At 42.5% G+C, this 57,671-nt stretch carries 50 protein-coding genes, 4 pseudogenes and 3 riboswitches (2 of these 57 only partly in view); of the genes and pseudogenes, 35 read left to right on the top strand and 19 right to left on the bottom strand.

Annotated features, from left to right (window positions below; all coding sequences use genetic code 11):
• A pseudogene (locus V7K40_RS22200) lies at window positions 1-133 on the bottom strand (hypothetical protein) (its annotated part extends 66 nt beyond the left edge of the window); the annotation flags it as partial.
• Window positions 134-445: 312 nt separating this feature from the next.
• On the opposite strand from V7K40_RS22200, the gene V7K40_RS22195 reads away from it, so the two are divergent.
• The 4 genes from V7K40_RS22195 to V7K40_RS22180 all read left to right on the top strand — a co-directional run bounded on the left by V7K40_RS22195 (window position 446) and on the right by V7K40_RS22180 (window position 3,008).
• Window positions 446-643 (top strand): hypothetical protein, encoded by a 198-nt coding sequence (locus tag V7K40_RS22195; RefSeq protein ID WP_334963464.1) that lies wholly within the window; start codon window positions 446-448, stop codon window positions 641-643.
• Between the two features lie 82 nt (window positions 644-725).
• Entirely contained in the window at window positions 726-1,736 is a 1,011-nt protein-coding gene (locus V7K40_RS22190; protein WP_334963462.1) for an AraC family transcriptional regulator, read from the top strand.
• A 6-nt stretch (window positions 1,737-1,742) separates the two neighbouring features.
• Window positions 1,743-2,645, top strand: a complete 903-nt coding sequence (locus tag V7K40_RS22185; protein WP_334963504.1) for a TonB-dependent siderophore receptor — start codon at window positions 1,743-1,745, stop codon at window positions 2,643-2,645.
• Between the two features lie 168 nt (window positions 2,646-2,813).
• Window positions 2,814-3,008, top strand: a complete 195-nt coding sequence (locus V7K40_RS22180) for a PepSY-associated TM helix domain-containing protein (protein ID WP_334963502.1) — start codon at window positions 2,814-2,816, stop codon at window positions 3,006-3,008.
• Window positions 3,009-3,129: 121 nt separating this feature from the next.
• Here the strand turns inward: V7K40_RS22180 and V7K40_RS22175 are convergent, their stop codons facing one another.
• On the bottom strand, window positions 3,130-3,336 hold the full coding sequence (locus V7K40_RS22175) for a hypothetical protein (protein WP_334963460.1): 207 nt from the start codon (window positions 3,334-3,336) through the stop codon (window positions 3,130-3,132).
• 142 nt (window positions 3,337-3,478) lie between these two features.
• Here V7K40_RS22175 and V7K40_RS22170 point away from each other — a divergent pair, with 142 nt between their 5' ends.
• From V7K40_RS22170 to V7K40_RS22145, 6 genes are all read left to right on the top strand, one after another.
• Window positions 3,479-3,868 carry a hypothetical protein gene (locus tag V7K40_RS22170; protein WP_334963458.1) on the top strand — a complete coding sequence of 130 codons (390 nt, stop codon included), beginning with the start codon at window positions 3,479-3,481 and terminating at the stop codon, window positions 3,866-3,868.
• A gap of 346 nt (window positions 3,869-4,214) precedes the next feature.
• Window positions 4,215-5,240, top strand: coding sequence for an AraC family transcriptional regulator (locus V7K40_RS22165; RefSeq protein ID WP_334963456.1), 1,026 nt, complete (start codon window positions 4,215-4,217; stop codon window positions 5,238-5,240).
• Between the two features lie 102 nt (window positions 5,241-5,342).
• The gene (locus tag V7K40_RS22160) at window positions 5,343-8,177 is read left to right on the top strand and encodes a TonB-dependent receptor (RefSeq protein ID WP_334963454.1); all 2,835 of its coding nucleotides are present in this window, start codon (window positions 5,343-5,345) and stop codon (window positions 8,175-8,177) included.
• On the top strand, window positions 8,165-8,317 hold the full coding sequence (locus V7K40_RS22155; protein WP_334963452.1) for a hypothetical protein: 153 nt from the start codon (window positions 8,165-8,167) through the stop codon (window positions 8,315-8,317). The genes V7K40_RS22160 and V7K40_RS22155 overlap by 13 nt, the downstream gene beginning before the upstream one ends.
• Before the next feature lie 171 nt (window positions 8,318-8,488).
• Window positions 8,489-11,242: a TonB-dependent siderophore receptor gene (locus V7K40_RS22150; RefSeq protein ID WP_334963450.1), complete on the top strand. Its 2,754-nt coding sequence runs from the start codon at window positions 8,489-8,491 to the stop codon at window positions 11,240-11,242.
• A 192-nt stretch (window positions 11,243-11,434) separates the two neighbouring features.
• Window positions 11,435-11,593, top strand: a complete 159-nt coding sequence (locus V7K40_RS22145; protein ID WP_334963500.1) for a type II toxin-antitoxin system RelE/ParE family toxin — start codon at window positions 11,435-11,437, stop codon at window positions 11,591-11,593.
• 13 nt (window positions 11,594-11,606) lie between these two features.
• On the opposite strand, the gene V7K40_RS22140 is transcribed toward V7K40_RS22145, so the two are convergent.
• The 11 genes from V7K40_RS22140 to V7K40_RS22090 all read right to left on the bottom strand — a co-directional run bounded on the left by V7K40_RS22140 (window position 11,607) and on the right by V7K40_RS22090 (window position 24,064).
• Window positions 11,607-12,479, bottom strand: coding sequence for a (2Fe-2S) ferredoxin domain-containing protein (locus V7K40_RS22140; RefSeq protein WP_334963448.1), 873 nt, complete (start codon window positions 12,477-12,479; stop codon window positions 11,607-11,609).
• A 34-nt stretch (window positions 12,480-12,513) separates the two neighbouring features.
• Window positions 12,514-14,667, bottom strand: coding sequence for a TonB-dependent receptor (locus tag V7K40_RS22135; RefSeq protein ID WP_334963447.1), 2,154 nt, complete (start codon window positions 14,665-14,667; stop codon window positions 12,514-12,516).
• A 339-nt stretch (window positions 14,668-15,006) separates the two neighbouring features.
• On the bottom strand, window positions 15,007-15,747 hold the full coding sequence (locus V7K40_RS22130; RefSeq protein ID WP_334963445.1) for a hypothetical protein: 741 nt from the start codon (window positions 15,745-15,747) through the stop codon (window positions 15,007-15,009).
• Window positions 15,717-16,127, bottom strand: coding sequence for a DUF1636 domain-containing protein (locus tag V7K40_RS22125; protein WP_334963444.1), 411 nt, complete (start codon window positions 16,125-16,127; stop codon window positions 15,717-15,719). The genes V7K40_RS22130 and V7K40_RS22125 overlap by 31 nt, the downstream gene beginning before the upstream one ends.
• A gap of 302 nt (window positions 16,128-16,429) precedes the next feature.
• Window positions 16,430-16,573: riboswitch (cobalamin riboswitch) on the bottom strand.
• A gap of 241 nt (window positions 16,574-16,814) precedes the next feature.
• On the bottom strand, window positions 16,815-18,230 hold the full coding sequence (locus V7K40_RS22120; protein ID WP_334963442.1) for a serine hydrolase: 1,416 nt from the start codon (window positions 18,228-18,230) through the stop codon (window positions 16,815-16,817).
• Between the two features lie 400 nt (window positions 18,231-18,630).
• Window positions 18,631-19,092, bottom strand: a complete 462-nt coding sequence (locus V7K40_RS22115; RefSeq protein WP_334963440.1) for a hypothetical protein — start codon at window positions 19,090-19,092, stop codon at window positions 18,631-18,633.
• 447 nt (window positions 19,093-19,539) lie between these two features.
• Window positions 19,540-19,995, bottom strand: a complete 456-nt coding sequence (locus tag V7K40_RS22110; protein ID WP_334963438.1) for a hypothetical protein — start codon at window positions 19,993-19,995, stop codon at window positions 19,540-19,542.
• A complete protein-coding gene (locus V7K40_RS22105; protein WP_334963436.1) occupies window positions 19,992-20,213 on the bottom strand; it encodes a hypothetical protein in 222 nt (73 codons plus the stop codon). Before V7K40_RS22105 ends, V7K40_RS22110 begins: the two co-directional genes overlap by 4 nt.
• A 55-nt stretch (window positions 20,214-20,268) precedes the next feature.
• On the bottom strand, window positions 20,269-21,324 hold the full coding sequence (gene cobW / locus V7K40_RS22100; RefSeq protein WP_334963434.1) for a cobalamin biosynthesis protein CobW: 1,056 nt from the start codon (window positions 21,322-21,324) through the stop codon (window positions 20,269-20,271).
• Between the two features lie 380 nt (window positions 21,325-21,704).
• Window positions 21,705-21,848, bottom strand: a riboswitch (cobalamin riboswitch).
• Window positions 21,849-22,669: 821 nt separating this feature from the next.
• Window positions 22,670-23,671 carry a methyltransferase domain-containing protein gene (locus V7K40_RS22095; RefSeq protein WP_334963432.1) on the bottom strand — a complete coding sequence of 334 codons (1,002 nt, stop codon included), beginning with the start codon at window positions 23,669-23,671 and terminating at the stop codon, window positions 22,670-22,672.
• A 153-nt stretch (window positions 23,672-23,824) separates the two neighbouring features.
• Window positions 23,825-24,064 carry a hypothetical protein gene (locus V7K40_RS22090; protein WP_334963430.1) on the bottom strand — a complete coding sequence of 80 codons (240 nt, stop codon included), beginning with the start codon at window positions 24,062-24,064 and terminating at the stop codon, window positions 23,825-23,827.
• A 372-nt stretch (window positions 24,065-24,436) separates the two neighbouring features.
• Window positions 24,437-24,580, bottom strand: a riboswitch (cobalamin riboswitch).
• A gap of 316 nt (window positions 24,581-24,896) precedes the next feature.
• Between V7K40_RS22090 and V7K40_RS22085 the strand changes: the two genes are divergently transcribed.
• Window positions 24,897-27,152 (top strand): ribonucleoside-diphosphate reductase subunit alpha, encoded by a 2,256-nt coding sequence (locus V7K40_RS22085; RefSeq protein WP_334963428.1) that lies wholly within the window; start codon window positions 24,897-24,899, stop codon window positions 27,150-27,152.
• 28 nt (window positions 27,153-27,180) lie between these two features.
• Here V7K40_RS22085 and V7K40_RS22080 read toward each other — a convergent pair whose 3' ends face one another.
• Entirely contained in the window at window positions 27,181-27,549 is a 369-nt protein-coding gene (locus tag V7K40_RS22080; protein WP_334963426.1) for a four helix bundle protein, read from the bottom strand.
• Window positions 27,550-27,656: 107 nt separating this feature from the next.
• Here V7K40_RS22080 and V7K40_RS22075 point away from each other — a divergent pair, with 107 nt between their 5' ends.
• From V7K40_RS22075 to V7K40_RS22065, 3 genes are all read left to right on the top strand, one after another.
• The gene (locus tag V7K40_RS22075) at window positions 27,657-28,691 is read left to right on the top strand and encodes a ribonucleotide-diphosphate reductase subunit beta (protein ID WP_334963422.1); all 1,035 of its coding nucleotides are present in this window, start codon (window positions 27,657-27,659) and stop codon (window positions 28,689-28,691) included.
• A gap of 365 nt (window positions 28,692-29,056) precedes the next feature.
• Window positions 29,057-29,707 (top strand): cysteine hydrolase, encoded by a 651-nt coding sequence (locus V7K40_RS22070; RefSeq protein ID WP_334963420.1) that lies wholly within the window; start codon window positions 29,057-29,059, stop codon window positions 29,705-29,707.
• A gap of 739 nt (window positions 29,708-30,446) precedes the next feature.
• Window positions 30,447-30,839, top strand: a complete 393-nt coding sequence (locus V7K40_RS22065) for an ester cyclase (protein WP_334963418.1) — start codon at window positions 30,447-30,449, stop codon at window positions 30,837-30,839.
• 185 nt (window positions 30,840-31,024) lie between these two features.
• Here the strand turns inward: V7K40_RS22065 and V7K40_RS22060 are convergent, their stop codons facing one another.
• A complete protein-coding gene (locus tag V7K40_RS22060; protein WP_334963416.1) occupies window positions 31,025-32,116 on the bottom strand; it encodes a hybrid sensor histidine kinase/response regulator in 1,092 nt (363 codons plus the stop codon).
• 589 nt (window positions 32,117-32,705) lie between these two features.
• Between V7K40_RS22060 and V7K40_RS22055 the strand changes: the two genes are divergently transcribed.
• The 9 genes and pseudogenes from V7K40_RS22055 to V7K40_RS22015 all read left to right on the top strand — a co-directional run bounded on the left by V7K40_RS22055 (window position 32,706) and on the right by V7K40_RS22015 (window position 40,719).
• Window positions 32,706-33,425 carry a response regulator transcription factor gene (locus V7K40_RS22055; protein WP_334963414.1) on the top strand — a complete coding sequence of 240 codons (720 nt, stop codon included), beginning with the start codon at window positions 32,706-32,708 and terminating at the stop codon, window positions 33,423-33,425.
• Between the two features lie 241 nt (window positions 33,426-33,666).
• On the top strand, window positions 33,667-35,352 hold the full coding sequence (locus V7K40_RS22050) for an NAD(P)H-quinone oxidoreductase subunit 4 (RefSeq protein WP_334963412.1): 1,686 nt from the start codon (window positions 33,667-33,669) through the stop codon (window positions 35,350-35,352).
• Between the two features lie 355 nt (window positions 35,353-35,707).
• Window positions 35,708-36,835 carry a hypothetical protein gene (locus V7K40_RS22045; RefSeq protein ID WP_334963411.1) on the top strand — a complete coding sequence of 376 codons (1,128 nt, stop codon included), beginning with the start codon at window positions 35,708-35,710 and terminating at the stop codon, window positions 36,833-36,835.
• A 12-nt stretch (window positions 36,836-36,847) separates the two neighbouring features.
• Complete coding sequence (locus V7K40_RS22040) at window positions 36,848-37,402, top strand: hypothetical protein (protein ID WP_334963409.1); 555 nt, start codon at window positions 36,848-36,850, stop codon at window positions 37,400-37,402.
• Between the two features lie 360 nt (window positions 37,403-37,762).
• Window positions 37,763-38,677 carry a homoserine kinase gene (gene thrB, locus V7K40_RS22035; protein WP_334963407.1) on the top strand — a complete coding sequence of 305 codons (915 nt, stop codon included), beginning with the start codon at window positions 37,763-37,765 and terminating at the stop codon, window positions 38,675-38,677.
• A 42-nt stretch (window positions 38,678-38,719) separates the two neighbouring features.
• Window positions 38,720-39,229, top strand: coding sequence for a hypothetical protein (locus tag V7K40_RS22030; RefSeq protein ID WP_334963405.1), 510 nt, complete (start codon window positions 38,720-38,722; stop codon window positions 39,227-39,229).
• A gap of 221 nt (window positions 39,230-39,450) precedes the next feature.
• Window positions 39,451-39,678, top strand: a pseudogene (locus tag V7K40_RS22025) (Uma2 family endonuclease); the annotation flags it as partial.
• Between the two features lie 70 nt (window positions 39,679-39,748).
• Window positions 39,749-40,000: a DUF5678 domain-containing protein gene (locus V7K40_RS22020; RefSeq protein ID WP_334963403.1), complete on the top strand. Its 252-nt coding sequence runs from the start codon at window positions 39,749-39,751 to the stop codon at window positions 39,998-40,000.
• 188 nt (window positions 40,001-40,188) lie between these two features.
• Window positions 40,189-40,719 carry a restriction endonuclease gene (locus V7K40_RS22015; RefSeq protein ID WP_334963498.1) on the top strand — a complete coding sequence of 177 codons (531 nt, stop codon included), beginning with the start codon at window positions 40,189-40,191 and terminating at the stop codon, window positions 40,717-40,719.
• Between the two features lie 142 nt (window positions 40,720-40,861).
• On the opposite strand, the gene V7K40_RS22010 is transcribed toward V7K40_RS22015, so the two are convergent.
• The 3 genes from V7K40_RS22010 to V7K40_RS22000 all read right to left on the bottom strand — a co-directional run bounded on the left by V7K40_RS22010 (window position 40,862) and on the right by V7K40_RS22000 (window position 43,316).
• On the bottom strand, window positions 40,862-41,212 hold the full coding sequence (locus V7K40_RS22010; RefSeq protein WP_012407317.1) for a DUF1257 domain-containing protein: 351 nt from the start codon (window positions 41,210-41,212) through the stop codon (window positions 40,862-40,864).
• A 142-nt stretch (window positions 41,213-41,354) separates the two neighbouring features.
• A complete protein-coding gene (locus V7K40_RS22005; RefSeq protein ID WP_109006933.1) occupies window positions 41,355-42,866 on the bottom strand; it encodes an AAA family ATPase in 1,512 nt (503 codons plus the stop codon).
• A 96-nt stretch (window positions 42,867-42,962) separates the two neighbouring features.
• Window positions 42,963-43,316 carry a hypothetical protein gene (locus V7K40_RS22000; protein WP_334963400.1) on the bottom strand — a complete coding sequence of 118 codons (354 nt, stop codon included), beginning with the start codon at window positions 43,314-43,316 and terminating at the stop codon, window positions 42,963-42,965.
• A 394-nt stretch (window positions 43,317-43,710) separates the two neighbouring features.
• On the opposite strand from V7K40_RS22000, the gene V7K40_RS21995 reads away from it, so the two are divergent.
• From V7K40_RS21995 to V7K40_RS21975, 5 genes and pseudogenes are all read left to right on the top strand, one after another.
• Window positions 43,711-44,241 (top strand): hypothetical protein, encoded by a 531-nt coding sequence (locus tag V7K40_RS21995; RefSeq protein ID WP_334963398.1) that lies wholly within the window; start codon window positions 43,711-43,713, stop codon window positions 44,239-44,241.
• A gap of 163 nt (window positions 44,242-44,404) precedes the next feature.
• A complete protein-coding gene (locus V7K40_RS21990; protein WP_334963396.1) occupies window positions 44,405-45,559 on the top strand; it encodes an NAD-dependent epimerase/dehydratase family protein in 1,155 nt (384 codons plus the stop codon).
• Window positions 45,560-45,571: 12 nt separating this feature from the next.
• Window positions 45,572-46,207 (top strand): annotated as a pseudogene (locus V7K40_RS21985) (DUF4291 domain-containing protein).
• A 6-nt stretch (window positions 46,208-46,213) separates the two neighbouring features.
• On the top strand, window positions 46,214-47,344 hold the full coding sequence (locus tag V7K40_RS21980; RefSeq protein WP_334963394.1) for a glycosyltransferase family 1 protein: 1,131 nt from the start codon (window positions 46,214-46,216) through the stop codon (window positions 47,342-47,344).
• Between the two features lie 112 nt (window positions 47,345-47,456).
• Window positions 47,457-47,894, top strand: a pseudogene (locus V7K40_RS21975) (adenylate/guanylate cyclase domain-containing protein); the annotation flags it as partial.
• 116 nt (window positions 47,895-48,010) lie between these two features.
• Here the strand turns inward: V7K40_RS21975 and V7K40_RS21970 are convergent.
• Window positions 48,011-48,286 (bottom strand): hypothetical protein, encoded by a 276-nt coding sequence (locus tag V7K40_RS21970; protein ID WP_298904448.1) that lies wholly within the window; start codon window positions 48,284-48,286, stop codon window positions 48,011-48,013.
• A 647-nt stretch (window positions 48,287-48,933) separates the two neighbouring features.
• Between V7K40_RS21970 and purC the strand changes: the two genes are divergently transcribed.
• From purC to V7K40_RS21935, 7 genes are all read left to right on the top strand, one after another.
• Window positions 48,934-49,671: a phosphoribosylaminoimidazolesuccinocarboxamide synthase gene (gene purC / locus V7K40_RS21965; RefSeq protein WP_334963392.1), complete on the top strand. Its 738-nt coding sequence runs from the start codon at window positions 48,934-48,936 to the stop codon at window positions 49,669-49,671.
• Between the two features lie 337 nt (window positions 49,672-50,008).
• Window positions 50,009-52,633, top strand: a complete 2,625-nt coding sequence (locus tag V7K40_RS21960; protein ID WP_334963390.1) for a BamA/TamA family outer membrane protein — start codon at window positions 50,009-50,011, stop codon at window positions 52,631-52,633.
• A gap of 217 nt (window positions 52,634-52,850) precedes the next feature.
• Entirely contained in the window at window positions 52,851-53,723 is an 873-nt protein-coding gene (gene lpxC / locus V7K40_RS21955; protein ID WP_334963388.1) for a UDP-3-O-acyl-N-acetylglucosamine deacetylase, read from the top strand.
• A gap of 98 nt (window positions 53,724-53,821) precedes the next feature.
• Window positions 53,822-54,346 (top strand): 3-hydroxyacyl-ACP dehydratase FabZ, encoded by a 525-nt coding sequence (gene fabZ, locus V7K40_RS21950; protein ID WP_334963386.1) that lies wholly within the window; start codon window positions 53,822-53,824, stop codon window positions 54,344-54,346.
• 304 nt (window positions 54,347-54,650) lie between these two features.
• Window positions 54,651-55,469: an acyl-ACP--UDP-N-acetylglucosamine O-acyltransferase gene (gene lpxA / locus V7K40_RS21945; RefSeq protein WP_334963384.1), complete on the top strand. Its 819-nt coding sequence runs from the start codon at window positions 54,651-54,653 to the stop codon at window positions 55,467-55,469.
• A 102-nt stretch (window positions 55,470-55,571) separates the two neighbouring features.
• The gene (gene lpxB / locus V7K40_RS21940; protein ID WP_334963382.1) at window positions 55,572-56,741 is read left to right on the top strand and encodes a lipid-A-disaccharide synthase; all 1,170 of its coding nucleotides are present in this window, start codon (window positions 55,572-55,574) and stop codon (window positions 56,739-56,741) included.
• Between the two features lie 75 nt (window positions 56,742-56,816).
• Window positions 56,817-57,671: the 5' portion of a DNA cytosine methyltransferase gene (locus V7K40_RS21935; RefSeq protein ID WP_334963380.1), read on the top strand. The gene runs 399 nt beyond the window's last position; the window shows 855 of its 1,254 coding nt (coding positions 1-855); it begins with the start codon at window positions 56,817-56,819; the stop codon falls past the right edge of the window.

Here is a 57,671-nt window from a genome sequence, read left to right as displayed (position 1 = left end):
CCGCGACGAAACCGTGTTTCGCGCAGCCAAAAGCAACTTCTGTCGTCTTGGAAGTAACTTCTGCCGCGACGAAACCGTGTTTCGCGCAGCCAGAAGCAACTTCTGTCTTGACATTTGTTTCAGAAAGACACAAGTTATTTTTTTACAAAAAGCAATAATAGTATCTAATCCAAGTTGCTAGTTATTGATTTAGGCGATGTCTACGACGGGCTACGCCTACGCACGTTTGCAACCCAATGTTTGCATCTTCTAATTAATCATGCATTTGAGCGCCTCAGACTCAAATCTCCAACTGGCGATCGCACACAAGTCAACGTTAATTCATATACTTGTGTAATTACAGCGTATTGCAGGTAAATGAAGTACATGGGTAGGGGCGCAACATGTTGTGCCCCTACAATGATCTGTATCTCACTAAGTTGCAATCTGCTGTATGTGTAGCTGTATGAGCGATGTCTACGACGGGCTATTCGGTGACGCCATAATAGCAAATGCAACTGCCAAAATTACAAATGCGTTCGCCATAATAACAAATGCGATCGCCGAAATAGCAAATGAGTTCGCCATAATAACAAATGCGATCACCGAACTAAAATCGTTAGGCGTAGGCGTAGCCAGCCGTAAGCATCGCTATCTGAGTTGAGGTTTAATGGATATATTTATCATTTGCTGCTGGCAATTTAGTATAATATTTGCCAACTTTGCCAGACTTACTCTAAGCAGCTATGACAGTTATTTATTCTCAAGCAGGTTTTAGGGAGATAGTTGCAGCATCCCAAGAAAAAGACCCTGCGATATCGGATGGCTTTGTCACACGTTGGAAGATTCCTGAATTGGTTGGTCGGGGGATTGCGGAGTTCTTTGAATTGCGGCAAGGTCTAAATTTGTTCATCCATAATTGGCAATTGCGCCATGACTATACAATCGCCGATTATTCACAATCTGATTCTTGGTTACACTATGGCTTTTGCTTAAGTTCAGAGAGGTTTCGGCTCAACAATAATGTTATTAACTCTAGACAATACGTTCTGTGGGGCAAGGGTATGTCACAGAGCGAAGTTGCTCATTTGCCAGCCGTTGGGCAAGGGTTTTGGATTAGAGTTGATATGATGCCTCAACTGTTATATTCGTTTGTGGGCGATGCATCCGGGCAATTGCCTGCTGCTTTTGAGCATCTTGTGAAACCACCAGATGAGGAGCGATCGCTTGACATCGGAACAACTACAGCAGCGATGCAGGTTGCTTTGCAGCAGATATTGCAGTGTCCCTATCAAGATATGACACAGAAGATGTACCTGGAAGGTAAAATCTGGGAACTGACGGCATTGCTGCTAGAACAGGTAAAAGCAAAGCAAGATTTGCCAGATCCAATTTGGCAATTGAAACCGGAGGATGTAGACCGCATCCATTATGCTAAAGAACTGTTGCTGAATCGGCTGGACAATCCTCCTTCCCTGACAGAACTGGCGCGGCAGGTAGGACTAAATGACTGCACGCTCAAGCGAGGTTTTCAGCAAGTGTTTGCCAAAAGTGCGTTTAGCTATTTGCATGACTATCGACTAGAACAAGCGCGGCAGCTTCTAACAACGGGCGAAATGAAAGTTGCAGAGGTTGCTGAAGCGATCGGGTTTGCAGATCCGGGATATCTGGCAAGAGCATTCCGCAAAAAGTTTGGTTGCTACCCTGGTTGCTACCGACGGCCACCCATCGATATATTTAACCCGAACTATAACTAACCTTCCATTCGACGTGGTGCAACAAAAGACTTTGCAGAGAGACGGCATCAAGACTTGCTTGGTGTCTATGCTCAAGATTTCATCTCAATCGGAGACAAGGTAAAAATTTTGCTAGGCGGACGCTTTGATATTGCGGCTGCCTCCCAAAAGGACAGGATAAATGGTGTTTCACTCGATCAGGAAAATAGCGCCTTCAGTCCTCGTGTGGGAGTAGTTTATCAACCTATAGCGCCAATTTCTTTATATGCCAGTTATAGCCGATCTTTCCAACCCGCTCGTGCATCCTCCAGAAACGGAGATAGCAAACCATTTGAGCCTACTATTGGTGAACAATTTGAAGTTGGGGTGAAGAGTGAATTTCTGGATGGTAGACTTGCAGCAACACTGGCTGCTTACCAACTTACGAAACAAAACATTGTTGTAACCGATCCAAACAATCCGCGATTTAGCCTCCAGGTGGGTGAACAACGCAGCCGGGGCATTGAGTTTGATGTCGCCGGACAAATCTTGCCAGGTTGGAATATCATTGCCAGTTATACCTATATTGATCCGGAAATTACTGAAGATACTAGACCAGCCTACAAGGGAGATCAGCCGATTAGTGTTCCCCGAAACAGTGCTTCTTTATGGACAACCTATGAAATTCAAACTGGAAGTTGGAAAGGTTTTGGATTTGGCGGTGGATTGTTTTTTGTTGGCGATCGCCAGGGAGACTTACCCAATACGTTTACACTACCCAGCTATGTGCGAACCGATGCAGTCATTTATTACCGCCGTGACAATTGGCGAGTCGGGCTGAATATCAAGAACTTGTTTGATGTGAATTATTTTGAAAGTTCCAATAGTAGATACGGTGTGTTTCCTGGCGCGCCGCTTACAGTACTAGGGACAGTTTCGTGGCAATTTTAAGGATCATTCCATCTACTGTTGCCTTTGTGCAAATTTCGGGTCAGCGAAAGGCTTGTACCAATGGTTTAGGCAGGGCTAACCCAGAGGTTTTGATCGAAATACAGTCGAGGCGATCAAAATCTTGACCAATACAGTGGCAAGGTTTTGCGAGTTGATAGTTATTTGAAGATGTTATTGGGCGATCGCATCCTCAATTCTTTTCGTCCCCTACACTTTGGTACATTCTGGGGACTACCATCTCGGATTTTCTACGTATTTGTTAGACTTGCCCCTTTGGTTTTATCTGTTACTGGCTTTGTCATCTGGTGGTATCGCTACAAAGGGAAAAATCGCTCTGTGCAAACTACACAAACTTTAAGTTAACATTGCTGTTACGTAAATCAATTAAATTAAATATAAAATGCTCAGGTGCTAGATCCCCGACTTTTTGAAAAAGTTGGGGATCTGAGTATTCAAGTCTCTAAACACTTGTGCCAAGAGAAGACTATTGTGTTTCGTGCAGCCGGAAGCAACTTCTGTCGTCTTGGAAGTAACTTCTGCCGTGACGAAACCGTGTTTTGCGTAGCCGGAAGCAACTTCTGTCGTCTTGGAAGTAACTTCTGCCGTGACGAAACCGTGTTTGGCGCAGTTGGAAGCAACTTCTGTTGTCTTGGAAGTAACTTCTGCCGTGACGAAACCGTGTTTCGCGCACCCGGAAGTAACTTCTGCCTTAACGGTTGTTTCAAAAAATACAAGTTATTTCTTTTACATAAATCAATAATTTTACGTATGACAATCTGGGAAACAATTGTCCACTATAGAGTTATGAAAATTTGAAGAAATGAGTATCAATTATGGCAAGACAAAAACGCAATTCAGGTGTTCTCAGTAAGGCTCAGATGCGTCTAGCCTGTGTAAAATCCATTAGTCCAACGCTAGATGTCGGAGTAGGTTTAACAGTTAAAGATTATACTGATAGAATTGCAGACCTCAGTCAATCTCTGGAAACCTACAATACTATCCTTTCTACTATTGATGTCTTATTAACTCAAATCACTGAAAAAGAAAAAGATTTAGCAGACTATTCTCAGCAAATTTTGCTTGGCGTTGCTCATAAGTTTGGTAACAATAGTCATGAATATCAAATGGCTGGAGGGACTCGTAAAAGCGAGCGCAAGCGTACTGCGCGTCAAACTAATATCGATCATACCCCGCACTTAGCTGCTCCTGATGCGTCAAGCTAATTTTTAGTGACAATTTGATGTGTGCATTGAGCGATGTCTACGACGGGCTACGCCTACGCACTAATTGCTAAAATGCGATAAATGCGATCGCTATACAGTTTTTATGTTTTATGCCTAGTAGTCTGTCTCATTATTTCTAAGGGGTTAGCAGTGGTCAGATCCCCGACTTCTTAAAGAAGTCGGGGATTTTGCAGCTGAGTTATAGGTGAAGCAAGCATTGATAGCGATCGCCCTTGCCTTTCATACTCCAGTCAGGCGATTCTATAAAGATAGAAATTATTCTCATCTAAGCAAATCAGGCAGCAGATGAGATTGAGAATCTACCTAACTAAACCCAACTCTCACCATGACCCTCACCATTTCAGGAACTTCTTACTTAGAAGAATTGTTGGAGACAGAACATACCAAGCGTCCTTTCGATCCATTCGATCCATTAGATGTGCTTTGGCAGTATCCTTCCCGACTGGGCAACGGGCAGTGCCGAATCATCCAACTGCGAGAAGGGTTGGGAATCATGATTGGTAACATTCAGTTGCACGATGATTTGATAGCCAGAGTCACAGAGCGAGAGCATGGTTTAGAATTTACCTTCTTCCTTTCAGGAACCAAAGAACTGCGAAGCACTCATGAGGAGCGTTTCACGATCGCAGGGGCTGGACACTACTCTGCTGGGCAATACTTTTTTTGTGGCAGCGGAATGGCACCCCAAGAGATCGGTGAGTGGTCTGCAAAACACTACTCTCAAGGGGTTAATATCGAAATTGACCCAAAGTTATTTTGCTCCTTTACTGGAGATCCATTCGGAGAACTACAACTGAATCTAAAGCATCTAATTCGACAGACGACTCAGGAATATTACGCCCGTGCTGGAACGATTACTCCTGCAATGCAAATTGCCTTACGGCAGATTCTCCACTGTCCCCACCAGGGCTTAAACAAGCGGCTGTATCTGGAGAGCAAAGTGCTGGAGTTAATGGCGCTGGTCATTGAGCAGGAACTTGAAATCAGGAATAGCAACAAGAATGCTCACTCCTTGAAGCCAGATGTTGCAGACAGAATTTACCGTGCCAGAGAATTGCTGTTGCAACGATTGGATAATCCTCCAACCTTAATGGAACTGGCGCAACAGGTGGAATTAAATAGCCGCACACTTAAAGAAGGATTTCGTCAAGTGTTTGGCAAACCTGCGTTTAGTTACCTGCATGACTATCGGCTAGAACAGGCGCGTCAACTTTTGGAAGCAAAAGAGATGAAAGTGACTGAAGTGGCTAATGCCGTGGGGTTTGGTCACAGCTATTTTGCCAAAGCCTTTAGCAAGAAATTTGGTCTGACTCCCAAGCTTTATCAAAAGCAATGGAAAAAGTTCCTCTAGTGCTAAAAAAAAGTTCTTCTAGCTGTAAAAAGCACTTTCTGTGATTTCAACTCACCTGTATTCTCTATTTATTGAGAAGATTCTTGTTGGGTGTGGGGAGTCATGATAAATCAGTTGCAGTGGCTAGGTTTAGTGGCTAGTTATTTGCTGGTGCTGGGCGTTGGGCCTGTTTGGGCCCAAGGAAAAGGAGTACAAAATCGGGAAAATTTAGCGACATCGGCTCAAAGGGTAGCAAATCGAGGCGATGCCGTACCACTTTGTCCAAGCAAGCTACGCAAAACGTCTTGTAGAGAAGGCAGGCTGCGCCTACGCGAACTTCTAAAAGAGGTGCATAATATAGCTACCCAAGACAAAGTAGGATCGAGAAAGCAAACCCAAAGCAAGATTCGACAACTGAGTGAAGTTCAGCGTCCTAGCACTAGCGCCGAAATGCTCGTGCAGTCGCCAACACTAAGCAACCCCTCAAACCTTGGAGGTGAAGTTGTACCAATAACGTCTGTGAAAGCTAATCCTACTTCTAAAGGTGTAGAGGTGATTTTAGAGACACCTGTTGGTACTCAACTACAAGTAACAAATCGCAGTACGGGTAATAACTTTATTGTAGATGTAGCTGGTGGGCAGTTACGTTTACCTGATGGCAATGCTTTTACATTCCGTTCTCAAAAACCAATTGAGGGAATTACTGAAATAACAGTTACAAATATTGATGCCAATACTGTGCGAGTGACGGTGGTGGGTGTTGCGGTTTTACCAACAGTTGAGTTATACGATGATGATGCAGGGCTAGTTTTTGCAGTAGCAACTACAGCAACGGCGACACAGCCACCGCAACAGCCATCCCAACCACCCCAAGCACAGCCACCCCAAAACCAGACACAACCAACTCAACCATCAACTAGTGATGAGCCGATTGAGTTAGTCGTGACAGGCGAGCAAGATGGATACCGCGTGCCTGATGCCTCAAGTGCGACTAAAACTGATACCCCGCTACGCGACATTCCCCAATCAATCCAAGTAGTACCCCAGCAAGTGCTGCAAGACCAGCAAGTAACGACCCTAAGTGAAGCCTTGAGAAACGTACCGGGTGTGGCACAGGGTACTACTCAACCAACCCGTGGGCAGTTTGCAGTACCTGTGCTCCGAGGCTTTAGTGCTAGCAACGATATTTTGAGGAATGGGTTGAGAGACCCTTCTAACTTTTCTGCTGGTTTTAATGTCGCTAACATTGAGCGGATTGACGTACTCAAGGGTCCCGCCTCTGTTCTGTATGGTCAAGGGTCGCTCGGCGGGGTGATCAATCTAGTGACCAAACAACCCCTGCGCGATCCTTTCTACTCGGTAGAGTTCTCTGCGGGGAGCTACGATTTTTATCGCGGTGCGGTTGACCTGAGTGGTCCACTTAATGACAGCAAAACCGTATTGTATCGGCTGAATCTGGCGGCTCTGACCACAGAAAGCTTCGTTGACTTCTATGATGAGCAGCAATACTTTGTTGCCCCTGTCCTCACCTGGCAGATTAGCGATCGCACCAAGTTGACTTTAGAAGCTGAATATCTTGCTCGACCAAAATCTAATGGTCAGCAGGGTTTGCCAGCCGTAGGCACGGTGTTGTCAAATCTCAATGGAGAGATACCGCGCAACCGCAGCCTTGTCGAACCGGATGACTTTGACAATTCTTATGCCATTCGAGTTGGCTACGATCTGGAACATCGTTTTAGTCAGAACTGGCAAATCCGCAACGCCTTCAGATTTTTGCAGGTTGATCGTATCGGGAGATTGACTGCCAACGGTGCATTAGCAGCAGACAACCGTACTCTGAGTAGAACTTTTGCCACGCTTGATGACAATTTCAATCAATTCTTCAACATTGACACTTACGTTGTCGGTCAATTTTCTACAGGCAGCATTCGGCATCAACTTGTCACAGGGTTTAATCTCACTAGACAGGAAAGCGGGTTCTTTAGTACTTCATACCGAGCCGCTCCCATTGACCTGTTCAACCCAGTATACGGTCGCCCTATTGGTGCTTTTACCAACAGCACTGATAGTTACAGCAAAACAGATGCACTGGGCATTTATGTTCAAGACCAGGTGACGCTAGCTGACAATTTGAAACTGCTTCTAGGCGGGCGGTTTGATACCTTCAACAGTAGCTCCCAAACCCAAACATTGAACAGCGCCAATATCCGAGGCAATACAGCACCAGAAGTCTCTGACAATGCCTTTAGTCCGCGTGTAGGCATTGTCTATCAGCCGATTGCGCCAATTTCGCTCTATGTCAACTATAGTCGAGCATTTGTCCCAGCCACTGGAGCTACCTTTGAAGGCAGTGCCTTTCAACCGGAACGGGGCACTCAGTACGAAGTCGGGGTCAAGGCGGACTTGAATGATCGGCTCTCCACGACGCTTGCCTTCTTCGACCTGACGCGCTCGAATGTCTTGACAACTGACAATAGACCTGGGATACCATCAGGTTTTTCCATCCAAACAGGGGAACAACGTAGCCGGGGCATTGAACTGAGTCTAGCCGGAGAAATCTTGCCGGGATGGAACATTATTGCAGGCTATACCTACACTGACGCACGCACCACACAAGACAACACGATTCCTGTGGATAATCGCTTGAACAATGTCCCCAAAAACGCCTTTAACCTGTGGACGAGCTATGAAATTCAGCAAGGTGCGTTGCAAGGCTTGGGGTTTGGCTTAGGATTCTTCTTTGTGGGAGAGAGGTTTGGGGATTTAGCCAACACATTTCAATTACCTAGCTATTTCACAACTGATGCTGCCATCTTCTACAAACGCGACCGATTCCGCGCTGCACTAAATGTCAAGAACTTGTTTGATGTTGACTATTTTGCGTCGGCAGTGAACAGCGTAAATGTTTACCCTGGTGACCCATTGACGGTGCAGGGAACGATTCGGTGGGAGTTTTAACGATCGCTCCATCTACTGTTACCCTTGTGCGAATTTCGGTTCAGCCAAAGGCTTGTACCAATGGTTTAGGCAGGGCTAACCCAGAGGTTTTGATCGAAATACAGTCGAGGCGATCGCCTCAAACAGGATTTAGTAAGTAGCAGTGTTCGATAACTTTATTCACTTTCACCAAATGTTCATTCGGATAACATCGGTGTTACACGATGATTTGATCAAAAGTTCTTCTAGCTGCAAAAAGTGCTTTGTGTGATTTCTACTCACCTGTATCCTCTATAATTATTGAGAAAAATTCTTGTTGGGTGTGGGGAGTCATGATCAATCAGTTGCAGTGGCTAGGTTTGGTGGCTAGTTATTTGCTGGTGCTGGGCGTTGGGCCTGTTTGGGCCCAAGGAAAAGAAGTACAAAATCAGGAAAATTTAGCGACATCAGCTCAAAGGGTAGCCGATCAAGGCGATGCCTACAGCGGGCTGCGCCTACGTAAACTCATAAAACAGGTAAATCATAATATACCTACCCAAGACAAAGTAGGATCGAGAAAGCAAACCTCTAGCAGGATTCGACAACTGAGTGAAGTTGAGCGTCCTAGCACTAGCGCCCAAATGCTCGTACAGTCGCCAACACCAAGCAACCAAGAGAACCTTGGGGGAAAAGTTATCCCAATAACGTCCGTTAAAGCTAATCCGACTGCCAAAGGTGTAGAGGTGATTTTAGAGACACCTGTTGGTACTCAACTGCAAGTCACAAATCGCAGTGCGGGCAGCGATTTTATTGTCGATGTATTTGGCGGGCAATTACGTTTACCATCGGGTGAGGCGTTCACATTTCGTTCCGAAAAACCACTTGCGGGAATTACTGAAATAACAGCACAGAATATTGATGCCAATACTGTGCGAGTGACGGTCGTGGGTGAAAAGGCTTTGCCAACAGTTGAGTTATATGATGATGATGCAGGTCTGGTTTTTGCGGTAGCATTACAAGCAACGGCGACTTCTCCACAACAGCCACCCCAAACACCCCAAGCTAATCAGCCTGAAAATCAGACACAGCCAACTCAACCATCAACTGGTGATCAGCCTATTGAGTTAGTGGTGACAGGGGAGCAAGATGGATACAATGCATCCGATGCATCAACTGCAACCAAAACTGATACTCCGCTACGCGACATTCCCCAGTCAATTCAAATTATCCCCCGCGAAGTGATTCAAGATCAAGGTGCGGTTCGTCTAACCGAAGCAGTCCGTAATGTCAGTGGTGTGTCACTCGCAGGCACTAGTGGCGATCGCGGAGAAGATTACACAATTCGGGGATTCGCTGCTAACATTTACAAAAACGGTTTCCTTGATGATTTCTACTCTAGTCGCGCCTTTCGAGAGAGCGCCAATATCGAGCGAGTTGAAGTTCTTAAAGGACCAGCCTCGGTGTTGTTTGGACGCTTGGAACCTTCGGGTATCATCAATCTTGTCACCAAGAAGCCATTAGCTGATCCCTATTACAATGTAAATTTGACCGCAGGGAGCTATAGTTTTTATCGCCCCACCTTAGATTTTTCCGGTCCATTAACCCAAGATGGAAAATTGGGTTATCGTCTCAACGTTGCCTACGAAAATTCTGGAAGTTTCCGCGACTTTGTTAACAAAGAAAGATTTTTTATCGCTCCTGTACTGAATTGGAAAATTGGTGCTAACACAAACCTGACTTTTGAAGGTGAATATCTTCACGCGGAAAATCCTCTAGATCGTGGGCTACCGGTAATTGACAATAAGATTGCAGATATTCCGATTAGCCGCTATCTCAGCGATCCGAGAAATCAAGTTGTTGTAGATGAATCAAAAACCTACCTGACTTTGAATCATGAGTTTAATCAGAATTTATCGCTGCGTACTGCTTTTCGGGTAACGACCGCATCGGAAACAAATAATCGTTTTGTCATTCAGCCAATTTTTGCAAACAGTAACAACGGAACTATTAATCTTATCAATAGTGGTCCCTTTAATCAGTATTATGAAACTTATTTTCTCCAGAATGACTTAACTGGTAAATTCAATACTGGCTCAGTCAAGCATACACTTTTGTTCGGTGTGGAAGTTGGTAGATTGTATCAGCGCAATCAGGGCGAGTCAGGACCCGATCAGTCGATTAATATTTTTAATCCTGTCTACAACTTTTCTTATGATGGTCCATATCAAACGCTTCAAAATACAACAACTAATACCAACACTTTCGGAATTTATCTTCAAGATCAGATTACTGTTTTTGACAATCTCAAACTCCTTGTTGGTGGCAGGTTTGATACTTATCACAGTGAAACACAAGATTTCCTCAACTTCTCAACGACAGAGACAGATAGCGATGCGTTTTCACCCCGTGTAGGAGTCGTTTATCAACCGACAAAAGAAATTTCACTGTTTGCCAACTATAGTCGCTCGTTTAATCCTGTGAGTGGTACCGATAAGAATGATAATGCTTTTGAGCCTGAACGGGGAACTGGATACGAAGTCGGCATCAAAGGAGACTTTTTAAATAATCGTCTTTCCTCTACTTTAGCCTTCTACACAGTTACTAAAACTAATGTCACAACTGCCGATCCCAGCGATCCCACCGGAACCTTTTCAATTCAAGTCGGCGAACAACGCGCTCGTGGGATTGAATTTGATATTGCTGGAGAAATCTTACCTGGTTGGAAAGTCATTGGTTCATACGCTTATACTGATCCAGAAATCACTGAAGACAATACCTATCCAGTCGGAAATACTCTCGCTAATACACCGCGACATACTGGTTCATTGTGGACAACTTATACATTTCAAACAGGAACATTAGAAGGTTTTGGTTTTGGTGGAGGTATTTTTGCAAACAGCGAAGCTTATGGAGATCTAGATAACTCTTACACCATACCTGGTTTTGTACGCACTGATGCGGCTGTTTTCTACAAAAGGGATCGCTTGAGAGCATCTATTAACTTCAAGAATTTATTTGATGTCAGATATTTCGAGGGCACATTTTTAAGAGCAGCCAATCCGGCTGCACCGTTTACAGTTCAAGGAACAATTTCTTGGGAGTTTTGATGTCAGCCTCCACGTGCCTATGATAGAAACAATGTGTTTTCTGGCGCGCCGTTTACAGTACTAAAGACAGTTTCGTGGCAGTTTTAACGATCGCATTCCATCTACTGTTAGCCTTGTGTGAATTTCGGTTCAGCGAAAGGCTTGTACCAATGGTTTAGGCAGGGCTAACCTAGAGGTTTTGAGCGAAATACAATCGAGGCGATCGCGTCAAACAGGCAATGGCGCATCAAAGATTTTAAGGATTACCTGATTTTATATCACATTCAGGATACTACTGTTGAGATTCTTCGGGTATTTCATGGAGCAAGAGATTTGGCAGATTTACTGGGCGAATTAGACGAAGATTTTTAACCGCAGTTATAACTTAAACAGACTCCGGTGGATATATATGTTCAGATACTTTGTTACCTTTGACCAAGTGTTCATTGACAATAGTTTCAGCAACATTTGGATTAACACGAGTGTACCAAGTCCTGTCCTCAGAATAAAATACCACTGGCCCTAATTGACAAACTTCTAGACAACCAGATGTTCTCACTTCCACTTCCACACCTGCTTTTTCAACTGCTGATTTTAAAGCATCAAATGTAGGTTGCCATTTGCGAGAAGGAAGACAACGAGTTGAAGTACAAACAGAAATATAAGAATTTTTCAAAGGATTTTTAGTGAACGGTATAGGTCTGTTTCCCAATACATAAATATCTCGTAGTTCCTCATAAAGAGCTAATTTTGATAAGTTAGGCTTACCTTCTGGTAATAAATTCTCACCTTCTACATATGGATTCGGTAAGAAAATAGTCATCAGGTTTTCATCTGCACCATTCCAAAAATCGATTCCCCAACTTCTCGGGATACCTTCTGCATTAAATCGTCGATAAAATGCAGCACGATTTACTTGACGTTGTTGCCTTAATTCTAAAGGAGTTTGACAATGAGGACCACCTAAATTAGCCTCAATACACAGGTGCAAATGCCAACCTTCTGTAACTACTGTAAGATATCCATCATAGAGGATACAAATTTTGGGTGGAGCATTAAATTCTAATTCTAATACACCTCCTTGAACAATATGCCCTACCCCTACCTGCTGCCAATTTTGCTGAAATAAAGTGTAAAGTAGCGATGACAAAATATCACTCCCACAATCAAAATATTCATATTCAATAGACCCTTCTGTAGATAAAGCCTCAGTGACAACTTTATTTAATGGTGTTACCCAAGAATTGAATTCAGACATGAGATATTCTCCTTATATTAGTCACCCTATTCCATCAGAATGTTGAACTCAAACCAACTTGAAAAACTCTCCCCCCATCAGGAAAACCAGGGAATAATTGGTATCTCTGGTTAAAGATATTATCTACACTGCCTGTTAACACTAATGTATCACTGAGAGTAACCCGCATTTTCCAATCAAAAGTAGTGTACCCAGATAAAGATTCTGTATTAGTATTGTTTATTAGATATGTACCTAAAGAATGCATTAGTATTCCAGCATATAAACCTTGACGAGTTTCGTAAGAAAGTCCTGCATTTAAACTATCTGCACCGGCAAACCGTAATTCTTTATCAACTTCGGCAGAATTTGTACTTCTTAAAATCCGCGGATCATTTGCTGTATAACTAACAAAAGCGTAGATATTCTTCGCTAGCTGCAAATTTAAAACTGCTTCGATTCCTGTAGTACGAACCTTACCAATATTTTCGTAAGTAGCTACAGGAACAGCAAAGTTATAGGCGATTAAATCTGATATTGTGTTGTTGAAATAGGTCAAGCGCAATAAACCAAAATTACCTAACTTCTGGTCAATTCCGATATCATAACTATCGCCTTTTTCTGGACGAAGATTAGGATTACCAACGTAACTACCACCATTCGCATATAAGCTGAAAAGATTCGGTGCGCGGAAATTCTTGATATAGTTTGCTCTGAAGGTGGTAGAATCAGTAAGTGTAAATTTTGTCCCGACACTCGGTGATGTAAATGAACCATTTGTCAAGCTGCTAAAATCCTGGCGTAAACCTAAGTTGGCAGTGAAGCTAGGCGTAAAGTTAATTTCATATCTAGCAAATAGCGCCCCTTGACTAATACTATTGTCGTAAGTGAGTGTTTTTGTATCAACAGAAAAGTCGAATGCACTGTTAGTAGCTGAGACATTGCGGTAATCAAAGCCATAAATTAGGGTTTGATTATCAGCAAATTTCCAACTGTGTTGTGTTTGTAATCCATAAGAAGCTTGCCTGTTATCATATCGTGCTTGGGATGAATTGCGACTATCAAAACGAGTGTTAAGGAAATCTGCATAAACTCTTGCTGTTAGCAGCGAATCATTTCCACTTCCTAATTTTGAGTTCCAGGTTATATCAGTGAGAACTTGGTCTGTGTATTTGCGATCGCTATCAGTCAACGAGTTAAAATAACCTTGACCAAATAATGGTTCGGGAATGGGGACTCCTCCTGGTACTCCTTGGTCTTTACCTAAGTATAGGGTTGAGAGAGTTAGAGTATCGCGAGAACCTAAATTCGCCTCTAACTTGACATTAAAGTTGTTGTAGAGAACATCATTATTTTCCCTAGTTCCCTTGAAGTTCGCCTCTGGGATGGAAAAAGGGTAGTTATTTTCAGCTTGGGTACGGTTATAACCTACAACCCAACCAATATCTCCTATTTTTCCGCTACTATTGATAGTCTGCTGATTTAACCCATACGCGCCAAAATTAACACCCGCTTGTGTCGTCACTTTTTCTGTAGGACGACGAGTGATAATGTTAATCACTCCCCCAATCGCATCAGAACCATAAAGGGTAGAACCACCACCTGATAATACTTCGACTCTTTCAACAATATTGGTAGTAAATTCTGAAAGGTCAAAACCACCAGAACCAAGTTCGTTAATTGGTCTACCATCAAGCAAAATCAAGACTTGTGCAGAGTTAGAACCTCGGATAAATTGACCGCTTAAGGCGTTTACTTCTGTGCCAACTGTACCATCAGGCAAGATACCTGGAAGGAACTTTAGTGCTTCTCGGACAGTTTTAGCACCTTGCGCTTCTATTTCTGAACCTGTAATTACGTAAACCGGACGGGTGGAATCTTTCACTGTCCCCTCGCGGCGAAAGGGTGAATAAACGGGTTCATTCAATAGCTTGTCGATGACTGTCAGTTCAATATCGGGTTTTTCTGTGGATGCTGGAGGATTTTGAGCAATTCCTTTTGGTTTTTTTATTGCTGCTGGAGTATTTTGAGGTGTGACTTCTGCAACTAGTTGTAGGTCTTTTGCAGTACCTTCGTGTTGGGGAAACTCTGATATTGGTGTAACTTCTGTGGCTGTAGTATTGTGATTACCGCATAGTATCCCCAAAAGAATAGTCAAATTAGACACAACAACTTGAATTTTGCAACTAACAACAAAATTAGTAGACATTTATGATCTAAGCAACCTGTATAACTAAAAATTTGACGAGATTAAAACAAAAAGCCGAGTTTTTTGCAGAGAAAACACACTAATTACCGCTTTACATAAATTCGTATTTTCTACCCAACGAGCAAATGCATGTAATGGTGAAAGTGCGTTCGGCGCTTCGCTATCGCTATCTTGTCCGAGTAGATTGGGTGCTAATCCCTCAACCCTAAAACCGCGATCGCTAAATTTTCCTTTCTTATTATCAAGATGACAAATCACACATCCCCACCCAGGTTTTAGAAAATCTTTCCAAGCAGTCTAGCCAATTAGTAAAATGTTGGTAAGGTTGATCTTGACTTGTTAGTTACTCTTATTAGAGGTAATAATTTCCTCCCGCAAGACTTTTGTGGCTTCCACCATGTTCTTTAAAGCTGGAATCACCTCTGACCAACGACGAGTTTTCAAACCACAATCTGGATTTACCCAAATTTGTTTTAGGGGTAAATTAGCAACTCCAGTTCGCAATTGTTGTAAAATCTGTTCAGTTGTCGGGACGACAGGGCTATGGATATCGTAGACTCCATTACCAACTTGATGTGAGTAGCCACCCTCTGTGATTTCTCGCAAAGTTTGATTATTGCTACGACTATTTTCAATCGAAATAACATCAGCATCTAACCGTTCAATATCCTTGATAATGTCACCAAATTCGCAGTAGCACATGTGCGTATGAATTTGGGTTTGGGGTTGGGCTACTGCTGTCGCCAACCGAAATGCATCTACAGCCCAAGAAAGATATTCATTCCAGCGTTCAATTTTCAGGGGTAATCCCTCACGTAGCGCTGGTTCATCTACTTGAATTACCTTTGCACCAGCCGCTTCCAAATCCGCTACTTCATCCCGCAACGCTAAAGCAATTTGGAAAGCTTGTTCTGATCTGGAAATATCCGTCCGGGGATAAGACCAATTTAAGATAGTTACAGGAGCCGTCAACATCCCTTTTACAGGTTTTTCAGTCAATGATTGAGCTACTTTAGATTGGGAATTAGGAAATTTTACCCAGTCATCAATTAACAACAACTTATGTTTAATTTTGCCCACTTATTTAGTGGCGGAATCTTTGCTAAAATACCCTTTTTCAAAGGTTCAGGTCGTTCTGACCAAGGCAATAAACCATCAGACTTGGTATAGTATTGACTCGCACATTCCAGTACAGCAGATGCACAGCCATCAACTGGCAAATCTCCAAAAAGATAGGTTGATTTTCCTTCTGCTGCAAAGGCAATGACGCAAGAACGGTTACAAGCACTCATACATTCAACTGCCTGAATTGAGAATTTTTCTCGTAATTCCCAACCTTGTGAGAGTTCCTGAAGCCGCTGTAGAAGTTGTTCGCCTCCACTGATACCAACTCGTTTACCGTTTTGCCACACGCTGGCGCAGGTTGTGCAAACAAATAAAGTATGTTGTTTGTCAAGCATTAATTTTGAAATGTGTAGGAATAAATCTGAATCGCAGATATCATTCAGCGTTGTCAAAGCTGAAGTCTAGCGTCGCTGACTGCCGCAATATATCTATTGCCAATTATTGGCAATAATTAACTAGTCGCTCAGATAATGAGGCTGAGAAAAACTAGGAGATGTAATTTGTAGCTTAAATCGAGTGTCTATAACCTTGTAAAAAGCCGTAATCTATAGCGAATCTCTGGCTCTTTAAAGAAATGAGACTGAATAGTGGGAGAAATATTTATACTTTTGTTCATCTGTGCCTCGCAGACGTGTAGAACTGATTAGCCAACTTCGGCGGGCATTCTGACTCTGAGACATGAGTCTCATTACAGCTGCGGGACAGCGCCGGATTTACACCGGACTTTCCCCGTTTCCTCTGATGGCTGCTCCCCACCAGAACCGATAGTTATACGTCAGATTACCATAGTTGCTGTCTGGATGCAAATTTAGGTGTTAACAATTTTGAGAAATATTCCAATTGTCAATATCACTCACGCAATATGGAATATATGCTGGTGTTACCATTAACACCCATAAAAAAATCCCCTGACTTCAGTACAGGGGACTTTGCAGACATTGTGGATTAATAAAAACCAACTTTCGTCGGGTGTGTTACGTTCATAACATCCTTTGTGAAGGCTACAGTTTAATCCAGATTCCTTAAGGTAACTGGGTTAATTTCGGTTGCTCTAGGTATGTATATACTAACTGAGAAACTTGACGAACAAAATCCCTACCTCTGGTGTCATTATAAGGTCTCCTCACAAAAATCCCTGCTAAGTAATGCTTGCCATTAGGCATCTCAACAATACCTGCATCCCCAATGACAAACCCTATATCCCCTGTTTTATGAGCAATTAGCGCTCCCGAACCCAAACCAGCAGCTAGCAACTTTTTGTTATGGCAATGACTTAAGATATCTAATGCCTGGGAGCGACTTGCATCTGAAATTAACTTGTGATATTGAATTAATGCTGACAATTGCACCAAATCGGCGGGACTAGTCGTATTAGTTCCCTTGAAGTCTCCCAATAAATGACGAATTACAGTATTTTTCAGTCCCCAACTGCGAAACCGCTGATTCAATATTGCTTTACCACCCAAACGATCAATAATCATGTTTGTGGCTGTATTGTCGCTGATAGTAATCATTTTGTTTATGGTTTGCAGCACAGTCAACTTGGTTCCCACACGTTGATACTGCAAGTCTCCAGAGCCACTTGCAACCAAGTCTCGCCGCATTACCAAGGTGTCATTTAGCTTAACTTTGCCAGCGTCTATTTTCTCAAATAAAGCAATCAGAATTGGGAACTTAATCGTACTTGCGGCGGGAAATACTCTGTCGCCACTAATATCCAAATAGTTACCCGTCTCTAAATCCACAAAAAACATCCCCGGCTTAAGAAAACTGTAGCGAGCCATCAAGGCATTAATTTGAGATTTTAGTTCTGGTAGTTCCTGACCTAAAGCAACTACCCCAGCAAACATAGAAGCATTGACTGGTTTAGTGAGTATATCTGGTGGACTGGGCTGATTAATACCTGGAATATTTTGTAAAGGCGCTTGGCGTTGGAATAAGAGAAGTTGGGATTTTTTCTGGAAATTAGGGGTAATCGAGATTGGTGTTTGAGAGGATTGTTCCCCAGTTTGTATTCCCCATTCCAGATTTCCCGTCGCAGGCATTTTTTCTTTTTCAATAGATGATAATTTGATCACCCAATGATAGGGAGAATCTCCCTTAACTATTACACTTTGCGGAAAGACAGTGTAACCGGGTGCTAGTTCAATTACGAGTCTGGTCGTCTGGGGGTCAAGCTGTGCTATCCGAATTTCTCGAATTGCTGAACCAAAGTTTTGTTTGGTTGTAGGATAGTCCAAAATAGTTCCCGATAAATCAATGACAAGCCTTTTGGGGTTATTAATTAAATAAACTCTAGGTTGAATACTTGAGTCAGTGGTTAGGTCAAGCTGATTTTGAGTGGGGTCAAAGTGCCAGGATTCTAATCGAGTTGCTTTTGCAGGAGAGGATAGCAGCAAAATACTAATTAAGCTCAACAATAACCAGCGTAATTTCATACAGTATAGTGAGGAGAATATTGAATTTATTTAGAGAATATTTGAAAAGGTCTTTTGCTTTCATACTTAGCACAGTGAAGCATCTCAGTAAATGCCTAAAAACTCAATCAATTTTCCGCCCCAACCAACCAAAGTATTAACAGCAAAACTATACATTATGGGAATTTCAAACGTCCTCTTACAGAGATTTGTTGGAAAGTGAATGAAACCAGAACTGATCGAAAATCATAAGCAAGAAAATATCTAATGTCAAGAATTTTGGATGATAAATAAATACTGATGCTGTAAATATAGATTCGATTTGATGAAAGTCAGTATAATTTCATTCACACCTGTTAAAAAACGGGTGGATAAAGTTTTCACAAATTACTATAGAAGTCCCCATGCAATTGGGATTGTACTATTGAAAAGTAGTTGATTGAGAATCGCTCTGTGTGTTTTTATCTGTACAAGGTGTGATTTTCTCTGTTGGTGGAAGATACTCACCTTCTACTCCGATAGTGATTCCCCTTGTCTGACGCAGCGCATTTATAGCTTTAGGACAGTCACAACCAAATTTGGCGATCGCAGCATCACTTTCTTCATCTGTCATATTTAGTTCTATCACTTTTTGATTATCAGGCTGAAGATTATCGGCTTTTGCCATAAAAAGAGGATTGAAAGTCGCCAGATGAGCATTTCCACTACAGTTTTGAGGTTGACAATTTAAAGTGGCTGTATGAGCATTATTTGTGGAAATCTTCTCAGGTAATTTTTGCTGATTGGGATTATCTGCTTTTGCGGATTTCTCTAAAAATAAATTCAGTAGCAACGAACTAACAAATGTTGAACCCGCAAATAAAATTAGAGGTAGTTTTTTCACTACTTTCTCCAGAATATGTTATTTGACTGCACAACCTTAACACCTGATAATTTTAATGTCAGTCTATTTTTACCATCAAAATTAAATTTTAATTATTTTTTCAATAAATATCAATATATCCAGTAGTAATAATGAAAGTTTATTAATAATTTTTTACATAAATTCAAGACATTCATTAATTATAAACACATGAAAATAGGTAAATAGATAAAATCTAATTACCTAGTATTGGGATCAATAATTTTGAAGTTTTTAAAATTGGGGTTTTTGAGACTTGAACTTTGCTATGAAAGCTTTATACATCGCAATTGCAAAAAAGTGGTAAAAATAATACTGCTTCGCTTAATTCGTAATTCATAATTATTGTTGTGTAAGGGATTGAAGCATTTTAAATGAGTGGTTTATTTACGCCGTACTAAAAAGTTTATTTTTTATTTTGAATGAGTCTTATTGTGTTTTTGCTCCAATTGAGAGTGGATGTTGAGATTGAAATTCTGCCCATTCTTTGCATACACTTTGGTAACATTGAGGTGGTGTAATTGGTAGATTAGTTAAATAGAAAAACTCAGCTTGATGACCATACTCCAACAAAAACACAACATCACTCTGCGGATTATACTTATCTACAACTTCGAGAATATGAGCATTCATGAAGTGTCTTTGCAACAGTACGGTATCAGGTGCTGCTAACCAAGCATTTAAGAAAGCTGCGAGATTTTTACGCGGGATAAAATGTGCTTTAAATGTTTCACCAGCTATACCTAAATGGGGATAATTGGTGCTGCAAATTACCACACCGCGTTCTCCTCCTAAATTACCAACCCAAGCGTTGTAACCAATTGCCAATAAATTAGTAGCGATAAAATCTTGTTGCCAATCTTGAGTGTTTATTTCTGTAGTCATCTTAAATTAACCTCATGAATTGATAACTGCCAAAGTTGGATAGAATAACACAGATGGCTCTCAAAAATAGTGCGTGCTGCTAACCCCTCAGCAATTGGCTTTTCTAGCCAGCGCTTAAACACCCAACGACCGATCGCGTGTAATGGTGGAAGTGCGATCGCTACAACATCCGCAATATACTGAAATCCCTTCCATCCTGTGTAACCAATTACCAGCACATTATTATGGATAAAGCTGTTTTGCCAGTAGCCAAAATTTCCTTGCCAGACATTATTAGAAGGTCGTATTCACTTCCTCCCCCAACACCAATGACTCAATGCGAACCTGCTCAAGCTCCCGTCCAATCAACACTAATCGTGTTTGACGGGGTTCCTGGGGTTGCCAAGTCCGGTCATAAAAGTAGTCAAATCGATTACCAACACCCTGTAATACCAGACGCATGGCTTTATTCGGAACTGCCACGAATCCCTTAATTCGGTAAATTTCTTGCTGTTGTACCAATGTTTGCAAGCGTTTAACTAAGACAGCCGGCTCAAATGCTTGGTCTAACAGTAGTTGCACTGCATTAATCCCTTCATCATGTTCATGTTCAGCTTCGTTGTCGTGGTGACTGGGACGACTATCTAAGTTGTCTTCTACCGCAGCATTGAAACCGAGTAACAAATTGCTACTGATTTTACCGTCCTGGCAAGGAATGACTTTTACACCAGGAGATAAATTCTGCTTGAGCCACTCCTGCACTCTAACTTGCGTTTGGGAATCAACGCGATCGCTTTTAGTAAGCAACACTAAATCAGCACAAGCCAGCTGATCTTCAAATAGTTCTTCAATCGGTGTTTCGTGTTCTATGCTAAAGTCGGCTTGTCGCTGTGCTAAGAGAGCTGCTAAATCGCCTACATATTGATTAGTTGCCAACGCTTCGCAATCCACCACAGTAATTACGCCGTCCACTGTAGCGCCTGTGCGAATTTCGGGCCAGCGAAATGCTTGCACCAATGGTTTTGGTAGTGCTAGTCCAGAGGTTTCAATCAACATACAGTCAAGGCTGGCGCGTCGTTTCAGTAATTCTTGCATTGCTGGTAAGAATTCCTCTTGTACTGTGCAGCACAAGCAACCGTTGGTGAGTTCAACAATGTTACTATTGGGGTCTTCTTCGTCGTCACAAACTTGGCAATCACGCAATAGTTCGCCATCAATTCCGATTTCTCCAAATTCATTCACCAAAACAGCAATGCGTCGTCCTTCATTGTTTTGCAGTAAATGGCGAATTAACGTTGTTTTGCCTGCGCCTAGAAATCCTGTAATCACTGTGACGGGAATTTTTTGCATATAAGTGTTGTTTGTTGATTAATTTTGCGATCGCAAGAAAGAAGTTTCAACCGCAGATATCATGCAGTAGAGATGTGGAATTTTCCCTCTCTACTAATTCGCAGGTGATGTGGAAGGTAATTGAATTTATTCGGCGCGAACATTAGCTAAATAAATAAGCCTATCCATCTTTTTCGTGAATAGTTACGCCAAAGAGAATTAATGCCAGCGATGGCTACAACGGGCTACGCCTACGCAATTTATACCCACAATTAACCACCTACCATCTCATAGAAAGCTGTAACCTGTAGCGTCTTGATATGTGTGGCTATGAGATTGTATTGCCTAATAGTTGTAGAAATCTTCATAAAAATACTTATCTGTGCCTCGCAGATGTACAAAATTTACAAGTCAACTTCGGCGGGCATTCTGACTCACAAGGCAGGCCTTGATTACAGCTGCGGGACAGCGCCGGATTTACACCGGACTTTCCCCGTTTCCTCTAATGGCTGTTCCCCACTAGAACCGAGATTCTTTTGCATATTAACACAAAAGTGCGCTCGTGTTGAGTCATAAATGAATAAAGAGTGCTGAGTTAAAAAATTGGGTCAATTACTCGGTACTCTGGATTCTTCACTGCAATAAGTAGTGAGTACTTTCTACTTCACTCAGCATTACTGAAAAAATAGCGATCGCAATTATAAATAGACATAGGAGTGAAAATTAATTCTGCGTAGACATTTAAGGGCATTTTGCACATTTGGGATGTTGCCGTTTTAAAGAGGGCGAGAAATTAGCAATAAATTATTTTCCGTGAATTCTTGGTGGTTGCCCGAATTCAATAAACAACTCCCCGAATTCAATAAACGACTCCCCGAATTCAATAAACAACTCCCCGAATTCAATAAACGACTCCCCGAATTCAATAAACAACTCCCCGAATTCAATAAACGACTCCCCGAATTCAATAAACAACTACCCGAATTCAATAAACGACTCCCCGAATTCAATAAACAACTACCCGAATTCACTAAACGACTACCCGAATTCACTAAACAACTGCCCGAATTCAATAAACGACTGCCCGAATTCAATAAACAGCGGCGATAATGTTGGTTTAGCCGCGTTCAGCACTAGTTCAGTCTTTTTCTCAAATTCTGCTTCTTGTTTTCCTTTACAAAATCAGAAGCTAAATGTTTAACTTACCGTTGTCATTGCTCACTTCCTCGCCAAATATAGCCTCAAGTTGTGGTTAGCAACTCCATAGCCCGGTCATCAGTCGCAGCAGTAGCCGCTGCGGGAAAGACCAATAAATGGAAACTCAAAATTGGTCATCATGCGTAGGCGCAGCCCGCCGCAGGCATCGCTACCCAACTAAGCTTGAGGGAGTTTCCTTAGCAAGGTTTCTGTCCATCAATTCTGTACTCCCGTTCGCCCGCACAGCGCGGAACATTCCAAATCGACACAGCCCTACACCAAACGCCAAACGCATCAGCAAAAACGTCGGTACCTCGCGCACAGACTTGAGGAAACCAGACAGTCCATAACGCAGAAATCCGCTCGGTCGAACCACCCCTTGCCAAAGCGAATCTAACCAAGAAGGAAGCGTTTCTTGCGTCCAGTCTGCCGTAATTACTTCTCCCTCGACTAAGGAAGTCTCTGCCAAAAGCTCAGAGAATCCCTCAATGCTAGAAAAAGCTGGATGAGACCACTGATCTAGGAGTTGTCGCATTACTGGTTTCTCCCAGAAATTTAGTGGCTTTTGGCGGTCATCCCTCTGATTCCAGTCAGCTACAACCAAAACTCCACCTGGCTTTAGCACCCGGATTAATTCTCTAGCAAAAACACCTTTATCTGGCATGTGGGGGCCTGCTTCGATTGACCAGACCACATCAAAACTGGCATCTGGAAACGACAATGCCATCGCATCATCGACCGCAAACTGGGCGTTTACCTCTTGGGGCGTTAACTCCTGGGCACGCTTCACCTGCTGTGGGCTAATTGTAATCCCTGTAACAGCAAACCCATAATCTCGCGCTAAAATCCGGCTGCTGCCCCCAATACCACAGCCAACATCTAAAACGGTAGTACCAGGAGGTAATTTTTCTATTCCACCCCATTTAACCATTTCATGTACAAAGTCAGATTTAGCAGCCAAAAAATCCTTCTGTCGTGGCGGCGAACCGTAATGACCGAGGTGAATGTGTTCCCCCCAATAAAACTCTAAGATGCCGTCAGTAGTCCATTGATCATAGGAATTGGCGACTGTAGCTGAGGATTGATACTTGCGGGCAGTCAGGGAATAAGTCGTAATTCCTACTACCAAAAGCAGAAGAAAACCAATTAGAAAATATAATAAAGTTGACATTGTTTTGAACGCTCCTCTACGCCTACCGTAGATAGATTTTTTGCACGAATCTCGTAGCCATGAATTTTGTAGCAGGAACCCTTGACAAGAAAGCAGAGGGGTAGAAGAGAAAGAAGATTTACTTTTGGAGTCGAGCTAACGGTTTGCTCGTTGTCATCCCAAATCAGACGAATGATGGCGTTCCCGCTCCCAGTCGGCAATGCTTACGGCGAGCGGAGCTAACGCAATATAAATCTTCCCATACATAAACATTGCAATATTTTGCATACCTGGAATAATTTTCCCTGAAAGTAGACGGAGGTTGTGTTTGTCTTGGGGAAGAGTTGTTTGTTTGATAAAGGGATGAACAGCAGTGGGAATCTTCGCAGCTCTGTGAAGATAGAATTTCGGCATGATGATTAACTGAAGTATTAATCTAGTAAATTAGCAATTTCTATGCGTAATTGAGAAACCATTTATTCGATATGGAACAAGACTGTGTAAGTCATCCACGCCATTTCCTGCTTGTTTGCAACAACTTCCATCTGTTAATTAATTCAGGCTTTCGTTTTTGCTGCGACTATTTTCAAGCGATATTCCTACAGAGAGTAACTGTCACCATCGCTGCATCGGTCATACGCAATTTTTATTATTAATTAATCGCCTACCGTCTCATAGAAAGCCGTAACCTGTAGCGTCCTAATATGTGGGGCTATGAGATTGTATTGCCTAGTAGTTGTAAAAATATTCATAAAAATACTTAATCTGTGCCTCGCAGATGTACAAAATTTACAAGTCAACTTCGGCGGGCATTCTGACTCACAAGGCAAACCTTGATTACAGCTGCGGGACAGCGCCGGATTCACACCGGACTTTCCCCGTTTCCTCTAGTAGCTGTTCCCCACTAGAACCGAGATTCCCCTGCATATTAACACAACTGTGATTTGCTTGCATAAAAATCAATGGTCGATCTATACTGGCATTCGTCATTAATCGGAGCAAGTTTCATTCTTTACCAAAGCTTGCTCTAGATTTTTATTGGACAATTCTTCTAGTAATTTTTCAACCCAACAAACTTTTTCGGGTTGCCAGCGTTTTGTGACATAGCGCTGACGGTTCGACTCCGCTCACCGTCAACCCTTCGGCTACACTCAGGGTTGATAATTTTTTTACATTGCCAAACCTAGTTAACAATTCTTTTCCATATTTTGCAATTATTCTTCTACAATTTATCAACACATCTTGTATGCAAGCTCCATCTAGACTCTCTCTTGGCTTCACAACGGATATCCATGTCATTCGTCGTGATGGTTCGACGACACCGCTGGAAATTAATAAAATTCGCACAGTGGTTAATTGGGCTTGTTGCGGACTTTCAACAAATTCCATTGCTTTAGAAGCACATCTGACAACTCGATTGCGTCCCGGCATTACCACGCGAGAAATTCAAGATAATTTAATTCGCTGTGCCTTGGATTTGTGTAGTCCTGAAGAACCTGATTGGCGCTATGTAGCAGGCCGTTTACATATTTGGAGTTTGTGGAAAGATACTAAAGTTAGCCGTGGCTATCAGTACGGGTACTATGCTCGGACTGTACATTTCAAAGTCCTAGAAGAACAATACGATCGCCGCATCTTGACTTACTCTCCTGAAGAGTTAGAAATTGCTAACACTTGGATCAATCCCGATTGGGATGCCGATTATGATTATGCGGGATCGGTATTACTAACGAAGCGATATCTTTTGGCGAATGAGTTGCCCCAGGAAGCATTTTTAACTTGTGCCCTCTTGATTGCCTCCGTGGAAACACCAGATAAACGATTAAGCTGGGCAAAGCAATTTTATGAAGCGATCGCTCGTCGTCAAATATCTTTAGCAACACCCATTCTGGCGAACTTGCGGATTCCCAATGGGTCGCTTGCCAGTTGTTTTATTACGGCAATGGACGACAATTTGGAAAGTATTTTTGGCGGCATTCATGATGCGGCTCGCATTTCCAAAAATGGCGGCGGTGTGGGGGTGAATCTGTCTCGGATTCGAGCAACAGGTAGTTGGGTAATGGGCAAGGCAAATGCATCAGGTGGTGTAGTTCCCTGGATTAAGTTGTTAAATGATACAGCGATCGCAGTTAATCAAGGTGGACGCAGAGCCGGTGCTGTCACTGTGAGTCTAGATGTTTGGCATTTGGACTTACCTGAATTTTTGGAAATGCAAACCGAGAATGGAGACGGGCGACGCAAAGCTTATGACGTGTTCCCCCAATTGGTTGTCAGTGACGAATTTATGCGGCGAGTAGCAGCAGATACAGAATGGACTTTAGTTGATCCTTATGAGGTACGAACTCGTTTAGGCATTGAACTAGCTTCAACTTGGGGTGAAGCATTTGAACGTGCCTATCTTCATATCGAAGCCAGTTTAGATAACTCAATTACACTCTACAAACGGGTGAATGCGCGTCTTTTACTCAAACAGGTGATGCGAACCCAATTAGAAACCGGGATGCCTTATCTGTGGTTCAAAGATACCGCGAACCGAGCCAACCCCAATCAGCATCAGGGCTATATTCCTGGTGGAAACCTTTGTCAAGAATCATGGTCAAATGTAAAACCTGGTGAAGAAAGTCATACGTGTAATCTCGTAAGTATTAATCTTGCAAATTTAGAAAATGAGCAGCGAGCAGAGATTTGTCAAATTTCAGTGCGTATACTAGATAACACGATTGAACTGACCTCACCGCCATTTGCTGCTAGTGCCACTCACAACGCCAAATATCGCACAATTGGGGTAGGCTGTATGGGATTAGCCGATTGGTTAGCAAAACGTCATCTCACCTACACCCATCTTCAGGAAATCAGTGATTTATTTGAAGACATTGGTTACTATTGCACCGCAGCATCAATGGAATTAGCGAAGGAACGGGGTGCGTATCCTGCTTTTGGGGGTAGTGAATGGAGCAAGGGACATTTAATCGGAGCAAAGCCTGTGGATTGGTTTAAGCAACACGCTCTTCTTCCAGAACGCTTTTTACAACTGAGTCAGGATATTAAACAACATGGGATTCGCAACTCACATATTACTGCGATCGCACCTAACACTTCTTCATCTTTAGTTCAGGGTTGTACAGCTAGTGTTTTACCTGTTTACAGCAAATTCTTCTATGAAAAGTGGGCCAAGGGTTCAGTACCCATCGCACCGCCTTACATTCGGGATCATTTATGGTTCTATGTCGAGAATAAAACACTTGATCAGAAAAAAGTGGTGAAAGCGATCGCTACAATCCAACAATGGATTGATACAGGAATTTCAATGGAATTGCTATTTAACCTAAATGCTGGAGTCTATTTCCCCGACGAACCAGAGCGCTCTCTTACCGCTGTTGATATTTTTGAAACCCTAATGCTGGCTTGGAAATTGGGTTGTAAAGCAATCTACTATATTCGCACTGTGCAGAAAGATAGTTTCAAAGAATCGAGCGAGCAATGTGTTGCTTGTGCAAACTGAGTAGAGAGTAGGGAGTAGGGAGTAGGGATTAAGAAAGCTTTGCTTTCAAGGATTTTTGTAAACCTCGAAGCATTCGTTGTATTTCGTCAGTTTTAGTTAGGATTTCTTGGAGTTTAGAATTGGTTATGTATTCCAGTTGTTCGGCTATAATGAGTTGGGTTTCAAGTTCCGCCAAAGAACCGAGAGCGATCGCAATAAATCGAAGGAACTCTTGTGTTGAATCTCTAGCATGACCTTCTGCCAAATTTGATGGGATCGATACTGCCGCCCGTTGCATTTGGCTACTCAAACCATATGTTTCAGACTTAGGAAAATCTCGTGTTAATAGATAAACTTGCTTGGTCAAACTTATACCCAACTGCCAAACTTTCAAATCCCGATAACTATTAATTGTCATAGATGCTGAATCAGTGTATATATCTTTTTTAATCTTACTCCCTACTCCCTACTCCCTACTCCCTACTCCCTTTCAACTGAAAAATGTACCAACCAAGACAATCATTAATGCCAATTAATCCCGTTTTCAATCCGAACGGGAGTGATAATACAGCAAACCGTTTAATATGGTTCGGGGAAACTACAAATTTAATGCAACTCAATGATGTTCGCTATTCCTGGGCTGTGTCTCTCTACCGTCAAATGCGAGAGAACTTCTGGGTTCCCGAAAAAATAGACATTACGGCTGACGTAACAGATTACCTCAATCTCACACCTGGAGAACGACGTGCATTTGATGGCATTCTCAGTTATCTGACTTTTCTCGATTCGGTGCAAACCTGTAATGTGCCTCATATCAAAAACAGTATTACCGCACCAGAAATTGCATTGTGCATGGCGGAACAAATTTCCCAAGAAGCAATGCACAATCAGTCTTATCAATACATTATTGAGACGGTGATCCCCAGCGATCGCCGGACACACGTCTATGATTTTTGGCGGAGCGATCGCATTCTCAAAAAACGATGTGAATTCATCGCTGGACTATACCAAAAGTATGTCGATAACCCGACCCCAGAAAATTATTTCGTATCGCTGTTAGCAGATTATTTGTTGGAAGGATTATACTTCTACAATGGGTTTATATTTTTCTACAATCTGTCATTACGGATGCTGATGTCTGGGAGTGCCGATATCTTTAGAATGATTAACCGAGATGAACTCTCTCATGTGCGGCTATATCAAAAATTGATTCCAGAAGCGATGCAAGTTTTTCCCCACAGCCGCGAACAAATTTATGAAATGTTTGCTTTAGCTGTCGAGCATGAATGCAAGTGGACAGGACATATTGTCGGAGATAATATTCTTGGGATTACAGCCAATAGTACAGAACAGTACACCAAATATTTGGCAAATGCTCGTTTAAAGGCGATCGGTTTAGAACCATTATTTCCAGAAGCTATCTACAAAAAAAGCCCCTATGCTCACTTGGAGCGTTTCTCAGATACCAAAAAAGAAGCCAATACAAAAGCCAACTTCTTTGAGGCAAGTGTAACTAGTTACGTCATGTCATCAAGTATTGAAGGTTGGGATGATTTCTAAGAGGGGTTTATTATTGATTTAGATGTAGAGACGCGATATATCGCGTCTTTTAAAATACATTTTTGCTGCGATCGCTCGTAAATTCATCAAATACAAAAATAAATTAAGGATGTTATACGGAAAAATTCTGTATAATCCGCCTGTAAAGGGTGAATATACGGAAAAATCCGGTATAATACCCAAACAAGTATGTAAAAAAGAAGTTTTCCGTATATTCAGACAGGAGTTCGTTGCAATGCTTGATATCTTAGGATTGAGAAAAAGATTATACGGAAAGTTTTTGTATAATAAGTAGTTAGCCTAACTTGAACCTGTCTATGACTAACCTGCTACCCTCTATATGTAAGGCTCAGGAGTTAAGAAAAATGGAAAAGGCATTTGGGCTAGAAGTTCCTGAAAATTTGGAGGATGCTTGCGAACTTAATCGAACAGCTTTGATCGTTTATGATATGCAAATAGGCATTTTTAGCCAGTTAAATGACGGCTCTAACATAAAAACCCAGGTCATAAAAGTTCTTCAAGCAGCGCGAGAAGTTGGTTTGCGCGTATTCTTTATGCGTCACATGTCATTACCCAAAGAATTGTCGGGTGTCTTTCAACTGAAGACAGCTAAGGCATGGCAAAGAGTAACCTCAGTTGATGATGTAAAGCCTTGGTTTCTTCCTGACTCGCCGGGATTTCAATTAATTCCTGAAGTAACTCCACTTCCTTCCGAAGGAATTTTTGACAAAATCACGATGTCTGCATTTGAGGGAACGCCTCTCGACATTGCCTTACGCGACTGTGGCATTCAAACTGTAATTATAGTAGGTGTAGCAACTGAAATCGGGATTGAGCCGACAATTCGCCATGCTGCCGATCTTGGCTATATCCCAATCATGGTGACTGATGCTTGTGGAGCGGGTAATGAAGAGGCTGGTCAGCGAGCTGTTGCTAGCCTTAAATTTATGGGAGATGCTTTCTTCACAACTGTAGAGGAAATATGCTTAATACTTCAGAAGAAAGCTAAAATCTAAAGCGGTTTCAGGCACAATCACAATGCACAGTCTAACAAACGTGTTGCAGCTGAACTTATCAGCCTGCTTCATTGAGTTGCAAAAGTGCTCCGTGTCCGTTGAACACGATCATTACGGAGGGACATTGCAGGAATCCACGTTTATCGTTCGATCTGGAGAGAGGCTGAGGAAGAAAGACACGGGCGATCGCTATCAATCTCTTGCGTAGAGGAGTGGCCATCGACATTATTGCCCCTTCCACAGGCTTATCGATTGAGGAAGTTCAACAACTTCAGCAGCAACTGAATGAGTCTCCAGGAAATTAGCCCCAACTGTGTGGCATCGCGGCATAACAAATCGGTTGAAGCGCACTGACAAAAAAAGGTTATCGGTGTTGTCGCAAAAGCGATCGGCAACCGCTTAACTTCACCGTTAAATCATCATAAACCTATTTAATCCTGTACGTAGTCTTGTCCTGTCACCAATGCCAACCGATCGCATAAACTCACGTCCCAAGTAAGCCGCATGATCCAATCGGCGGTTGAATAGTTGCAGCGATCGCCCCGCTACAACTGTTCATCAAACGTTAGATTTGCTCAAAATCAAATCGGTATAATCAGTTGTGCAATCTCTCCCATGTATGATGATACTTGCCGATTCCTTGCTGAATACTTTTCAGCCGACTTCGCTAGTTGGCTGTTAGGAGATTATACGGGAACTTCCCGTATAATAAATAGTTAGGCTGCATGGAGATAACATTGTGACTAACCAAGAAACAGTGAAAGAATATATACGCGCATTTAATGCAGGGGATATCGAAGCTCTCCGGAAAGTATTTACTCCAGACGCACTCATACATGGAGCTCTAGGTTGGGGCCAGTTTGATCAGATTGCTCCGATCTGGACTCAGCTTCACAGCTCATTCAACATGAAGTTAGAAGTAGAACATACCGTTGAGAGTGGGCAAGACATTATTGTTAGGTTTACGGAGCGCGGACACTTTGTGAATGATTTTCGTGGTCAGCGACCTACAAATCGAACATCTGAAGTCATAGCAATAGAATGGTTTCAGATGGAAGACGGTTTGATTAAACGCAGATGGGGAGTAAGAGACTCTGCCTCTCACTTTAAGCAGCTCGGCGTAGCAACCTAACAACCGCACTGCACCGGAACGTACAAAGTTTTTCGATTGAGTTGCAATGGCTACCTTTTTCAGGCGCGATGCTTGCGGTGTTCTCGTTGCGATGGCGTACGCGCCCACCGTAGGTGATCGCTAACTCGCCTCACTAGCTGACACAGATTGCGTAGGCGTAGCCCGTCGTAGACATCGCTGGTGTCTTAGTTTTCACCAGCTACAGGTAGACGGATAGTGAATGTACTACCCTTCCCTGGCTCAGATGTCACATCGATTGTACCTTGATGTGCTTCAATAATACAGCGAGATAGATATAGTCCCAAACCACTACCAGAACGCTGGTGTTTACCTTGGCGAAATCGCTCAAATAATATTGCCTGGTCTTGTTTAGAAATTCCCGGCCCCGTATCTTGGATATCAATAGTTACATCTGGTGGAGTGAGATGGCTATGAATATCTACAGAACCTTTGTCTGTAAATTTGATAGCATTACCGATGATATTTGTCAAAACTCGCCGCAGTTCTACGCGATCGCCCATGATAGTGCTTGCATCACCTCTATCAATGTTTACAGCTAATCCTTTTTCTTCAGCTAAGGGAGTTAATTCTTGGGTAACTTCACTAACTAATTCCTGAATATTGCAGGGAGAAATTTTTAAGGTTTTACAGCCCGCCTCATGACGATAAACTTCTAGCAAGGTATTTACCATTTCCAGCAGGTCTTGGTTACTGCCAATCATGGTATCAATTATTTCTTGCAATTGTGGCGAAACTTCGCAAAACCTGCCTTCCAGCAATAATTTTAATACGCGGTTGGAGGCTACCAGCGGTATGCGTAAATCGTGAGTAAAACGCGAGACAAAATCTGTCCGCAGGTTTGCCATCTGATCTCGTTCATCGATACTATGTTTGAGGCGCAAAAGCGATCGCACTCGTGCATGTAATTCATCAGGATCGAATGGTTTACGAATAAAATCATCTGCACCAGCATCAAGTCCTTCAACAACGCTAGACTCATAGTGAGCTGTGAGCAGCAGAATTGGGATAAATGGCAACGCCGGATTCTGTCGGATGCGTCGAGTAAATTCATAGCCATCTACCTCCGGCATCATCACATCTAACAAAATTATGTCTGGTGGTGACTCCTCAACCATAGTCAGAGCAATTTTGCTATCTTCTACCAAGTGAATCTCATAGTCCTTATCTTCTAGGACTGCTTCTAAGACCAGTAAATTGTCAAAAACATCATCGACAACGAGAATTTTATCTTTTTTAACAGTTTTAGTTAAAGACATGGCTAAATAAAAAAAGAAGTGCTTGGCTATCCCTAGCAAATCTAGTAATAGCTTACTTTACCAGCGCTGAGATTATTAAGGATTGACATTTTCCTTTAAAGTTTCCCAAATTAAATATCTGATATTTGTACGTAATTACACTGAATTTTTAGTAAAAAATTTATTTATTAAAGAATATTACTTTTTTACAAGTATCTTATCTGTCCGATTATCCAACCAATATCTCTGCCTGGATGCTAGGGTGAGGTAGTTTAGTCCCTTTTATGTGCATCATCCTAGCCACTGCAAGGGCAACTATTTAGTAGTCACCCACTCTTGTTTGCTAGCTAAGGGATTTTCAGAAAGGAGTTGTTTACCATGAAACATTTATCCTCAAGTAAATGTATAAAAATATTTTTTGATCGAATTATATTGTCATATCGAAACTCTTGCTTTAGAAAAACTTCCGAGATAAGGTTATTTATGTCTAATGGTAGATGAACTTAGGGTAATAATACCAAACGCATTGCTTTTTGTATAAAATCCCGAATAGAAGAACGAGATTATTTTAATCTGTACTTTAGATAGATAACAGTAAAATTAAGCAACTATGAGTGAAATCAAGATCCTCGTGATTGAAGATCACAACCTTACGAGAATCGGCTTACGGGCTGCTTTGCAAACCGATCCAGAGTTAAACATTGTTGGTGAAGCAGCCAATGCAGCAGAGGGCATCAACCTTCTGAAAACTCTCAAGCCCGATGTTGCTACTATTGATATTGGCTTGCCTGACATGGATGGAATTGAGCTAACACGTACATTTAGGCAATATCAAGCCGAGAATGAAGATTATACAACAAATCTGCTAATTTTAACGATGCAGAATAGCGAACAGGCAGTTTTAGCAGCATTTGCAGCAGGTGCAGATTCTTATTGCATGAAGGATATCGAAACTGAGAAACTAGTAGAGGCTGTACGAACGACCTATGCAGGTAGTTCATGGATCGATCCTGCGATCGCAGACCTTGTACTACAACAAATACGTCAAGATTTCCCCGATGGTAGCAGAGGAGCAGCTGGAAAAAGAGTTTTGATTGAAGGTATTGACCCAGATGTTGAGAAAAATATAGTTACCTATCCTTTAACTCATAGGGAGATGGATGTTTTAGAGTTGATTGTCGCTGGGTGTGACAATGCAGAAATTGCTAAAAGGCTCTATCTAACAGTCGGTACTGTAAAAACTCATGTTCGAGGTATTCTGAATAAACTCTGTGTTGCTGACCGTACACAGGCTGCTGTCCGGGCTTTGCGGGCTGGATTAGTACCGTAAGTAAGTAAATGAACTACTCAGATTGCAATTTCCCCAGTAATTTTTAATTCCTTGAAAGCGGCCACTGAACTATCAACCTCAAAACTGCAACTTTTTCTGAGATGCTGCGCTAACAAAGTGCTTATTCATAATTGTTTTTCGGTCGAAACGGTTACTTAGGAAAAAGATTTATGAAGAAATTGTTACACAGTTTAGTAAAATGACATAATTGACAAACAAATAAGTATTTTTTCTCATATACATGATAGCGGATCAATTTCCCTGGCTTACCGCGATTGTCTTGCTGCCACTTGTAGCTTCCCTGCTCATTCCTGTGCTGCCTGATAAAGATGGCAAGCGCGTGCGGTGGTATGCGCTGGGTGTAGGTATCGCAGACTTCGCCTTGATGTGCTACGCCTTTTGGAAGCATTACGATGCCAATAGTGCTAGTTTTCAACTTGTGGAGAATTATGCCTGGATGCCTCCGTTAGGTTTGAACTGGGCGGTATCAGTCGATGGACTTTCAGTTCCTCTTGTGCTTCTGGCAGGATTTGTCACTACACTCTCAATTTTTTCGGCCTGGCAAGTTAATCACCGACCTCGCCTCTTCTATTTTCTGATGCTAGTGCTGTATTCCGCACAGGTAGGGGTGTTTGTTGCTAAAGACTTGCTGCTATTTTTCATTATGTGGGAAGTAGAGCTGATTCCCGTCTACCTACTAGTCTGCATTTGGGGTGGGCAAAGGCGTCGTTATGCGGCTACGAAATTTTTGTTGTACACCGCAGCGGCTTCTATATTTATTTTGGTGGCAGCTCTGGCAATGGGGCTATACGGCGGCGGTAACATGACATTTGACATAACCGCCCTCGCCAGGAAGGAATATCCTCTTGGTTTACAACTGCTACTTTATGCAGGGTTGTTGATTGCATTTGGTGTCAAGCTTGCTGTTTTTCCGATGCATACTTGGTTACCTGATGCCCACGGCGAAGCATCCTCTCCTGTATCGATGATTTTGGCTGGTGTATTGCTGAAGATGGGCGGATATGGACTAATTCGCCTGAATCTTGAGTTGCTTCCCGATGCACACATTTACTTTGCGCCCGTTTTAGCGATTCTGGGTGTTGTCAACATTATCTATGGTGCATTGAACTCCTTTGCTCAGACCAATATGAAGCGGCGTTTAGCTTATTCGTCGATTTCCCACATGGGATTTGTATTGCTTGGGATTGCGTCTTTCACTGATTTGGGAATCAACGGCGCGATGTTGCAAATGATTTCACATGGTTTGATTGCATCAGTGCTGTTCTTCTTAGCAGGTGTTACTTACGATCGCAGCCATACAATGGTAATGAAAGATATGGGCGGTATTGGTCAAGCCATGCCCAAAGTCTTTGCCCTGTTTACAATCGGAACGATGGCATCCCTAGCACTTCCCGGTATGAGCGGCTTTGCTGGCGAACTCTCGATATTTGTTGGTCTGACAAGCAGTGACGTTTATAGTTCGACTTTCTGCACTGTAACGGTTTTTCTAGCCGCAGTTGGAGTCATCCTCACACCTATTTATCTACTTTCCATGCTGCGAGAGGTATTTTATGGTCAGGGTGCAGCACTTATCTGCAACATTAATAATGCAGGCTCAGAAAATCAAGAAGATGAGGGAACAGTTTGTTTTGGTACAGACTGTCTGGTGCCAGAGGAGGCAGTCTACGATGATGCTAGACCGCGTGAGGTGTTTATCGCTGCCTGTTTTCTGCTGATGATTATTGGTATTGGTTTCTATCCCAAGATGGCAATGCAGATGTACGACGTGAAGACCGTTGCAGTAAATGCTAATCTTCGCCAGTCTTATGCCATAGTCTCACAAACAAATCCCCAGATTTTTGCTAATGGATTCTTGGTTCCGCAAATTTCCGAGGTCGAGATAGCGCCCATTTTGGGGACTTTTTAGATAGTTAGGGGAAAAAAGTGATCGCTTTTAATGTTGAGGCGATCACTTTTACACTAGGATTACGCGATCGCACGAGATGATAAAAGATCAGTTTGGTGGCGTAAATCAACTTAGAAAACTGGTCTTGACAAAATCAGGACTTACGCAAAGGCAACGTACTTTCGTCATTGCGAGCGAAGCGAGGCAATCCCAGTCTTGACGAGCGAGATTGCTTCGCTACACTGCGTTCCGCTCGCAATGACTAATCATCGCTGCGTAAGTACTGAAAATAAAACTTTTACAGAGTATATTTTCAATTAAAAAAAATTGTATTAACATAGGGATTAAAGTAATATTTATAACATTTATTATAACTATGCGAGACGCAGATAAGGATCGTCGCAAAAATCGCCCTGTCAATAATCCTCACACACCTAAAATAGATGCACCTACTTATCATGAGCTTCAAGATAAATGGAAGAATGCTCGTGCTGATGCGATTCGATGGGAACGACTTGCGAAAGAAAATCAGAATGCAGCATCTCAACTGACTCAAGTTCAGCAAGATATCCAGACTTACCAAATTGAGGTTCACGAATTAAAAGAACGTGCAGCACATAATTACCAGATATATCTGAATGAACAAAAAAATTATCAGCAGGCTTTATGCCTTTACAATGGTGAAAAAACTAGAGCAATTGAATTAATTGTCCAATGTAATGAATGGCAACAACGTGCGAAAGAAAATCAGGAAGCTGCATCCCAAATAACTCAACTTCAGCAAAATATCCACACTTATCAAGTTGAGATTAACGAATTAAAAGAACGCATAGCAAACAATTATTTAATTTATCTTGATGAACAAGAAAATTATCAGCAGGCTCTAAATCGTTACAATGAAGCAAAAACGAAAGCAACTGAATTACTTGCCCAACGTGATGAATGGCAACAACGTGCGAAAGAAAATCAGGAAGCTACATCCCAACTAACTCAACTTCAGCAAGATATCCACATTTACCAAGTTGAGGTTAACGATTTAAAAGAACGTGTAGCACACAATTACCAGATATATCTTGATGAGCAAAAAAATTATCAGCAAGCTCTACATCGTTACAATGAAGAAAAAGCAAAAGCAACTGAATTACTTGCCCAATATGAAGAAATGAAGTCTGAACGAGACAACTATTTAACTCTATATAAGGAGGCACAAACACAACTTAAATTTGAGCGACGTTCCAAGGCTGGTATTAAGGGATGGGAAACTCGTCGTAAAGCTGAGAACGAAAGGCTAAAACTGGAAATCGCTGAGATGGTCGTTCTGCTGCGTGAATCCCTCGTAAGTAAGGATGATGCTATAAATAACCTCTACGTTGTAGCAAAACGCATGGATCGTATTCAATCTCTAGTAGATTCGGTGGAAGAAGAAACAACAGGTAATCCTGTCGGTCTGGTACAAAAGTTTAAACGCATCTGGCTTGCTATTAAAGAGATACTTTCGGAATAAACAAGCATTTTTATGAGTAAAAAATCAGCATCGAACATAGGAAATCAAAGTAAAGCTAAGTTAGGGGAGCAAATTCGTAATATTGCCGATAGACTTAAACAAGAAAATGAGGTGCAGATTAAAGCCACCTCCCGTATTTTGGGGGCTGCAGCTCAAATTTCCGAAAATCATGACCGACTCATTAATGAGGTAGTTGATATGGTTCAGGAAGACCTTAATAAGCAATCCCAGACGTATCAAAAGGATATTCATACGGTTGATATTCTAAAGCAAGATTTTAAAACATTACGTGAAGCAAAAGATTACTTTAAGCTGAAAGCGACTAGTTGGGAATCCCTCGCTAAAAAATTAAATGATTCATCTTCTAAAAAACTTGTATCTGAAACTAAAAGTCAGTCGTATCAATTTTTTGAAAGTAACGGTATGGAAAAATTTGAACATGATGGCAAAATTTCTGAAGGTTTGACAGTTCATTTAGAAGAAGATGTTGCAAAAATATTTCCCAATGCTCAAGCAGTAAATGAAGCTTTACGTTTTCTAATTAGAGTGACGAACAAAAGTTCCTAAAAAAGTAAATTTAACAGTCCAATATTTATAATTAACTTTATAGGAAAGTTAGATTCATGCTTCCAAAACTTACTTAATATTAAACTCCGTTAAACGTTGTATAACAGTAAAATTAATTAATTATTATGTAGTTTAAATTACTTTAGATGCTGAGATTTGTAGATTGAGTGGAGCGATCGCACAATTCAACCATTTAAATTCCCATAGTATAATTTTGCCAGAGCCACAACCACTGCAACTAAAGGCTCAGAGGATGGATTAAGGAAGAGTAAATCAAAGTATCCCCAACAGCGATCAAAAACTAGCCTCAAAGTGCTACCAATACATGGGATGCTGGTTGATGATTAGTGAGTTTTGCCAATGTCTGTTGTTTCTGCCATCACTGTTACCGTTCCCGCCACAACTGCTAATTTGGGGCCTGGTTTTGATTGCATCGGTGCAGCTTTAAAGCTGTACAACGAGTTCAAGTTCACTCGCCAAGAAGAGGGTGAGCTAATTATTCATGTCACTGGTACGGAAGCTGAACGAGTTAAAACTGATGAGAGTAATCTCCTTTACCAAGCGTTTGTCAAGTTCTATCAACATATAGAGCAGACACCGCCGATAGTGAAAATAGAGATTAAATTAGGTGTCCCATTGGCGAGGGGTTTGGGTAGTTCGGCGACAGCAATTGTTGGTGGCTTAGTTGCTGCTAATCAACTTGAGGGTGCGCTTATGAGTCAGTCACAGGTGATGGAGTTAGCGATCGCAATGGAAGGACATCCTGATAATGTAGTTCCAGCTTTGTTGGGAAGATGTCGTCTTGCTGCGACCAGTGGCGCAGGTTGGGAAATTTGTGATGTTCCCTGGCATAAAGATGTTGTACCAGTTGTGGCTATTCCTGATTTTGAACTTTCCACTTCAGAGGCGCGGGGCGTTCTCCCAACTGAGGTGAGTCGCGCCGATGCGATTTTCAATATGGCACATCTAGGGTTATTGTTGCGCGGCTTGGAAACTGGTAACGGACAATGGTTAAAGACAGGTTTGCAAGATAAGTTGCATCAACCCTATCGTAAAGCTTTGATTCCTGGTTATGATGCTCTGAACATAGCAGCTGTTAGTGCTGGTGCTTATGGTATGGTGATTAGTGGTGCGGGGCCGACACTGTTAGCTTTGGCGGATAAGTTACACTCAGAGGCTGTGGAGGCGGCGATGTTAGCTGCTTGGCAACAAGAAGGAATTACAGCCGAGGTGCGATCGCTTTCTCTCGATACCCAAGGCGCAAAAAGCTTTTAAGAAATCAGATGACTATTTTACTCAGCACTTAAAACTCGATTTATGGAGCAAACTCAGGCTGAAATAGCGGCGCTTGACTCTCAAATTCAGATTCTCCTAGAAGAACGCGCTGCACTCACTATTAATAATGTAATCTCTGCCGAGAATGATTCACCCCAGGCAATGGTTGAAGCGTACCGCCGTCAAGCCAGGGAAAATGCCCAATTATCAGTTGAACTCCAGGGCATAGATGCAGCGATCGCAGCCCTAGAAGTCCAGATAAAGCAAAAACAAGGTAAGTTAGTGCGTTGGCAAGTTGAATCAAAACAACTTACCCAAGAGCAGCAGCTACAGGAAGCTAAAGAAGTCGCTCAGGTTCATGCTCAACGCATTAACCAACTAGCTGGGGAATTGGCGGCAGAAGTCCGTTTTCTGAAGGCTTGTGCCAATGAACTGAGTCCAATGTATTGGCGAATTTATTACAAGCCCTTCATTACTGGGTTCAAGACAATCTCTGTTCCCTATGTCCGATCAGATGGGGAAGTGTGGACAATTGTCAACCGGATTGTTTAATACCAGCCTTACTAAACTAGAAAGACTTTACTAACATTGACTTTTTCAATAACTATTTGATATGACAAGACAGTTGCTAAAATCGTCCATATCAAGAGGCTTGAACCTATGACGCAAGATTTTGCACTTTTAAAGCCGATATACAATGTTTTCGACCCATTTCGACCCTTACCTGCTGACGATCCCAAATATGTAGATTGTCAGGCTGTGCGAGGAGATGGTTTGTAATTGAATTGCGTTCTGAGAGCGATCGCTTGCAACTTTTGCAAGACAAGATGCAAGAGTATATTGATAATGGCACGCAACTTGGTTGGTTAATTGATAGAAAACAACGCCGAGTTTTTATTTATCGTCCTAATAATACGGTTGAGGAATTAGATAATCCTAAAACCCTTTACGGTGAACCTTTACTACCTGGTTTTGTTTTGGAGTTAAGTCAGGTTTGGTAGCTTACATCTTGTACCAGACAATTAATATTCGTGCTAGAAATATTTCACATTTACGGACAAAATTAAATATATGAACACAACACCCTTTAAAAGAGAAACAGATGAAATACTCAAGTGGTTGAATCGTAACCGCCAGATGTTATTAGATTTCTATAAAAATCAATATATCGCTTACAATGCAAATGGAATAATTGCTCATAGCGAAAACTTACGCGAAGTTTTAGCATTAGCTAATGCTACAAAACAGCCTTTTTTAATTTACCTTGTTCCCCGTTACACTGCTTATTTTTATTTTACCAATTCGCTTTCGCACTGTAGTTAAACTTTCACTGGGTTCTACCGTTCCTCTCATGCTCCGGCATTAATTGCCTCTTACTAGCAGTAAGTATAGTCAAACAAAGGTAAACAGTTAAAAGTTGGTATAAGTATCCAATAAACGATGTTGTAAGTAAATAATTTATGTCAGAAAAAAAAGAATGGGAAAGGTATGAAGATGTTGCCAGGTAACTTATTGATGATATTAAATTTCATTTAGGTTTATCTTTAGTCAACGAGGATAAAAGGAAATTCAAAAAGAATGATGGTGGCGAGTGCGAGGTAGATATTAGTGCTTATGACATGAGTGATGAGAAACTTGTCTTAGTTGAATGCAGGAAAAAGAAAGAGTCTTTATCTCAAGAGGAAGTACACGGATTTGCTTACAGAATTCAGCAGACTAATGCAAAACGTGGAATAATTGTAACGACAATAGGTCTTCAACAAGGAGCGCGAATAGCAGCGGATGGAGCAAAGATAACACTCATAAGGTTAGATGGTAATTCTACTAAAGAAGAGTATATTGCCAAAATCACACAGCAAATATTTGTTAAAGTGACTGATACATTTAACGGAATTAGTTGTGGTGGAGGAATTTCTACAGTTACTAATCATCTTCCTATTATGGAGCAAGCACTAAAAAGGCTTCAGCAACAGACAAACAGAACACAGTTTTCAAATATTGAGTTAGAAGAAGAAATGGGAAATATCCAAAAGGAATTATAAAGCTTTTCAAAATAGGATATTCAAAATTAGCTAAATGAAAAAAATAGGGACTGAGAAATAAATCTCAGTCCCGATAAAAAAGCGGGCTAACCGCTATTTATATGGTTAACCCGTGCAGCTTTGGGAACGCGCAGAGAAATTGTTATTGCAATACCAACTTCACATTGGCGTTTTGCAGACCGCGTTGTTTTACTTCAGCCAAAGTTTTGTTAACGGCATACTTTTGGTTGATGGAGTTGATCAACTCGGTTTGGTTGTGCTTCTTAGCAACTCCCCACAGGTCAGCGATTAGGTCAAAGGAACCATCGCTGTTGCGAGACCAGCCGAGGTCATATTCGCCATCCAACATAGCAACGATGTCGGAACGGACACGCTGACCGTTATAACCACGGACATCAGCTTCAGTCTTTACGCTGATACCGAGGTCGCGCAAGGAAGCCTTGAGGATTTCGGCATCGGTGATTTTGGTACGCAGGGTGCTAAAGTGAGACATTTGGGGTTTCCTCCAATGAGAAGATTGAGAAAAACGACAACGGTTTGTTTTGGGCGAAGCCGCGCTTAACAGGATGCGGCTTTTCTTATAACTGCTAGCATTAAGAGCTAGCCTTTCCCCCTGGGATGGCAGAGGAAAGCTTTTAGAACTCCATTCGCTGATATTCAGCTACGGAGGATGCTGCGGGGCGGGCGCGCTGTCTGGCCCAATCTCTCAGAGCCGTTACTTGTTCTTGCATCGTTCGAGACAGCGGCAATGTTGCCTTCAGTGCAGCAATAATATCTAGTTGGGTGAACTCCCGATCTTGGGCAAAAGCTTCATACATTGCCGCAACGATCGCTTGCTCAATTTCTGCCCCAGAAAAGCCATCAGACATCTTGGCTAGTTGCTCAAGATCAAATCGAGAGATGTCTTCACGGCGCTTGGTCAGATGAATGTTAAAAATCTGCTGCCGTTCTTCCGGTGTTGGCAGATCAACAAAGAAAATCTCATCAAAGCGTCCTTTCCTCAAAAACTCGCCAGGTAAGCGTTCTACTCTGTTGGCAGTTGCCATCACAAACACTGGTGATTTCTTATCTTGCATCCATGTGAGGAAAGAACCAAAGATTCTACTTGAAGTCCCTCCATCAGAATCAGAGGAACCTCCACTACCAGCAAAGGATTTATCCAATTCATCGATAAATAAAATCGCTGGGGAAATAGATTCTGCTGTTTTCAGGGCGTTCCGCAAATTTGCCTCACTTCGTCCCACCATTGAGCCGTCATAGACTCGCCCCATATCCAACCGCAACAGTGGTAAACCCCACAGCCGGGAAGTAGTTTTGGCAATTAATGATTTACCGCAACCGGGAACCCCTAGAATTAACATCCCCTTTGGTTGAGGCAAACCATACTCTCTGGCTCTTTCTGTGAAAGCGTTGGAGCGTTGCTTGAGCCATCTTTTTAACTCTTCTAAGCCACCTACAGCATCAATGGTTTCATCTTCTTCAATATATTCTAAGATCCCATTGCGCCGAATTAGTTGCTTTTTCTCAGATAAAACTATATCTACTTCATCTTCTGTCAAACGCCCTGTAGTTACCTGCGCCTTCCGGTAGACTTTTTCAGCTTCATCTTTAGTTAGACCCAAAGCTGCTCTGAGAAGCTTTTCTCTGGCTTCTGTTGTCAGCCGCCGACCACGATTTTGGTCTACATGCTGAGTCAGTACTTTATTTAACTCTGCCATATCTGGCAGTGTAAAGTCGATAACAACAACTTCTTTTTCCAACTCTATAGGTACTTGTTGCATCGGCGACATCAGAATAATGTTCTTTTGCGTACCTTTGAAGCTAGCGATCGCATCACGTAACGATCTGTTTGTTGCAGGCGCATCAATAAAGGGATGTAAATCTTTAAGAATAAATATACTTGGTTCTTTCTGCCGAATTATCCACTCAATCGCGGCCTCTGGAGACACGGTATTATGTTGCGTGACATTCCGGGGTTGACCATACTCCACAATCCCGTGTGTTACTGTCCAAACAAATACCCGGCGCTGAGGCTTTAACAACTGAGCGATTGTGGAAACTGCTTGCTCGGCCCGCTCTTCCTCGGAGGTCACAAGGTAGATTAAAGGGTATTGAGCTTGAATTAGGATATTGAGCTCTTCTTTCATACATCGACCTACTTGAGACCTTATAGAGACAGTAGAGACATTGCTTCTGGTAAAGACAACTGAATCATGAATAAATAATTCATAATTCCTATCTATTTAGCAAGGAACTAACTCTTCCTCACTCTTGGGATGGGTTTCATCTTTATCCATCTCATCAATAGAAAGATGTTCTTGACCAACTACTCCTGGTTGATTGCCCAAAGTTATCAGTTCCCCATCACGTAAGACTAGTGAGCTATCACAAGTTGGACATGAATAAACTCTATGAGTCCGCCCATTAGAAGAATTTTCTACCTCGTCAACCAATTCTGAATTAGACAGGTAAAAAACGAGGGCACGTTCGGCCAGTTCTGACATTGGTTCTGAATCAACTGCTGAACGAATCTTCAACTTTTTGTGCAACTCTGGCGATAAATACAAAGTGACCTTTTGCTTAGTTTGCGTTTGCATATAACTCTTTAACGGTCTTACCCGGGTATGTATATCAAGTTATCGGTTTCTTGATTGGTTGTCAAGACAGTAAAACGTTTTAACGGCAGTTTCGTTACATTTATTTATATTTTGGATTTAGATGCTGTTTTAATTAATACAGCAGGCGTGTAAATCCATCTACCATCTCAATTAAGAAGACTTGCAGCTAAACAAGGGCAAAATCCCCTTGTTAAAGGTAGGCAAACTGACGCCACAGTGTACTAATGACATCGTTACCAAACTGAGTTATTTACATAACAGTTATCTGGCTGGGGTTAACTAGATTTAATCAAGCAGCAGTATAGTATGGTGGCTCTAACTTGCCCCTGGTATTTCCATAAAATCAATAATTTTGGCAAAATGCGTAATATAAATGACTACTGCTAATAAAACCTGTAGTTTGGGGCGAAGAATTTATCGGTTTGCCTCCAGCGTTAGCAAAGCCATTGCCCTGTTCATAATCCTGTGGGGTTGCACTGCAAACGATTTTAACGCCGGAGCTATCACATGGAAAACTTATAGCAACTCCCGTTATGGCTTTGAATTTCCATATCCAAGTAATTGGACTTCATTAGCAGCCCCAGAAAATGATGATGGAATTGTCTTTATTTCACCCCAGAACAAAACAGTGGAAATTCGGGGGTGGGCAAGTCAGCAGCTACCAAATTCGATTGTTACAGACCAAAATTCTGTGAAAAAGATAAATCCCAACTTTCAGACTGTCCAAGGAGTATCTGGGGTGCTGGTTGTACAAGTTGACAAAGGAGTAGGTTCGATGACACTGACACTAACTCAGAGTCAAGTGAAATACTACTGGCAGGGACGAAGCAAGAGCCAAGAATTTCAAGATTACTATCGTTTGTTTTATTACATTGCCCAGCAGTATCGGATTTCCAAGTCCTGAGTTAGAAGAGACGCGATTAATCGCGTCTGTACAGGAGTTAGGAGAATTCCTCTCATCTTTCCCTCTCCCCCTGCTGCCTAAATTGACATCTTTGCCAGAATGATGATTGAGAGGGGACAGAAACCTGGTAGATTTAGCTATCAGCAAGTAAAAACTGGTGAAGATGAAAGTCCTGGTTATTGGTGGTGATGGATATTGCGGTTGGGCAACTGCTCTTTACCTTTCCAATCGAGGTTATGAAGTTGGAATTTTAGATAGTTTGGTGCGGCGGCATTGGGATAATGAACTGGGTGTCGAAACTCTCACTCCGATCGCACTAATTCAGCAACGCCTCCAGCACTGGCAAGATTTGACTGGCAAATCTATCGACCTGTTCATCGGCGATATTACTAACTACGAATTTCTCAACAAAGCATTACATCAATTTCAGCCAAACGCCCTAGTGCATTTTGGAGAACAGCGTTCGGCTCCATTTTCGATGATTGACCGCGAACATGCAGTTCTTACCCAGGTCAATAACGTAGTTGGTACGTTGAACTTGTTGTACGCCATGCGGGAAGATTTCCCAGACTGTCATTTAGTGAAGCTGGGGACAATGGGTGAATACGGTACACCCAACATCGACATAGAAGAAGGGTACATCACTATTGAACACAATGGACGCAAGGATACCCTACCTTATCCCAAGCAGCCTGGTTCAATGTACCATTTAAGCAAAGTCCATGACAGTCATAACATCCACTTTGCTTGCCGGATTTGGGGATTGCGGGCAACGGATTTAAATCAGGGTGTAGTTTATGGCGTCTTAACTGAAGAAACGGGGATGGACGAACTATTGATTAATCGGCTTGATTACGATGGCGTGTTTGGTACTGCACTGAACCGCTTCTGCATTCAAGCAGCTATTGGACACCCCTTAACGGTTTACGGTAAAGGCGGGCAAACTCGCGGATTTTTGGATATTCGGGATACAGTAAGATGTGTGGAATTAGCGATCGCTAACCCTGCACAACCTGGTGAATTCCGCGTATTTAACCAATTTACCGAACAATTCAGTGTCAGCGACTTGGCATTGATGGTAAAAAAAGCTGGTAACGCTATGGGATTGAATGTAGAAATCAATCACTTAAATAATCCCAGAGTCGAGAAAGAAGAACATTACTTTAACGCTAAAAACACTAAATTGCTCGATTTAGGTTTAGAGCCTCACTTGCTTTCTGATTCTCTACTCGATTCTCTGTTAAACTTTGCCATCAAGTATCAGAAACGAGTTGATCACAAACAAATTCTGCCCAAAGTCTCTTGGCACAGAAATTAAGGTAAATTCTGCGTGCGGCTGATAACAGAACCTTATTTAACTCAACTCAGTAATTGGCCGAAAAATGGTCGTCATATCTTAGCACAATATGACGACCATTCAATTGTTGTTTATCAGGCGTATCGTCCAGCTATTGGTGATTTCGCCGCCACCTACAGTTATTTTGGTGGTGAGTTCAGTTTTGACCGCATGAGTTGGATCAAACCTAACTTCCTCTGGATGATGTATCGTTCTGGATGGGGTACACAAAATGGGCAAGAGGTAGTGTTAGCTATTTGGATTAAGCGTTCGGCTTTTGATGAAATTTTAGCGGCGGCTGTTCATTCCAGCTACGTTCCAGAACTTTATCCTAATAAAAGTGCATGGCAATAGAGCATTGAAGCAATCACAAGTCCGTCTACAATCGGACACCCATCGGGGACAAAATTAGAAAGATGCGCTATTGAGTTAGGGTTACGTGGTCAAGTGCTAGCTACTTACGCCAAAGATTGGATTGTGAACATCGAGGACATCTCAAACTTTGTACAAAAACAGCGGCAAAACATTAAATCTGACTGTGCAGAATTGATTACACCACGGGAGACAGTTTACTCTGTGTTTGATCCCGAAACGCAAGTAAACCTGGGATTATCTGCCTGTACTAAATAGTTTTTTATGAAAATTGCTCTATTTACCGAAACCTTTTTGCCCAAGGTTGACGGCATTGTAACGCGCTTGTGCCATACCGTTGACCATTTACAGCGCAGTGGTAATCAAGTGCTGGTGATTGCCCCTGATGGAGGGATCACTGAACACAAAGGCGCTAAAGTTTACGGCGTTACTGGCTTTCCTCTGCCATTGTATCCAGAGTTGAAAATGGCACTTCCCCGCCCAGCCATTGGTTACACCTTAGAAGAGTTTAAGCCAGATGTTATTCATGTCGTAAATCCAGCAGTTTTGGGTTTATCTGGGATATTTTATAGTAAAATCCTCAAAATACCCTTAGTAGCGTCTTATCATACGCATTTACCCCAATATCTCCAGCATTACGGCTTGGGGATGCTAGAAGGTTTTCTTTGGGAACTGCTCAAAGGTGCTCATAATCAAGCAGCTTTGAATCTGTGTACCTCAACAGCAATGATGGAGGAACTGACAGCACACGGTATTGAACGGGTAGATTTGTGGCAGCGTGGGGTGGATACAGAATTATTTCACCCCAATTTGGCTAGTGTAGAGATGCGATCGCGTCTATCACAAAATCATCCAGAAAGTCCATTGCTACTTTATGTTGGGCGGCTTTCCGCTGAAAAAGAAATTGAGCGCATCAAACCAATTTTAGAAGCCATTCCCGAAGCGCAGTTGGCATTGGTTGGGGATGGCCCCCACCGTCAAGCATTGCAAAAACACTTTGCTGGCACAAACACTTATTTTGTTGGGTATCTCATGGGGCAAGAGTTGGGTTCTGCCTTTGCTAGCGCTGATGCCTTTATTTTTCCCTCCCGGACAGAAACATTAGGCTTAGTACTACTAGAAGCGATGGCTGCTGGCTGTCCGGTGGTAGCAGCCCGTTCGGGGGGAATTCCTGATATTGTGACAGATGGGGTAAATGGATATCTTTTCGAGCCAACAGCAGATGTTCAAGGAGCCATCGCTGCCACTGTTCGCCTCTTAGAACAAAAACAACAACGAGACATCATGCGTCAAAATGCTCGCCAGGAAGCAGAAACTTGGGGTTGGCCATCTGCTACCAGCCAGCTACAAGATTACTACCAAAAGGTGATATTTTCTGAACAATTGACAAAATAAGGGAGTGGGGAAGCAGGGGCACAGCAGTGGGGAGAATAACCAATGCCCAAAATCTCAAATCTCAAATTCCCATGACCTTTTTTGAATTAAAAATTAAAAATTAAAAATTTTGCTACTACTTACAGAAAATCATGCTTGGAGGGCTGTGCAGTCAGCGTTCATTCTTAACCTGTCAAGAATGATTACACCATAATTGGAGATAGTGTAAATTTGAGTTTGCGCTTGGAAACGGTAACTAAGGAATATGATTGTGATATTCTTTTAAGTGAATTTACTTAGCAGCTTTGCAGCGATCGCATTTGGGTGCGCTAGTTAGATAAAATTCACCTCAAAGGGAAACACCAGGCGGTGAATATCTACGAGTTAATTGGCGATCGCAGCACCCCTCTAGATGCCAGCACTCAATAGTTTCTGTTTAACTATCATATCCGGACGCACTACTTATTTATCGCGCACTTCTCACAAGCGATCGCCTGTTTTGAACCAGGCCAAATGCATCCAACCCAAAGACCGAGCTGTTGATATACACCAAGAATATGCGTATAATTAATTACAAAAACTTTTCCATAGTCCTGAGATGGTATTTGGACAATGCTTACTAAATAGTTTTGAGTAAGAGAGTTAGGAGTTATGAGTTATCAGTCCCAGCGTACCCGCCTCTTTCCTTCAACCTTGAACCTCTCCCTGGTCATCCTGAAAGGGGTCTTCGCCAATTCTTAGCTCTTTTTTTGAGCGTTTCAACTGTTTCCATAGATCCTTTATTTGTTCGTAAGCTGCACCTGGAGGCAGTTTTCCACCTGTTTCTAAGTTGCAAATATAACTTACTCGTTGGGCAAATTCCTGTAGATTCGCATTAAAAACCAAGTTTTCTGGCTTTACCTGACCGTAGTAGCGACCACGAGGGTAGAGAAAATCATCTTTGTTCACTATTTTTTTCTCCAAATTATTCAACTTCCCTTTCTGTTTAAACGTCTAAAGCTTAATCACTAGCTACCCTAATCTTTCTTTTGTCAGACTAGGGGAAATCAAATCATCCAACTCCTTTTCCAATTGGTGATGCAGAAATTGGTTGATTCAGATTTTGAGACTAGAGGATAAAGCTTGAAATACTTTTACCGTAAATGTTACAAAAAAAATTCCCTGTTAAAATGACTAGTAGAGTATATTTTACTTCCCTCCTAGTTATCAATTTATCTCATCTTAATTTATAAAGTTCAGATTGTAATTAACTACAGTTGAAACCCTGACTTACAACCTATTAAAAAATACCAGTATTTTTTAATTAATCTTTATTTGCAAAAATAGTTACTGATTTATTAAGTGAAACTACTTAAATAAGCTTACTATGGACTAAAGCTAATTGTCGTCTGTTAAAAGTTAGAGATTCCGTTCTGAATGTTTGGCAACTGGCTAAGGAAGGTATTGGGCAAAACAGTTCTGAGTCCCGAGTTATGAATGAAGAAGTGAGATTCCCCACTCAGTACTCGGCACTCAATAATCACCAATGACTAATAGTCAAGAACTAAAGATAAAATGGTGAAGCCCGAAACGATAAAAATCGTCCATCGCCTAGAACTTTACCTGCCACCATGTCTGTTAATTCCAAGTTATACGAAGGCAAAGCGAAAATTCTCTATACAACGGACGATCCCGAAGTCTTGTTGGCTGATTTTAAGGATGACGCCACGGCGTTTAATGCCCAAAAGCGTGGCAGTATCGAAGGAAAAGGAAAAATTAATTGTAGCATTTCCAGCCAGCTTTTTAAACAGTTGGAGGCAAATGGTATAAAGACTCACTTTATCAACAGCCCTGCCCCGAATCAGATGCTAGTGAGAGCAGTAAAGATTTTGCCCTTAGAAGTAGTTATCAGAAATATTGCTGCTGGGAGTCTGTGTCAGCAAACAGGGTTACCAGTGGGTACGATTCTGAAACAGCCTTTGGTAGAGTTTTATTACAAAAACGACCAATTAGGAGATCCTTTATTGACACGCGATCGCCTGTATCTGCTAGAACTAGCTACTGCGGAACAAGTAGACGCAATTACACATCTAGCATTGCACATCAACAAATTTCTCAATAACTTTTGGCAGCGGTGCGGCATTACTCTAGTAGACTTCAAACTAGAGTTTGGTTTGGACTCACAACAGCAGTTGCTCTTGGCCGATGAAATTAGCCCCGACACCTGCCGTTTGTGGAATACCGCAGAAAAGGACTCAAACCGTCGGGTAATGGACAAAGACCGCTTTCGCCGAGACTTAGGAAATGTAGAGGATGCTTACCAGGAGGTTTTACAAAGAGTGCTAAAAGCAGTAGAAACTACAAGTTAAACAGGTAAAAACCAAAAGGTAAGAAGAAATTATAAGAGAAGGCAGGAGACAGGAGGAAAAAAATTATGAATGAAAACTTTAGTCATGGGTCATTAGCCAGTTTAAAAAGAAGAATTGTCTCTCGCCTCAGGTGCTGCGAGATCCAAAGCGTCCAAGATCAATCCCACGTTTAAAAGCGTGGGCATTGATCTTGCCTCCTGAAATTTGACTTTTGCCTTTTGCCTTGTAAAGTAAAAAAGCAAAAGAAAAAATTATGTCTTGAGCTTTACCTTTGGCATGAGGGCATTATTGCCTTGTGATGGTGTGTGTGTGGTCGTGAAGAGGAATCATAAGTAAAATGCGTTTATCTCCCGTATTGCTGGCAGCAGTAGCAATTGCAGTCCCTTTGGGCGGTTCATTGAGTGCAAATGCAGAAACCGCCAACAGTTCAAAACAGACAACAGAAGTTTTGACACTAGAAAAAAATCAGCAGCCAGAAAAGGATACTGGTCAGGGTGACTCTAGTAAAAGTCTAGTATCTCGACCTAATCCCACAGGAGTTATAGAGGGGGAGAGTCTCCAATCCCGCATTGTCGCAATTTACCCTGCAAATCCAGCAGCCATCGCGACATCAAAGGTAATAGTACCAACCTCCACAACGCCAACAACTGCACAAACCGCTCAAATCATCAATCCCAACCCTACTCAACAGCCATCTCCCGCTCCAGACATTCCACCGCCAGAAATTCAACAACCAACGCCTTCTCCAACTCCTGAAACCACTCCAGTCCCAGAAAATGTCAATCCACCGACAACGGAACCTTTATTACCCATAACTCCACAACCATCAACCACTCCAGACATTCCCCCCCCAGCTAGTCAACAAAGAACACCTGCCCCAGGACCAGGCGCTACTCCCAGTCCGCAGAATATTAACCCGCCGACAACTCCGGGAAATACTCAACCCAACACAGCCCCAGGCGCTACTCCCAGTCCGCAGAATATTAACCCGCCGACAACTCCGGGAAATACTCAACCCAACACAGCCCCAGGCGCTACTCCCAGTCCGCAGAATATTAACCCGCCGACAACTCCGGGAAATACTCAACCCAATACAGCCCCAGAAGCCAATGACCCCCGCGTACTGGTATCGGAAGTAGTAATTAGATCACAGGCTGGGCAACTATCACCAGAATTAGAAGACCAAGTTTATAAAGTAATTCGTACTCAACCAGGACGAACGACAACCCGTAGCCAACTACAAGAAGATATTAACGCCATCTTTGGTACTGGCTTTTTCTCTAACGTCCAGGCAACGCCAGAAGATACCCCCTTGGGAGTGCGGGTGAGCTTTGTTGTGCAGCCTAACCCCGTCCTCAGTAAAGTAGAAGTGCAAGCCAATCCTGGCACTGGTGTTGCTTCTGTACTACCAGCTAATACTGTGGATGAAGTATTTCGCGAGCAGTATGGCAAAATCCTCAACTTGCGTGACTTACAAGAAGGTATCAAGCAGTTAAACAAGCGATATCAAGACCAAGGTTACGTGCTAGCCAACGTGATTGGAGCGCCCCAAGTCTCTGAAAACGGAGTTGTTACGTTGCAAATAGCAGAAGGGGTAGTAGAGAATATTAGAGTCCGGTTCCGTAATAAAGATGGTCAGGAGACAGACGAGAAAGGACAACCGATTCGGGGACGTACACAGGATTACATCATTACACGAGAATTGGAGTTGAAGCCAGGACAAGTATTCAATCGCAACACAGTGCAAAAAGACCTACAGCGCGTGTATGGAGTCGGACTGTTTGAGGATGTGAATGTGTCCCTTGACCCTGGTAGTGACCCCAGCAAGGTGGATGTAGTAGTGAATGTAGCTGAACGCAGCAGCGGTTCTATTGCAGCTGGGGCAGGGATTAGTTCTGCTAGCGGACTTTTTGGAACAGTAAGCTATCAACAGCAAAATCTGAACGGTAGAAACCAAAAGCTGGGGGCAGAAGTACAGGTGGGAGAACGGGAACTGCTGTTTGACCTGCGGTTCACAGACCCCTGGATCGCGGGAGATCCCTACCGGACTTCTTACACAACAAATATTTTTCGCCGCAGTTCCATTTCATTGATTTTTGATGGCAAAGATGAAGATATTAGGACGTTTGACCCAGATAATCCCACTAATACAGGTTCTCAGGATCGCCCCCGCATTCTCCGTATAGGTGGTGGTGTCACCTTTACCCGTCCCCTGTCCTCCAATCCTTACAAAACTTCCGTCTGGACTGCCTCAGCAGGTTTACAGTATCAACGAGTTTCTGCCCGTGATGCTGATGGCAATCTCAGAAAAACAGGAGCAGTATTTGATGATAATGGAAACCGCATCAGTGATGAAATTCCACTGACTTTATCTAGCGGCGGTCAAGACGATTTACTACTGCTGCAACTGGGGGCACAGCGCGATCTCCGTAATAACCCTCTGCAACCCACTAGCGGTTCTTATCTCCGCTTCGGGGTTGATCAGTCGGTTCCTATCGGACTAGGCAACATTTTCCTCACCAGATTCCGGGGTAGCTACAGCCAATATTTACCCATCAAACTGATTAGCCTCAGCAAAGGGGCACAAACCTTAGCATTTAACCTGCAAGCAGGAACCATCTTCGGTGACTTGCCTCCCTACGAAGCTTTTACCCTTGGCGGTAGCAACTCCGTCCGGGGTTATGAAGAAGGAGCATTAGCTAGTGGACGCTCTTATGTGCAAGCATCAGTTGAGTATCGGTTCCCAGTTTTTTCAGTAGTCAGCGGCGCACTATTTTTTGATGTCGGCAGTGACCTGGGAACTAGTACTAGGGCAGCTGAAGTGTTGAACAAAAATGGTAGTGGCTTCGGCTATGGTCTTGGCGTTCGCGTCCAGTCTCCACTGGGGCCTATTCGGATTGACTATGGTATCAACGATGACGGTGATAGCCGAATTAATTTCGGTATTGGCGAAAGGTTTTAACCAGTTAGGAGTTAGAAGTTAGAAGTTAGGAGTTATGAGTTTTAATTCCTCACTCCTCACTCTTAACTCATAACTTTTTTGGATTAGCTTGCTAATTTTCACATTTACCTCAATACTGTTCCGATAAAGGGATTAATCACATTTTTTGGGGAATATCAGGGATTTTACCAAAACAGACGATGAACAATACTAAAAGAAATATATTGACTTTTCGGCTATGCAACAGCACACTCTAGCCGCCCAAATCATCCAAACAGGGGTGGGACTGCATAGCGGTGTGAGTACCCAGGTGCGGATACTACCAGCTGAGGCAGGAAGTGGACGCTATTTTGTGCGGGTGGATTTACCAGATTTGCCGATCATTCCAGCCCAAGTTGCGGCAGTTAGTCACACTGTTCTCTCAACTCAGTTGGGCAAGGGTGAGGTATCTGTTCGCACGGTAGAGCATTTATTGGCAGCGCTTTTGGGTATGGGTGTGGATAATGCCCGGATTGAAATTGATGGCCCAGAAGTTCCACTTTTAGATGGTTCAGCAAGTGTGTGGACAGCCAACATTACCCAAGTTGGCTTAGTATCACAACCCGTCAACAACCAAGCTGCTTTGTCTGTTACAGAACCAATATGGGTCTATCAAGGGGATGCCTTTGTATGTGCCCTCCCAGCACCAGAAACCCGCTTTAGTTACGGTATTGATTTTGACCTGCCCGCCATTGGTAATCAATGGCATAGTTGGTCACTAAATGCTGAACTTGAAAAAGCTTCTGCTAGCTTTGCTGCGGAAATTGCTCCTGCCCGTACTTTTGGGTTACTGCATCAAATTGAACATTTACAAAAAACAGGGTTAATTAAAGGTGGTAGTTTGGATAATGCACTTGTTTGTGGATCAGAAGGCTGGCTAAATCCACCATTAAGATTTGCAAATGAGCCAGTCCGTCATAAAATCTTGGATTTAGTAGGAGATTTAAGTTTACTAGGAACTTTTCCTAGTGCTCATTTCTTAGCGTATAAAGCCAGTCATAATTTACACATTCAACTGGCTCAAAGAATTTTAGATTTGGGACTTCGGCTTCGCTCAGTCGAACGATTTTAGATTTTAGATCAAAACTAAAGCCTAAAATCTAGGATTATTAAGCTTTGGATATACGCCTGCCTAATCAACTTTCAGATGAAAAATCAACTACACGGCCAATGTCAATCCTCACCGAAGTGAATACCATCGATACAACTACATCTACCGAACCACAGGCTATAAATGAGACTACAATCAGTTCTGAGATTAAAACAAGTTTTACATCTGAAGAAATTCAGAAATTGCTACCCCACCGCTACCCATTTTTACTTGTAGACAAAATAATTGACTACGTTCCAGGTAAAAAAGCTGTTGGGGTTAAAAATATCACTATCAATGAACCCCATTTTCAAGGACATTTCCCTGGACGTCCACTGATGCCAGGGGTGCTAATTGTCGAAGCAATGGCACAAGTCGGGGGCATTGTCCTGACTCAAATGTCTCCGGAAGAAGACGGACTGTTCGTCTTCGCTGGTATCGATAAAGTCCGCTTTCGCCGCCAGGTCGTACCGGGGGATCAACTAGTAATGACGTTGGAACTGTTATGGGTAAAACAACGTCGTTTCGGTAAGATGCAAGGTCGTGCCGAAGTTGACGGTCAACTTGCTTGTGAAGGGGAATTAATGTTTTCTCTAATTAACTAAAAGTTTGCTTTCGTGGTATAGGCATAGCCGTGAAGTGCCCTTACTGAATCCTAAAAAGGATAACAGTTAAAAAATCCACAACAGCATCTGATAATTTCTTGATTTTCAACGCCCTCTCTACGAGACGCACTCACAAACACACTTAACTTGCTTTGCCCGACACTTTCGTTCACTGAAATACTTCACGCTCTACCAGTCACCTCGATGGGACGACAGTAGGTACAACTCTCTTAACCAGAGTAACACACTGCCTGAGAAACCCCGTCTGGCGCTGGCTTATCAAGACAGTTCTGGAGATTCACCCTTGAAAACGCTAATTCATCCAACTGCTGTAATTCATCCTAAATCGGAACTCCACCATACAGTGCAAGTCGGTGCCTATGCTGTGATTGGAGCGCATGTCAAAGTGGGCCCTGAAACAATAATCGGCGCTCATGCTGTGCTAGAAGGGCCTTGTGAAATTGGGGCGCAAAATCAGATTTTTACAGGTGCAGCCATCGGCATGGAACCCCAGGATCTCAAGTTTGTGGGAGAACCAACCTGGGTCAAAATTGGTGATAACAACTTAATTCGTGAGTACGTTACTATTAACCGTGCTACTGGTGCCGGTGAAGCGACGGTAATAGGTGATGGGAACCTGCTGATGGCTTATGCCCATGTGGCTCATAACTGCGTGATTGAAGACCAGGTAGTGATTGCTAACTCTGTGGCGTTGGCAGGTCATGTCCATATAGAGTCACGCGCTAGGCTGAGTGGAGTTTTAGGTGTCCATCAATTTGTACATATTGGTAGACAGGCAATGGTAGGAGGCATGGCACGGATTGACCGGGATGTGGCCCCATATATGCTAGTTGAGGGAAATCCGGCGCGGGTACGAACTCTCAACCTTGTCGGACTTAAACGCTCTGGTATGGACTCAGCAGATTTGCAAATGCTGAAAAAAGCCTTCCGTATTCTCTACCGTTCTGATTTGTCCTTTAAGGATGCCTTGGAACAATTGGAACTGTTAGGGGATAGCGAAGAATTGCAGCATCTGCGCCGCTTCCTGCTACTTTCTCAGATGCCAGGAAGGCGTGGCTTGATTCCCGGTAAGGGGAAAAAAGGCGTGAGCGATGAATCGTGAATTATAAGTTAGGAGTTATGAGTTGATGAATTAAATTTTTAACTCCTAACTCCTAACTATTCACTCCTCACTTTTAAGTTTTTACTAATTACCAATTATCAAATGCGGATATTTATCAGCACTGGCGAAGTATCTGGCGATTTACAAGGGTCACTGCTAATTACAGCGCTGAAGCGTCAAGCTGTGGCGATTGGGTTGGAATTAGAGATTGTGGCCCTGGGTGGCGAAAAAATGGTAGAGGCTGGGGCAACTCTACTGGGAAATACCAGTAGTATTGGCTCAATGGGTATTCAAGAAGGGCTGCCTTATATTTTACCGACTCTCCAAGTGCAACGTAAGGCGATCGCTTCCCTAAAGCAAAATCCACCTGACTTGATGGTGCTGATCGATTACATGAGTCCGAATATAAAAATTGGGACTTACATGAAACAGCATCTGCCAGATGTGCCTGTGATATATTACATCGCTCCCCAAGAGTGGGCTTGGTCAGTCAATTTCCGTAGGACTAACAGGATTGTTGGTTTTACAGACAAGCTGTTGGCAATCTTCCCACAAGAAGCTTGTTACTTTCGCGAACAAGGGGCAAAAGTTATTTGGGTAGGGCATCCTTTGGTTGACGGAATGCAAGACGCTCCCAGTCGCCAAGCAGCTCGTGCAACATTGGGGATTGCACCAGAACAAATTGCGATCGCACTCCTCCCCGCCTCTCGTTACCAAGAACTAAAATATCTTTTACCAATTATTTTTCAAGCTGCCCAAACTATTCAAGCTAAATTACCTGAAGTTCATTTTTGGATTCCCCTATCTCTGGAAGTCTATAGACAGCCCATTCAGGAGGCTGTTGAGCGTTATGGTTTGCAGGCTACAGTTGTATTGGGTCAACAAAAAGAAGTTTTTGCGGCGGCTGATTTAGCTATTAGTAAATCTGGTACGGTCAACTTGGAACTGGCTCTGTTAAATGTGCCGCAAGTTGTAGTTTACCGCCTCAGTTCCCTAACTGCTTGGATAGCTCGTAACATTCTCAAAGGTTCCATAACCTTCGCATCACCACCCAATTTAGTAGTGATGAAGCCGATTGTGCCAGAATTTTTACAAGAGCAAGCCACACCAGAGAATATTATCCAAGCAGCGATGGAACTGCTACTCAATCCCCGTCGCAGACAGCAAACTTTGCTAGATTATGAAAAAATGCGGCAAAGTTTAGGAGAAGTTGGGGTGTGCGATCGCGCTGCTCAAGAAATTTTGCAAATGCTATCGGAAACTGGGGACTAGGGAATGGGGACTGGGAAAATTTTGTATATTTAAAACGTGATACCCAATCCCTTTAGAGGTGTCATGGCTGATGAGATGAGAAAACAACGAGCGATCGCAGTTGACTTATTCGCCGGTGCAGGCGGTATGACTCTTGGCTTTGAACAAGCTGGCTTTGATGTGCTGGCGTCTGTGGAAATCGACCCGATCCACTGTGCAACACATGAGTTTAACTTCCCTTATTGCTCAGTATTATGTAAAAGTGTTGAACAGACAACCGGCAAAGAAATTAGGAATCGGTCTGAGATTGGCGATCGCGAAATTGATGTGGTAATTTGTGGCTCACCGTGTCAAGGATTTTCCCTAATTGGAAAACGGGTTGTTGATGACCCGCGAAACTCTTTGGTATTTCACTTTCATCGACTGGTTTTTGAGCTAAAACCGAAATTTTTTGTGATGGAAAATGTCCGGGGGATCACAGTTGGTGAACATAAACAAATCCTCCAAACCTTAATTAGCGAGTTTAAAATTTACGGCTATAAAGTAGAAGAAAATTACCAAATTCTCAACGCTGCAAATTACGGAGTACCGCAGTCCCGTGAGAGATTATTTCTCATAGGTGCAAGGGAGGATGTAGAGTTACCGAAATACCCTCAGCCGATTACTAAACAACCATTACAAAATAATTTAAATTCTCAAAAAACATCTGACATCCCATTCAGTCCTACAGTCTGGGATGCAATTGGAGATTTACCTGAAATAGAAAAATATCCTGAGTTACTAACGAGAAATTGGGTAACAGCAGAATACGGAAAGCCTAGTAACTACGCTTGTGTACTTCGTGGTATCAAATGCCTAGACGATGATTATTCTTACAAACGTGAATATGATTTGCGAATACTTTCTTCAAGTTTAAGAACAAAACATTCGGCAGAAACTATTCAACGTTTT

It is taken from the genome of Nostoc sp. (genome assembly GCF_036917195.1).
GTDB lineage: Bacteria > Cyanobacteriota > Cyanobacteriia > Cyanobacteriales > Nostocaceae > Nostoc.
Note: the sequence above shows the minus strand (reverse complement) of the source record. Positions and strands in the feature narration are given on the sequence as shown.

Bases quoted from the DNA above. Each gene is read 5' to 3' on its own strand.
- V7K40_RS22195 (WP_334963464.1), top strand. From the start codon at position 446: ATGAGCGATGTCTACGACGGGCTATTCGGTGACGCCATAATAGCAAAT.
- V7K40_RS22190 (WP_334963462.1), top strand. From the start codon at position 726: ATGACAGTTATTTATTCTCAAGCAGGTTTTAGGGAGATAGTTGCAGCA.
- V7K40_RS22180 (WP_334963502.1), top strand. From the start codon at position 2,814: ATGTTATTGGGCGATCGCATCCTCAATTCTTTTCGTCCCCTACACTTT.
- V7K40_RS22170 (WP_334963458.1), top strand. From the start codon at position 3,479: ATGGCAAGACAAAAACGCAATTCAGGTGTTCTCAGTAAGGCTCAGATG.
- V7K40_RS22165 (WP_334963456.1), top strand. From the start codon at position 4,215: ATGACCCTCACCATTTCAGGAACTTCTTACTTAGAAGAATTGTTGGAG.
- V7K40_RS22160 (WP_334963454.1), top strand. From the start codon at position 5,343: ATGATAAATCAGTTGCAGTGGCTAGGTTTAGTGGCTAGTTATTTGCTG.
- V7K40_RS22150 (WP_334963450.1), top strand. From the start codon at position 8,489: ATGATCAATCAGTTGCAGTGGCTAGGTTTGGTGGCTAGTTATTTGCTG.
- V7K40_RS22140 (WP_334963448.1), bottom strand. From the start codon at position 12,479: ATGTCTGAATTCAATTCTTGGGTAACACCATTAAATAAAGTTGTCACT.
- V7K40_RS22135 (WP_334963447.1), bottom strand. From the start codon at position 14,667: ATGTCTACTAATTTTGTTGTTAGTTGCAAAATTCAAGTTGTTGTGTCT.
- V7K40_RS22125 (WP_334963444.1), bottom strand. From the start codon at position 16,127: ATGCTTGACAAACAACATACTTTATTTGTTTGCACAACCTGCGCCAGC.
- V7K40_RS22120 (WP_334963442.1), bottom strand. From the start codon at position 18,230: ATGAAATTACGCTGGTTATTGTTGAGCTTAATTAGTATTTTGCTGCTA.
- V7K40_RS22110 (WP_334963438.1), bottom strand. From the start codon at position 19,995: ATGACTACAGAAATAAACACTCAAGATTGGCAACAAGATTTTATCGCT.
- cobW (WP_334963434.1), bottom strand. From the start codon at position 21,324: ATGCAAAAAATTCCCGTCACAGTGATTACAGGATTTCTAGGCGCAGGC.
- V7K40_RS22095 (WP_334963432.1), bottom strand. From the start codon at position 23,671: ATGTCAACTTTATTATATTTTCTAATTGGTTTTCTTCTGCTTTTGGTA.
- V7K40_RS22090 (WP_334963430.1), bottom strand. From the start codon at position 24,064: ATGCCGAAATTCTATCTTCACAGAGCTGCGAAGATTCCCACTGCTGTT.
- V7K40_RS22085 (WP_334963428.1), top strand. From the start codon at position 24,897: ATGCAAGCTCCATCTAGACTCTCTCTTGGCTTCACAACGGATATCCAT.
- V7K40_RS22080 (WP_334963426.1), bottom strand. From the start codon at position 27,549: ATGACAATTAATAGTTATCGGGATTTGAAAGTTTGGCAGTTGGGTATA.
- V7K40_RS22075 (WP_334963422.1), top strand. From the start codon at position 27,657: ATGCCAATTAATCCCGTTTTCAATCCGAACGGGAGTGATAATACAGCA.
- V7K40_RS22070 (WP_334963420.1), top strand. From the start codon at position 29,057: ATGGAAAAGGCATTTGGGCTAGAAGTTCCTGAAAATTTGGAGGATGCT.
- V7K40_RS22060 (WP_334963416.1), bottom strand. From the start codon at position 32,116: ATGTCTTTAACTAAAACTGTTAAAAAAGATAAAATTCTCGTTGTCGAT.
- V7K40_RS22055 (WP_334963414.1), top strand. From the start codon at position 32,706: ATGAGTGAAATCAAGATCCTCGTGATTGAAGATCACAACCTTACGAGA.
- V7K40_RS22050 (WP_334963412.1), top strand. From the start codon at position 33,667: ATGATAGCGGATCAATTTCCCTGGCTTACCGCGATTGTCTTGCTGCCA.
- V7K40_RS22045 (WP_334963411.1), top strand. From the start codon at position 35,708: ATGCGAGACGCAGATAAGGATCGTCGCAAAAATCGCCCTGTCAATAAT.
- V7K40_RS22040 (WP_334963409.1), top strand. From the start codon at position 36,848: ATGAGTAAAAAATCAGCATCGAACATAGGAAATCAAAGTAAAGCTAAG.
- thrB (WP_334963407.1), top strand. From the start codon at position 37,763: ATGTCTGTTGTTTCTGCCATCACTGTTACCGTTCCCGCCACAACTGCT.
- V7K40_RS22030 (WP_334963405.1), top strand. From the start codon at position 38,720: ATGGAGCAAACTCAGGCTGAAATAGCGGCGCTTGACTCTCAAATTCAG.
- V7K40_RS22020 (WP_334963403.1), top strand. From the start codon at position 39,749: ATGAACACAACACCCTTTAAAAGAGAAACAGATGAAATACTCAAGTGG.
- V7K40_RS22010 (WP_012407317.1), bottom strand. From the start codon at position 41,212: ATGTCTCACTTTAGCACCCTGCGTACCAAAATCACCGATGCCGAAATC.
- V7K40_RS22005 (WP_109006933.1), bottom strand. From the start codon at position 42,866: ATGAAAGAAGAGCTCAATATCCTAATTCAAGCTCAATACCCTTTAATC.
- V7K40_RS22000 (WP_334963400.1), bottom strand. From the start codon at position 43,316: ATGCAAACGCAAACTAAGCAAAAGGTCACTTTGTATTTATCGCCAGAG.
- V7K40_RS21995 (WP_334963398.1), top strand. From the start codon at position 43,711: ATGACTACTGCTAATAAAACCTGTAGTTTGGGGCGAAGAATTTATCGG.
- V7K40_RS21990 (WP_334963396.1), top strand. From the start codon at position 44,405: ATGAAAGTCCTGGTTATTGGTGGTGATGGATATTGCGGTTGGGCAACT.
- V7K40_RS21980 (WP_334963394.1), top strand. From the start codon at position 46,214: ATGAAAATTGCTCTATTTACCGAAACCTTTTTGCCCAAGGTTGACGGC.
- purC (WP_334963392.1), top strand. From the start codon at position 48,934: ATGTCTGTTAATTCCAAGTTATACGAAGGCAAAGCGAAAATTCTCTAT.
- V7K40_RS21960 (WP_334963390.1), top strand. From the start codon at position 50,009: ATGCGTTTATCTCCCGTATTGCTGGCAGCAGTAGCAATTGCAGTCCCT.
- lpxC (WP_334963388.1), top strand. From the start codon at position 52,851: ATGCAACAGCACACTCTAGCCGCCCAAATCATCCAAACAGGGGTGGGA.
- fabZ (WP_334963386.1), top strand. From the start codon at position 53,822: ATGTCAATCCTCACCGAAGTGAATACCATCGATACAACTACATCTACC.
- lpxB (WP_334963382.1), top strand. From the start codon at position 55,572: ATGCGGATATTTATCAGCACTGGCGAAGTATCTGGCGATTTACAAGGG.